The organism is Kitasatospora sp. SolWspMP-SS2h, assembly GCF_003259315.1.
Taxonomy (GTDB): Bacteria; Actinomycetota; Actinomycetes; order Streptomycetales; family Streptomycetaceae; genus Kitasatospora; species Kitasatospora fiedleri.
In genome coordinates this window covers 1-43,687 of sequence record NZ_QLLT01000043.1, presented here as the reverse complement: position 1 = coordinate 43,687, position 43,687 = coordinate 1, and the positions used below count along the sequence as shown (strand labels likewise).

General features: G+C 73.6%; 41 protein-coding genes and 1 pseudogene. 17 read left to right on the top strand and 25 right to left on the bottom strand.

What is annotated here, in order from left to right:
* The 5 genes from K353_RS32175 to typA all read right to left on the bottom strand — a co-directional run.
* On the bottom strand, positions 1-746 hold a 746-nt coding region (locus K353_RS32175), incomplete at its 3' end, for an ABC transporter ATP-binding protein (protein ID WP_111557022.1).
* A gap of 17 nt (positions 747-763) precedes the next feature.
* Positions 764-1,714, bottom strand: a complete 951-nt coding sequence (locus tag K353_RS32170; RefSeq protein ID WP_111557017.1) for an ABC transporter permease — start codon at positions 1,712-1,714, stop codon at positions 764-766.
* Positions 1,707-2,633, bottom strand: coding sequence for an ABC transporter permease (locus tag K353_RS32165; RefSeq protein ID WP_111557016.1), 927 nt, complete (start codon positions 2,631-2,633; stop codon positions 1,707-1,709). Before K353_RS32165 ends, K353_RS32170 begins: the two co-directional genes overlap by 8 nt.
* Before the next feature lie 140 nt (positions 2,634-2,773).
* Entirely contained in the window at positions 2,774-4,402 is a 1,629-nt protein-coding gene (locus K353_RS32160; protein WP_111557015.1) for an ABC transporter substrate-binding protein, read from the bottom strand.
* 355 nt (positions 4,403-4,757) lie between these two features.
* Complete coding sequence (gene typA, locus K353_RS32155) at positions 4,758-6,662, bottom strand: translational GTPase TypA (RefSeq protein WP_111557014.1); 1,905 nt, start codon at positions 6,660-6,662, stop codon at positions 4,758-4,760.
* Positions 6,663-6,873: 211 nt separating this feature from the next.
* On the opposite strand from typA, the gene K353_RS32150 reads away from it, so the two are divergent.
* A complete protein-coding gene (locus tag K353_RS32150) occupies positions 6,874-7,989 on the top strand; it encodes a hypothetical protein (RefSeq protein ID WP_111557013.1) in 1,116 nt (371 codons plus the stop codon).
* A gap of 83 nt (positions 7,990-8,072) precedes the next feature.
* Here the strand turns inward: K353_RS32150 and K353_RS32145 are convergent, their stop codons facing one another.
* From K353_RS32145 to K353_RS32120, 6 genes are all read right to left on the bottom strand, one after another.
* Complete coding sequence (locus K353_RS32145) at positions 8,073-10,535, bottom strand: SpoIIE family protein phosphatase (protein ID WP_370447690.1); 2,463 nt, start codon at positions 10,533-10,535, stop codon at positions 8,073-8,075.
* A 156-nt stretch (positions 10,536-10,691) separates the two neighbouring features.
* Positions 10,692-13,511: a SpoIIE family protein phosphatase gene (locus tag K353_RS32140; RefSeq protein WP_111557012.1), complete on the bottom strand. Its 2,820-nt coding sequence runs from the start codon at positions 13,509-13,511 to the stop codon at positions 10,692-10,694.
* A 344-nt stretch (positions 13,512-13,855) separates the two neighbouring features.
* On the bottom strand, positions 13,856-14,257 hold the full coding sequence (locus tag K353_RS32135; RefSeq protein WP_111557011.1) for an NUDIX domain-containing protein: 402 nt from the start codon (positions 14,255-14,257) through the stop codon (positions 13,856-13,858).
* A gap of 79 nt (positions 14,258-14,336) precedes the next feature.
* Complete coding sequence (locus tag K353_RS32130; RefSeq protein WP_111557010.1) at positions 14,337-14,807, bottom strand: CYTH domain-containing protein; 471 nt, start codon at positions 14,805-14,807, stop codon at positions 14,337-14,339.
* A gap of 103 nt (positions 14,808-14,910) precedes the next feature.
* The gene (locus K353_RS32125; protein WP_111557020.1) at positions 14,911-15,099 is read right to left on the bottom strand and encodes a hypothetical protein; all 189 of its coding nucleotides are present in this window, start codon (positions 15,097-15,099) and stop codon (positions 14,911-14,913) included.
* Positions 15,100-15,230: 131 nt separating this feature from the next.
* Positions 15,231-16,049, bottom strand: coding sequence for a methyltransferase domain-containing protein (locus K353_RS32120; protein ID WP_111557009.1), 819 nt, complete (start codon positions 16,047-16,049; stop codon positions 15,231-15,233).
* A 138-nt stretch (positions 16,050-16,187) separates the two neighbouring features.
* On the opposite strand from K353_RS32120, the gene K353_RS32115 reads away from it, so the two are divergent.
* The 4 genes from K353_RS32115 to K353_RS32100 all read left to right on the top strand — a co-directional run bounded on the left by K353_RS32115 (position 16,188) and on the right by K353_RS32100 (position 18,815).
* Positions 16,188-16,772: a pyridoxamine 5'-phosphate oxidase family protein gene (locus tag K353_RS32115; RefSeq protein ID WP_111557008.1), complete on the top strand. Its 585-nt coding sequence runs from the start codon at positions 16,188-16,190 to the stop codon at positions 16,770-16,772.
* 124 nt (positions 16,773-16,896) lie between these two features.
* Positions 16,897-17,592: a dihydrofolate reductase family protein gene (locus tag K353_RS37375; RefSeq protein WP_111557007.1), complete on the top strand. Its 696-nt coding sequence runs from the start codon at positions 16,897-16,899 to the stop codon at positions 17,590-17,592.
* On the top strand, positions 17,579-18,088 hold the full coding sequence (locus tag K353_RS37370; protein ID WP_370447689.1) for a deaminase: 510 nt from the start codon (positions 17,579-17,581) through the stop codon (positions 18,086-18,088). Before K353_RS37375 ends, K353_RS37370 begins: the two co-directional genes overlap by 14 nt.
* 70 nt (positions 18,089-18,158) lie before the next feature.
* Positions 18,159-18,815: an HAD-IA family hydrolase gene (locus tag K353_RS32100; protein WP_100836523.1), complete on the top strand. Its 657-nt coding sequence runs from the start codon at positions 18,159-18,161 to the stop codon at positions 18,813-18,815.
* Between the two features lie 4 nt (positions 18,816-18,819).
* Here the strand turns inward: K353_RS32100 and K353_RS32095 are convergent, their stop codons facing one another.
* Genes K353_RS32095 through K353_RS32085 form a run of 3 tightly spaced genes read right to left on the bottom strand, consistent with a single transcriptional unit; the run spans position 18,820 to position 21,152 of the window.
* Positions 18,820-19,200 carry a hypothetical protein gene (locus K353_RS32095; protein WP_146616638.1) on the bottom strand — a complete coding sequence of 127 codons (381 nt, stop codon included), beginning with the start codon at positions 19,198-19,200 and terminating at the stop codon, positions 18,820-18,822.
* 12 nt (positions 19,201-19,212) lie between these two features.
* Positions 19,213-20,580 carry an MFS transporter gene (locus tag K353_RS32090; RefSeq protein ID WP_233533967.1) on the bottom strand — a complete coding sequence of 456 codons (1,368 nt, stop codon included), beginning with the start codon at positions 20,578-20,580 and terminating at the stop codon, positions 19,213-19,215.
* A complete protein-coding gene (locus tag K353_RS32085; protein ID WP_111557005.1) occupies positions 20,577-21,152 on the bottom strand; it encodes a TetR/AcrR family transcriptional regulator in 576 nt (191 codons plus the stop codon). The genes K353_RS32090 and K353_RS32085 overlap by 4 nt, the downstream gene beginning before the upstream one ends.
* 53 nt (positions 21,153-21,205) lie before the next feature.
* On the opposite strand from K353_RS32085, the gene K353_RS32080 reads away from it, so the two are divergent.
* Positions 21,206-21,781, top strand: a complete 576-nt coding sequence (locus K353_RS32080) for a Uma2 family endonuclease (protein WP_111557004.1) — start codon at positions 21,206-21,208, stop codon at positions 21,779-21,781.
* 1 nt (position 21,782) lies between these two features.
* On the opposite strand, the gene K353_RS32075 is transcribed toward K353_RS32080, so the two are convergent.
* The 4 genes from K353_RS32075 to ychF form a co-directional block, all read right to left on the bottom strand.
* Positions 21,783-22,460, bottom strand: a complete 678-nt coding sequence (locus tag K353_RS32075; protein WP_111557003.1) for a 2-phosphosulfolactate phosphatase — start codon at positions 22,458-22,460, stop codon at positions 21,783-21,785.
* A 345-nt stretch (positions 22,461-22,805) separates the two neighbouring features.
* Positions 22,806-23,060 (bottom strand): Txe/YoeB family addiction module toxin, encoded by a 255-nt coding sequence (locus tag K353_RS32070; RefSeq protein ID WP_111557002.1) that lies wholly within the window; start codon positions 23,058-23,060, stop codon positions 22,806-22,808.
* The gene (locus K353_RS32065; RefSeq protein ID WP_031076460.1) at positions 23,057-23,338 is read right to left on the bottom strand and encodes a type II toxin-antitoxin system Phd/YefM family antitoxin; all 282 of its coding nucleotides are present in this window, start codon (positions 23,336-23,338) and stop codon (positions 23,057-23,059) included. The genes K353_RS32070 and K353_RS32065 overlap by 4 nt, the downstream gene beginning before the upstream one ends.
* 197 nt (positions 23,339-23,535) lie before the next feature.
* Positions 23,536-24,609, bottom strand: coding sequence for a redox-regulated ATPase YchF (gene ychF, locus K353_RS32060; RefSeq protein ID WP_111557001.1), 1,074 nt, complete (start codon positions 24,607-24,609; stop codon positions 23,536-23,538).
* A 324-nt stretch (positions 24,610-24,933) separates the two neighbouring features.
* Between ychF and K353_RS32055 the strand changes: the two genes are divergently transcribed.
* A complete protein-coding gene (locus tag K353_RS32055) occupies positions 24,934-25,368 on the top strand; it encodes a DUF6542 domain-containing protein (RefSeq protein ID WP_111557000.1) in 435 nt (144 codons plus the stop codon).
* Between the two features lie 40 nt (positions 25,369-25,408).
* On the opposite strand, the gene ppgK is transcribed toward K353_RS32055, so the two are convergent.
* Together ppgK and K353_RS32045 are read right to left on the bottom strand one after the other, a co-directional pair.
* Positions 25,409-26,182, bottom strand: coding sequence for a polyphosphate--glucose phosphotransferase (gene ppgK, locus K353_RS32050; protein ID WP_100836531.1), 774 nt, complete (start codon positions 26,180-26,182; stop codon positions 25,409-25,411).
* A 152-nt stretch (positions 26,183-26,334) separates the two neighbouring features.
* Positions 26,335-27,309 carry a 4-hydroxy-3-methylbut-2-enyl diphosphate reductase gene (locus K353_RS32045; protein WP_111556999.1) on the bottom strand — a complete coding sequence of 325 codons (975 nt, stop codon included), beginning with the start codon at positions 27,307-27,309 and terminating at the stop codon, positions 26,335-26,337.
* 74 nt (positions 27,310-27,383) lie between these two features.
* Between K353_RS32045 and K353_RS32040 the strand changes: the two genes are divergently transcribed.
* The 5 genes from K353_RS32040 (at position 27,384) to K353_RS32020 (ending at position 31,931) form a co-directional block, all read left to right on the top strand.
* Positions 27,384-28,745, top strand: a complete 1,362-nt coding sequence (locus tag K353_RS32040; protein WP_111556998.1) for an APC family permease — start codon at positions 27,384-27,386, stop codon at positions 28,743-28,745.
* 17 nt (positions 28,746-28,762) lie between these two features.
* The gene (gene xseA / locus K353_RS32035; RefSeq protein WP_111556997.1) at positions 28,763-30,019 is read left to right on the top strand and encodes an exodeoxyribonuclease VII large subunit; all 1,257 of its coding nucleotides are present in this window, start codon (positions 28,763-28,765) and stop codon (positions 30,017-30,019) included.
* A 167-nt stretch (positions 30,020-30,186) separates the two neighbouring features.
* Positions 30,187-30,852, top strand: coding sequence for an RNA polymerase sigma factor (locus tag K353_RS32030; protein WP_111556996.1), 666 nt, complete (start codon positions 30,187-30,189; stop codon positions 30,850-30,852).
* 96 nt (positions 30,853-30,948) lie between these two features.
* Positions 30,949-31,188 (top strand): exodeoxyribonuclease VII small subunit, encoded by a 240-nt coding sequence (locus tag K353_RS32025; protein ID WP_111556995.1) that lies wholly within the window; start codon positions 30,949-30,951, stop codon positions 31,186-31,188.
* A gap of 149 nt (positions 31,189-31,337) precedes the next feature.
* Positions 31,338-31,931 (top strand): malonic semialdehyde reductase, encoded by a 594-nt coding sequence (locus tag K353_RS32020; RefSeq protein WP_111556994.1) that lies wholly within the window; start codon positions 31,338-31,340, stop codon positions 31,929-31,931.
* Between the two features lie 110 nt (positions 31,932-32,041).
* Here K353_RS32020 and K353_RS32015 read toward each other — a convergent pair whose 3' ends face one another.
* Positions 32,042-32,569 carry a DUF4245 domain-containing protein gene (locus tag K353_RS32015; RefSeq protein WP_233533966.1) on the bottom strand — a complete coding sequence of 176 codons (528 nt, stop codon included), beginning with the start codon at positions 32,567-32,569 and terminating at the stop codon, positions 32,042-32,044.
* 229 nt (positions 32,570-32,798) lie between these two features.
* Between K353_RS32015 and glpX the strand changes: the two genes are divergently transcribed.
* The gene (gene glpX, locus K353_RS32010; protein ID WP_100836540.1) at positions 32,799-33,839 is read left to right on the top strand and encodes a class II fructose-bisphosphatase; all 1,041 of its coding nucleotides are present in this window, start codon (positions 32,799-32,801) and stop codon (positions 33,837-33,839) included.
* Between the two features lie 90 nt (positions 33,840-33,929).
* On the opposite strand, the gene K353_RS32005 is transcribed toward glpX, so the two are convergent.
* Positions 33,930-34,280 (bottom strand): WhiB family transcriptional regulator, encoded by a 351-nt coding sequence (locus K353_RS32005; protein ID WP_111556992.1) that lies wholly within the window; start codon positions 34,278-34,280, stop codon positions 33,930-33,932.
* 243 nt (positions 34,281-34,523) lie between these two features.
* Positions 34,524-35,264: a DUF1707 domain-containing protein gene (locus K353_RS32000; protein ID WP_111556991.1), complete on the bottom strand. Its 741-nt coding sequence runs from the start codon at positions 35,262-35,264 to the stop codon at positions 34,524-34,526.
* 161 nt (positions 35,265-35,425) lie between these two features.
* Here K353_RS32000 and K353_RS31995 point away from each other — a divergent pair, with 161 nt between their 5' ends.
* Positions 35,426-37,087 (top strand): fumarate hydratase, encoded by a 1,662-nt coding sequence (locus tag K353_RS31995; RefSeq protein WP_111556990.1) that lies wholly within the window; start codon positions 35,426-35,428, stop codon positions 37,085-37,087.
* A 75-nt stretch (positions 37,088-37,162) separates the two neighbouring features.
* On the opposite strand, the gene K353_RS31990 is transcribed toward K353_RS31995, so the two are convergent.
* The gene (locus tag K353_RS31990; RefSeq protein ID WP_111556989.1) at positions 37,163-37,372 is read right to left on the bottom strand and encodes a hypothetical protein; all 210 of its coding nucleotides are present in this window, start codon (positions 37,370-37,372) and stop codon (positions 37,163-37,165) included.
* A 211-nt stretch (positions 37,373-37,583) separates the two neighbouring features.
* On the opposite strand from K353_RS31990, the gene K353_RS31985 reads away from it, so the two are divergent.
* The 3 genes from K353_RS31985 (at position 37,584) to K353_RS31975 (ending at position 43,535) form a co-directional block, all read left to right on the top strand.
* Positions 37,584-40,559, top strand: a complete 2,976-nt coding sequence (locus tag K353_RS31985; RefSeq protein ID WP_111556988.1) for an AfsR/SARP family transcriptional regulator — start codon at positions 37,584-37,586, stop codon at positions 40,557-40,559.
* Positions 40,560-40,984: 425 nt separating this feature from the next.
* The gene (locus K353_RS31980; protein WP_111556987.1) at positions 40,985-41,722 is read left to right on the top strand and encodes a class I SAM-dependent methyltransferase; all 738 of its coding nucleotides are present in this window, start codon (positions 40,985-40,987) and stop codon (positions 41,720-41,722) included.
* Between the two features lie 52 nt (positions 41,723-41,774).
* The gene (locus K353_RS31975) at positions 41,775-43,535 is read left to right on the top strand and encodes an ATP-binding SpoIIE family protein phosphatase (protein ID WP_111556986.1); all 1,761 of its coding nucleotides are present in this window, start codon (positions 41,775-41,777) and stop codon (positions 43,533-43,535) included.
* Positions 43,536-43,551: 16 nt separating this feature from the next.
* Here K353_RS31975 and K353_RS31970 read toward each other — a convergent pair.
* Positions 43,552-43,687: pseudogene (locus tag K353_RS31970) on the bottom strand (IS5/IS1182 family transposase); the annotation flags it as partial.

Below are 43,687 nucleotides of genomic sequence, written 5' to 3'. Positions count from 1 at the left end.
CCGGCGTACATGACGGCGATCTTGTCCGCGACGTCGGCGACCACGCCGAGGTCGTGGGTGATCAGGATCAGGCCCATGTGGTACTCGGCCTGGAGCTCGGCGAGCAGGTCCATCACCTGCGCCTGGACGGTGACGTCCAGCGCGGTGGTCGGCTCGTCCGCGATGATCAGGTCGGGCTCCAGCGCCAGCGCCATCGCGATCATGATGCGCTGGCGCATGCCGCCGGAGAACTGGTGCGGGAAGTCGCCCACCCGCTGGGCGGCCGCGGGGATGCGGACCCGGTCCATCAGCTCGATGGCCTTGGCCTTGGCCTCCTTCTTGGAGGCGCCCTCGTGCACCCGGAACATCTCGCCGAGCTGGTAGCCGACGGAGAGCACCGGGTTGAGCGAGGAGAGCGCGTCCTGGAAGATCATCGCGATCTTCCGGCCGCGGATCTTCCGGCGCTCCTCGTGGGACATCTTGAGCATGTCCCGCCCGCGGAACAGGATCTCGCCGGCGGTGACCCGGCCGGGCGGCATGTCGAGGATGCCCATGATGGTCTGCGCGGTGACGGACTTGCCGGAGCCGGACTCGCCCAGCACGGCCAGCGTCTCGCCGGCCGCGACCGAGTAGTTGACGCCGTTGACGGCCTTGGCGACGCCGTCCCGGGTCTTGAACTCGACATGCAGGTCGCGGACTTCGAGCAGCGGGGTGCCGGGGGCCGGACGGTCCTTCACGGCAGTGGTCTTCTCATGTGCGGTGGTCATGATGCGGGCCGCCTCTCTCAACGCAGCTTCGGGTCGAGGGCGTCGCGCACCGCGTCGCCGAGCATGATGAACGCCAGCACGGTGAGGCTGAGCATGCCGGCCGGGAAGAACAGCGCGAACGGCGCCTGCCGGATCACCTTCTGGGCCGAGTTGATGTCGATGCCCCAGGAGATAGTCGGGTCCTGGAGGCCGATGCCGAGGAAGCTCAGCGTGGCCTCGGTGGCGATGTAGCCGCCCAGCGCGATGGTCGCCACCACGATCACCGGGGCGATCGCGTTCGGCAGGATGTGCTTGAACATGATCCGGCCGGTGCCGGCGCCGAGCGCCTTGGCCGCCGTCACGTAGTCGGACTGCTTGACGGTGATCACCGAGCCGCGCATCACGCGGGTCATCTGCGTCCAGCCGAGCACCACCAGGGCGAAGACCACCGACCAGACCGTGCGGACCGAGAAGGCGTTCAGCATGACCAGCGCGCCGAGCAGCAGCGGGATGCCGAAGACCATGTCGGTGAAGCGGGAGACGATGGTGTCGACCCAGCCGCCGTAGTAGCCGGCCACCATGCCCAGCAGGCCGCCCAGGACGGTGACGCCGGTGGTGACGCAGATGCCGACGACCACCGAGGCGCGGGCGCCGTAGATCACCCGGGCGTAGATCGAGCGGCCCTGGCCGTCGTAGCCGAACCAGTCGGCCTGGAAGAAGTGCAGGTACTGCGGCTTGGTCAGGTAGTGGTGGCGCAGGTCGCCGGCCCGCGGGTCCACCGAGGTGAACAGGCTGGGGAAGATCGCGAACAGCACCAGCAGGACGATCAGCGCGGCCGAGATGATGAAGACCGGGCGCTTGCGCAGGTCGTGCCAGGCGTCCAGGCCGAGGCTGCGCGGCTTCTCGGTCCTGGGCATCGGGACGGCGACCCGCTCGGCGGGGGTCTCGCCGTCCCCGGCGGGGGCGTTCTTCGTGATCAGGTCAGGCATACCGGATCCTCGGGTCCAGGACCGCGTAGAGCAGGTCGACGAGCAGGCTGGCCACCAGGTAGACCAGCACCAGCACCACGACGAAGCCGGAGACGGTCGCGCCCTCGTTGCGGTTGATGGCCTGGTAGAGCGCGTGGCCGACGCCCTGGACGTTGAAGATGCCCTCGGTGACGATCGCGCCGCCCATCAGGGCGCCCAGGTCGGTGCCCAGGAAGGTGACCACCGGGATCATCGAGTTGCGCAGCAGGTGGGTGCCGATCACCTTGCGCCGGGGCAGGCCCTTGGCGACGGCGGTGCGCATGTAGTCGGCCTTCAGGTTCTCCGCGATGGAGGTCCGGGTCAGGCGGGCGACGTACGCGAGCGAGATCGAGCCCAGCACGACGGCGGGCAGGATCAGCTGGCTCAGGTCGGTGCTGCTCTGCACCGTCGGGGTGACCCAGCCGAGCTGGATGCCGAAGACGGTCTGGAAGACGAAGCCGAGCACCGGGACGGGGACGGAGATCAGCAGCAGGGTCAGGACCAGGGTCGACTTGTCGAACGCCTTGCCCCGGCGCAGGCCGGCGAACAGGCCGATGCCGATGCCGACGACCAGCTCGAAGACGAAGGCCAGCAGCGCCAGTCGGACGGTGACCGGGAGGGCCTCGCCGATCAGGTCGATGACCTTGCGGCCGTTCATGGCCTTGCCGAAGTCTCCGGTCAGCAGGTTCCCCATGTAGTTGAGGTACTGCTGCCACTTGGAGACGTCGAGCCCCATGTCGTGCTTGAACGCGGCGAGCTGGGCCGGGTCGGCGGCCTTGTCGCCCCACATCGCCGCCGCGGGGTCACCGGGCAGCAGACGGGTCATGAAGAAGATGATGGTGACCGTGCCCAGGAACACCGGGATCATCTGGAGCAGTCGCCTCGCGACGTAGCGCCCCATCGTGCCTCCAATTGACTGCTCTGACGGGCTGTCGTCCCGGTGTCAGAGTTCTGGACGTGACAACGGCCGGTGCCGGGCCGCCCGGTGGGGCGGGGCACGGCACCGGCCGTGTCTGTTCGAGCCGCGCGGTGCCGGCTCGGTTACTTCTGCTTGACCTCGACCTGGGTGAAGACCGGGTCGCCGAAGGAGTCGTACTTCACGTTCTGCACGTTCTTCGAGTAACCGGCGGTGGTCTTGTAGTACCAGAGCGGGATGGCCGGCATGTCCTTGGCCAGCTGCTCCTCGGCCTTCTGGTACAGGTCCGCGGTCTCCTTCACCGAGGTGGCCTTGTCCGCCTCGGCGGCCAGCTTGTCGAACTCCGGGCTGGAGTAGCCGGCGTCGTTGGCCGCGGCGCCGGTGCCGTACACGTCGCGCAGGTAGTTGGCGTTCAGCGGGTAGTCCTGCACCCAGCCGGTGCGCATCAGACCGTCGACCTTCTTGTTCTTGATCAGGTCGCGCGAGGTCTTGAAGTCCGGCTTGGCGTCGCCGGTGCACTCCACGCCGGTGGCCTGGCGGATGGAGTTGCAGACCGCGTCCACCCACTCCTTGTGGCCGCCGTCGGCGTTGTACAGCACGGTGATCTTGTTGCCGGGGACGCCGCCGCCCTCGGTGATCAGCTGCTTGGCCTTCTCCGGGTTGTACGTGCAGTACTCGCCGCAGGTGTTGTCCTTGTAGCCCATGGCGCCCGGGGCGACCCAGGAGTTGGCGGGCTGGCGCGAGCCGTTGAGCACCGTCTTGGTGATGGTGTCGCGGTCGATCGCCATCGACAGGCCCTGGCGGACCTTGGCCAGGTTCTCCGGCTTCCAGTCGTCCGCGTACAGCGAGAACGAGATCGACTGGATGGCGCCCTGGGCCTGGTCGACGGCGCGGTCGCCCAGGTCGTTCTTGTACGAGGCCAGGTCGCTCGGGTCGACCTGGTCCAGCACGTCCAGGTTGTCGGAGACCAGGTCCTTGTAGGCGCCCTCGGCCTGGGCGTAGTTCTTGAAGACGATGCCGCCGTTCTTCGGCTTGTCGGCGCCCGCGTACTTGTCGTAGGCGGCGACGGTGACGGCCTTGTTGTGCTCCCACGAGACGAACTTGTAGGGGCCGTTGCCGATCGGGGCCTGGCCGTACTTCGCCGGGTCGGTGAAGAAGACCTCGGGCAGCGGCGAGAAGGCGGTGTAGCCGAGCTTGTACTCGAAGTACGAGACCGGGCCGTTCAGCGCGATGGTGAAGTGCGTGTCGTCCACGACCTTCAGGCCGGACATGGTGTCGGCCTTCGGGTCGCCCTCGTCCGGGTGGACGTCCGCGTAGCCCTGGATGTCCGAGAACCAGTCGGAGTTGATCTGCTTGTTCTTGGTGTTGGCGGACCAGTTCCAGGCGTCCACGAAGGACTTGGCGGTCACCGGGGTGCCGTCGTGGAAGGTCCAGCCCGACTTCAGGGTGACGGTGTAGTTCTGGGCGTTGGTGGTCTCGATCTTGTCGGCGACCTGGTTGCGGAGCTCACCGCTGGTGGGGTCGTAGTCGACCAGACCCTTGAACAGGGTCTTGATGATGCGGCCGCCGCCGACCTCCATGGCGTTCGCCGGCTGGAGCGGGTTCTGCGGCTCGGTGCTCTGGTAGCTGAACGTGCCCTGGGCGTTGGACGCCCCGGTGGAGCCGCTCGAAGAGCTGCCGCTGCCGCAAGCGGTGGCGGCGAGGGCGACCGCGACGGCTGCGACAACCCACTTGGCCTGGTTGGCACCGCGCATGGGTGTGCCTCCTGAAATCGTGTTGCAAGATCACTCGCGGCCTGGCGCGCACCCCTGCGCAGGAGCCTCGACCCGAGCTCGACTGCACCCACTATCGGTCACTCACGGATACGGAAATGACCAATACGGATTTCAATTTGGTCACATGAACGCCGGATGAATCCCGGAAAACGGACATTGCAGACATACCCAGACACGGGCGAAACGGACAGTTGTCTCGGATGACGATCCGTGACGTCCGATTAACGAACGATCCGCGTCTGGGGTCCGGTGACGGAACGTCACGGAAAACGCGACCGGCCGACGTCCGCGAGGACGCCGGCCGGTCGGCCGAACGGGGTGGAGCCGGGCGGGGTCAGCCCTTCTTGGCGCGCGAGGCGGTGCGGCCGCGCTCCTTGGCGTCCAGGACGACCTTGCGGATGCGCACGGTCTCCGGGGTCACCTCGATGCACTCGTCCTCGCGGCAGAACTCCAGCGACTGCTCCAGCGAGAGCTTGCGCGGCGGCACGATGGACTCCGCCACGTCGGCGTTCGAGGAACGCATGTTGGTGAGCTTCTTCTCCTTGGTGATGTTCACGTCCATGTCGTCGGCGCGCGAGTTCTCGCCGACGATCATGCCCTCGTACACCTCGGTGCCGGGGTCGGTGAACAGCACGCCGCGCTCCTGCAGGTTGGTCATCGCGAAGGCGGTGACCACGCCGGAGCGGTCGGCGACCAGGGAGCCGTTGTTGCGGGTCGTCAGCTGGCCGAACCACGGCTCGTAGCCCTCGTGGATCGAGTGCGCGATGCCGGTGCCGCGGGTGTTGGTCAGGAACTCCGTCCGGAATCCGATCAGGCCGCGGGACGGCACCACGAACTCCATCCGGACCCAGCCCGAACCGTGGTTGGACATGTTGTCCATCCGGCCCTTGCGGATGCCCATGAGCTGCGTGACGGCGCCCATGTGCTCCTCGGGAACGTCCACGGTGAGGCGCTCGACCGGCTCGTGGGTCTTGCCGTTGACCTCGCGGGTGACCACCTGCGGCTTGCCGACGGTCAGCTCGAAGCCCTCGCGGCGCATGGTCTCGATCAGGATGGCCAGCGCCAGCTCGCCGCGGCCCTGCACCTCCCAGGCGTCCGGGCGCTCGGTCTCCAGCACGCGCAGCGACACGTTGCCGATCAGCTCGCGCTCCAGGCGGTCCTTCACCTGGCGGGCCGTCACCTTGCGGTCCACCTTGCCGGCGGACTTGGCGTCCGCGCCCTTGCCGGAGCCGCCCTTGCCGACCAGCGGCGAGGTGTTGGTGCCGATGGTCATCGAGATCGCCGGCTCGTCGACGGTGATCAGCGGCAGCGCGATCGGGTTCTCGGTGTCCGCGAGGGTCTCGCCGATCATGATCTCGGAGATGCCCGCGACGGCGCAGATGTCGCCGGGGCCGGCCTTCTCGGCGGGCTTGCGGGTGAGCGCCTCGGTCATCAGCAGCTCGGAGATCCGGACGTTCTGGATCGAGCCGTCGCGCTTGATCCAGGCCACCGTCTGGCCCTTGCGCAGCTCGCCCTGCTCGACCCGGAGCAGCGCGATGCGGCCCAGGAAGTTGTCGGCGTCCAGGTTGGTGACGTGCGCCTGCAGCGGGGCGTCCTCGTCGTAGACCGGGGCCGGGACGTGCTCCAGGATGGTGGAGAAGAACGGCTCCAGGCTGTCGGAGTCGGCCGGCACCGTGCCGTTCTCCGGCTTGGTCAGCGAGGCCACGCCGTCACGGGCACAGGCGTAGACGATCGGGAACTCGATCTGGTCCTCGTCCGCGTCCAGGTCGAGGAACAGGTCGTAGGTCTCGTTGATGACCTCGTCGATCCGGGCGTCCGGACGGTCGGTCTTGTTGATGCACAGGATGACGGGCAGCCGGGCCGTGAGCGCCTTGCGCAGCACGAAGCGGGTCTGCGGCAGCGGGCCCTCGGAGGCGTCGACCAGCAGGACGACCGCGTCCACCATCGACAGGCCGCGCTCGACCTCACCGCCGAAGTCGGCGTGGCCGGGGGTGTCGATGATGTTGATGGTGATCGGCGCGCCACCGTCCTTGGGGTGGTACTTGACCGCGGTGTTCTTCGCGAGAATGGTGATGCCCTTCTCGCGCTCCAGGTCGTTCGAGTCCATCATCCGGTCGTCGAGCTGCTGGTGGGCGGCGAAGGCGCCGGCCTGCTTCAGCATGGCGTCGACCAGGGTGGTCTTGCCGTGGTCGACGTGGGCGACGATGGCGACGTTTCGGATGTCGTTGCGCGTGGGCATGCGGCGCTGATTCTCCCGGAATCGTGGGTCACGGTGCCCGGCCCGCGTCAGCATTCACCGGTCCACCCACCGGGCACGGCACATGCCTCGGCTTCTTCCCATCGTACGGGGAAGGGCCCAATGGAGCCGAAACGGGCGGTCGCGGGGCGGCGGAGATCACAACTGGGTATCACTGCTTCCGGTACGCACCAAGACACGGGACAGTACGGCGGTGAAGAGAAGCATCCGCGTCCTGTTCGTCGTGGCGGTGGCCGTCGGCAGCCAGTTCGCCCTGCACAGCGCCCCCCACCAGAACATCGGCGTGCAACTGCTCGGCCTGCTGGGCGGCATCTTCGCCGCAGTCGACCTCACCCAGCTGCTGCTGGCGCTGCTCGGCCCGCTGGGCGGGTTCCGGGCGCTGTCCTACGGCCTCGGCAGCGGCCCACCGCTGTTCGCCGTCCCGCTCGGCTCGCGCCGACTGGTGGTGCGGGCCCTGCCGCTGCCGCTGTTCCACGGCATGTACCAGCGGCTCCGCGTGCCCCGGAGCCGGACCTGGGCGGTGGCGACCGCCGCGTACGCCGCACCGGTGCTGCTCGGCGGGGTCCTGCTGGCGTCCGCGCCCGTCGGCTGGCGGCCGTTCGGCATCGTGCTGGCGGCGATGCCGCTGCTGGAGCTGGTGGTCACCGCGGGCACCGCCGGGGGTGCGGGCTGGACGGTGTTCCGGCTGCCCACCGCCTCCGCGGCCGCGCTGGCCGACATCCACCTGACGCCCGCCGAGGCGGCCGCCCACCGGGCCCTGGACGACGGCCGGATCGACGAGGCCGCCGCGCTGCTGGCCGCCGCCGGGGAGCCGGCCGGACGGTCCGGCACCGCGCTCCGGATCCAGGTGCGGCTCGTCCGGGGCCAGTGGCAGCGGGCCCTGGCGGACGCCGAGCAGCTGACCCCCGGCCCGCTGCCCGGTGCCGACGTGGCGACGGCGCTGCTGCGCGCCCGGGTGCTGGTGTGCGCGGCGGAGGCCGGGCTGCTCCCCCCGACCGAGTACCTGCCGCGACTGGCGGCCGAACTCGACGTGCTCGGCGGCCGCCCGCAGGCCGCCCTGGTCCGGGCCGACGTGCTGCGGCTGCGCGGCGAGCGGCAGGAGGCGCTGAAGGCGTCCGCGCTGGGCCCGCGGCTGACGGCCGACACCGTGGTCACGGCCAACGCCCTGTGCTCGCGGGCCGCCGCGCTGTTCGCCGTCCGCCGTGACGACGAGGCCCGGGAGGCGCTGGCCCGGGCCGGGAAGCTGCTGCCCGGCCTGGCCCGGATCGCCCTGGTGGAGGGCCGGGCCGCGGCCGTCGTCCTCGACTAGGCCCGGTCCGGCCGACGTCCTCGACTAGGCTCGGTCCGGCCGATCCGGCCGGACCCGGTCCGGCCGGATCGGCCGGACCGAGCCTAGAGCGCCAGCTCGAACCAGACGATCTTGCCCTTGGGGGTGCGGCGGCTACCCCAGCGCTCGGCCAGCAGGGAGACCAGCTGGAGGCCGCGGCCGCCCTCGTCGGTCTCCTGGGCGCGGCGCTGGCGGGGCTGGGCGTAGGCGTCGTCCCAGACCTCGCAGGCCATGGTCCTGTCGCGCAGCAGCCGCAGCCGGATCTCGCCGCGGCCGTGCCGCAGCGCGTTGGTGACCAGCTCGCTGACCAGCAGCTCGCAGGTGTCGACCAGTTCGTCCAGGCCGCGCTCCAGCAGCCAGCCGCAGGCGGCCTCGCGGGCCTTGGCGACCGAGGTCGGCTCGGAGGGGAACCGCCAGTCGCCGACCGAGCCCTTGGGCAGGCCCTTGACCTTGGCCATCAGCAGGGCGATGTCGTCCTCGCCGTGGTGCGGGTTGAGCTCCTCCAGCACCTGGTCGCAGAGTTCCTCGATCCGGTCGGAGCCGCCCTCGAGGGCGGCCCGGAACGCGTCGATGCCCTCGTCGAGCTGGTGCTTGCGGGACTCGACCAGGCCGTCGGTGTAGAGGGCCAGCACGGCGCCCTCCGGCAGGTCGACGGTGACCTCCTCGAACGGTTCGCCGCCGACGCCGAGCGGCAGGCCGGGCGGCACGGTGATGGTCCGGGCGCCCTGGCCGGGGGCCAGCAGCACCGGCGGGAGGTGGCCGGCGTTGGCGAAGGTGCAGCGCTGCTTGACGGCGTCGTAGACCGCGTAGACGCAGGTGGCGAGGTAGACCTCGGCGCTGGAGCGGTCCGGGTCCTCGTCGTTGCCCAGGCCGCGGGCGATCTCGTCGAGGGCGGAGAGCACCTCTTCGGGGTCGAGGTCGAGCATGGCCAGGGTGCGTACGGCGGTGCGCAGTTGGCCCATCGCGACGGCGGCGCGCAGGCCGCGGCCCATCACGTCGCCGATCACCAGGGCGGTGCGGCTGCCGGGCAGCGGGATGACGTCGAACCAGTCGCCGCCGACCTCGGTGTTGTTGTTGCTGGGCAGGTAGCGGCGGGCGATCTCCAGGCCGGAGGCGGCCGGGTTGCCGGGGGGCAGCAGGCTGCGCTGGAGGATCAGCGCGCGCTCGTGCTCGCGGCGGTAGAGCCGGGCGTTGTCGACGCAGACGGCGGCGCGGGCGACGAGCTCCTCGGCGATCGCCACCTCGCGGGCGTCGAACGGCTCGCTGCCGATCGCCCGGGAGAGCTGGACCAGCCCGAGCACCTGGTCGCGGGCGACCAGCGGCACCACCAGGGTGGAACGCAGCAGCGGGTCGGGCCCGGGCTGCGGGACGACGCTGCGGCCGGTGCGCAGGGCGCGGGCGTGCGGGGAGCGCGGCGGGTAGCAGAGCGTGCCGCCGGCCTCGGCGACCCGGACGCCGCCGCGCTCGGTGCCGAGCACCGAGGGGGCGTTGCCGACCACGCTGGAGACGGCGACCCGGCGCAGTTCGCCGCTCTCCGGGTTGGCGGTGAGCGGGGCGGCGTCGCCGGTGAGCAGCGCGGTGTACAGGTCGACGGTGGCGACGTCGCAGAACTGCGGGACGATCACGTCGAGCAGTTCCTTGGCGGTGGTCTCCAGGTCGAGGGTGGAGCCGATGTGGGTGGACGCCTCGTTCAGCAGGGCGAGGCTGCGGCGCACGCCGGCCGCCTCGCGCTCGGCGATGTGCCGGCTGGTGACGTCCTGGACCTGGCCGGCCACGCCGATCGGGCGGCCGCCGGCGGCGGTGAGCCGGTACAGCGAGACGGCCCAGGTGCGCTGGTCCTCGTCGCGGCCGGCGCTGGGGCGGGCGGCCCGGACCGGGCCGGAGAGCCGCAGGTCGAGGACGGGCTCCTGGCCGGTGAGCACCTTGCGCAGGGCGAGCAGCAGCCGGTCCGCGTCGGAGGGGCGGAACACGTCGCCGGGGGCGAGGCCCTGGAGTGCGGCGGGGCTGCGGCCGACGCCGGCCGCGAACGCGGCGTTGACCCGCTGGAGCTTGAGGTCGGTGTCGAACAGGAAGAAGCCGGTGGGGGTCTGGCCGATGACCGCCTCGGAGGCGGCCAGGTCGGTCTCGATGGCGCGCAGCCGGCCCAGGTCGACGGCCAGGCAGGTGGCCGAGCCGTCGGCGCTGGCGGGCATCGCGTAGACCTCGGCGAGGCTCTCGGCGCCGGACTGGTCCCGGTAGGGGGCGGTGCCGACCCACTCCTCGCCGGACAGGATGCGCTCCAGCCGGGCCCGCCCGCGCTGCCACAGCTCGCGCGGGATGAACGCGGTGATCGGGTCGGCGCCGACCGCCTCCGCGGCGGGGACGCCGAAGAACTCGGCGGCCCGGTCGCTCCACTGCGCGATCCGCCCGTCGGCCCCGATCGCGAAGGTCGCGACCCGGATGTAGTCGTAGATGGTGCCCGAGCCGCCCTGTCCCCAGCCGAGCGGCAGCGGAGCGGGGGTCGTCGGGGCACCCGGCTGCTCCGGCACCGCGGCATGGCCGCTCCTGCCGTGCGTCACGTTCCGTGCCGGGAAGCTGTTCAACGGACCGACCCCTCCAACCCGCGCCCATCCGGTGTCGAGAAGACCGAGTATTCGATGTCCGAGTATTCATCATCCGGGCGCGGGCGCACACACCCTTCCACGTCACAACATCGAATCGGGCGCCTGAACCTCCGGATTCGCGAGTTCGAACCAGACCACCTTGCCCAGCCCCTCGGCCCTGGTGCCCCAGCGCAGCGCGAGCCGGCGGACCAGTTCGAGGCCGCGCCCGCCCTCGTCGCCGGCCCCGGCGTGGCGTTCCCGGGGCGGGTCGGGCAGCGGGTCGGAGATCTCGACCAGGAGCAGGTCGCCGAGGGTGAGCCGGACCCCGATCGGGGCGCTGGCGTAGCGGACGGCGTTGGTGACGAGTTCGCTGACCAGCAGTTCGGCGGTGTCGGTGAGCTCCTCGGTGCCCCAGTCCGCCAGGGTGCCGCGGACCAGCCGGCGGGCCCGGGAGACCGCGGTCGGTTCGGCGGGCAGTGTCCAGCCGGCGGTGGGCGCGTCGGCCCGGCCCTGGCCGAGCCGGGCCAGCAGCAGCGCCACGTCGTCGGGCTCGCGGCCCTGTTCCATAGTGCCGAGGACGGCCTCGCACGCCTGCTGGATCGAGGCGTACGGCTGTTCGAGCACGCTGATCAACCTCCCCAGTCCCACGTCCAGGTCCTTGTCCCGGGACTCCACCAGCCCGTCGGTGCACAGGGCGAGCAGGCTGCCGTCCGGGATCCGCATCTCGACGGACTCGAACGGCACCCCGCCGACGCCGAGCGGCGCGCCGGAGGGCAGGTCGAGCACCCGTCCGGCGCCGCCGGGCAGCGGGCCGCCGGAGCGGGCCGGCTCGGCACCGGCGCCGGGCACCACCAGGACCGGCGGGATGTGGCCGGCCTTGGTGACGGTCAGGCTGCGCCGGGCGGGGTCGAAGACCGCGTAGACGCAGGTGGCGAGCAGGGCCTCGTCGGGGCCCTGGGCGAGGTCGTCGGCGAGCTCGTGGACGTGCCGTAGGACCACCTCGGGGGCCAGGTCGAGGGCGGCCAGCACCCGCACCGCGGTGCGCAGCCGCCCCATCGTGGCGGCGGCCCGCAGGCCGTGGCCCATCACGTCGCCGACCACCAGCGCGGTGCGCTCGCCGGGCAGCGGGATGACGTCGAACCAGTCGCCGCCGACCTCGGTGCCGCTGGAGCCGGGCACGTACCGGTAGGCGACCTCGACGCCGGGCGGCTGCGGGACCTGCTGGGGCAGCAGGGTGCGCTGCAGGGTGAGCGCGGCGGTGCGCTCGCGGGCGTACAGCCGGGCGTTGTCCAGCGAGCTGCCGGCCCGGTCGGCCAGCTCGACGGTGAAGGCCAGGTCGTCGCGGTCGAAGCCCTCGCGGTAGCCGGCCCGGCTGACCACCAGCAGGCCGATGACGATGCCGCGGGCCCGCAGCGGGACCACCAGCCGGGAGTGCACGCCCAGCTCGCGGGCGGCCTCGACCTTGGGGTCGCCGGGGAAGGACAGCTCCTCGGGCCCGTTGCCGCCGGAGAGCATCTCGGGGACGCCGCTGCGCAGCACCCGGCCGTAGACCGAGTCCTCCTCGTAGGTGATCCGGGCGCCGTGCCGCAGCATGGTCTCCACCGCCGGGCTGTGCTGGACCGCGGCGACGCCGAGCTGGAGCAGCGAGGTGCGCCGGTCGTGCCCGTGCCGGGGCAGGTCGTCCCCGTGCGCGACGGCCTGCAGCAGGATCACCCCGGCGTAGTCGGCGAGCCGGGGGACCACCGCGCCGGCCAGCTCCTGGGCGATCATCGAGGCGTCCAGCAGGTCGCCGACCCGGGAGCCGAACTCGTTGAGCAGCGACAGCCGCCGCCGGGCGCCCTCGACCTTGGCCACCGCCCGGTAGCGCTCGGTCACGTCCATCACGGTGCCGGAGATGCCCAGCACGCGGCCGGCGCGGTCGGTCATCCGGCTGTAGGAGATCGACCGGTAGCCGGAGCGGGCGGTGGACGGGGAGGCCAGCGTGACGTCGATGACGGGCTCGCCGGTGGCCAGCACCTGGCGCTGGACGGCGGTGATCTCGTCGGCGGAGCGCTCGGGCAGCGTCTCGCCGGTGGTCCGGCCGATGTGCTCCTCGGCGGGCAGGCCGTTCATCTCCGCCAGGGTGCGGTTGACGGCGGTGTAGCGCAGCTCGGTGTCGAGCACCGCGATGCCCAGCGGCGACTGCTCGAACAGCGCGTCGCGGACCGCGAGGTCCCGCTCGACGGCGCGCAGCGCGGCGGCCTCGGTGAGCGCGGCCTGCACGTACGGGGCGCCGTCGCCGTCGACCAGCAGCGACAGCCGGGCCTCCACCTCGACCGGCAGGCCGTCCCGGTCGGCGATCTCGGTGAAGCCGTTCCAGGAGCCGCGCCGCAGCGTCTCCTGGAGGGCGGAGCGGGTCCGCTGCACCTGGGCCGGGTCGGGGATCAGCTCGTCGACGGCGCGGCCGACCAGCACCTCGCTGGGCCAGCCGAGCATCTCCTCGGCGGCCGGGCTCCACAGCACCACCCGGCCCGAGGTGTCGAGGATGACGATGGCCACCCGCACCACGTCCAGCAGGCTGCCGGCCTCGGTGCGGCGGCTGGGGTGCAGGGTGGTCGGGCCGGTGTCGGGACGGCCCTCCGGGTGCGACTCGGGCGTGCCCGGGAAGGCCCGGGCCGGGCGGCCGCGGGCCGGGGCGGCCCCGCCGCCGGGCGCGGGCGGCTCGGTGGGCGGCCGGGGCGCGGCGCCGGCCGTCGGGGCGCTGCCGGGCAGGGCGGCGGGCCGCTCGCCCGGACCGGGACGGCCCCGGCGCAGCCGGGCCCGGGCGGCGGCCCGGCCGGCCGCGGTGCGGGCGGGCAGCGCCGCGCCGCCGGGCCGCCGCGCCCCGTGCGCGGGCAGGCCGGACGCCTCGCGCTCTCCCCCGCCGTCACCCGGCTTCGCCACCTACGGTGCCTCCCGCCGCCACTGGGACGCCCCCGGCTGGTCGCCGGGGCGCGGGCCGCTGCCACACCGCGCCACCACGGGCTCACGGATCGTGACGAATGCTGCCGAACTCTGCCATACCCCGGGAATCGTCCCGCTATCCCGGCATACGGGTCGTCTGTCCGATTGGCGTACAGAACGGACACCCGGGGTGCGGCCGGGCGCTTCGCGTGCAGGCCCGTTCGGCGCGGGCGGTCTCGGTGCGGACTGGTTCGGCGCGGGCTCGGTGCAGCGCGGACGGGTTCGGTGCGGACCGGTTCGACGCAGGCTCGGTGCGGCGCAGGCCGGCTCGGTGCGGCGCGGGCTCAGTGCAGGCGGCCGTCGCGGTGCAGGTCGTCGAAGAGGACCTGGTCGACCGGGGGGACGCGGTCGCGGTCGGCGTAGCCGAACCAGTCGACCTCCTCGATCTCGCTGCTGGCGGCGAGGGTGCCGGTGTAGTCGGCGGCGTAGCAGGCCATCCGGACGGTGGCGTCGGGGCCCTGGCCGTGGGCCTCGGCGTGGTAGGTGCCGACGTGGGTGACGGTGTCGGGGCGGATGGCGACGGTGAGCTCCTCGGCGACCTCGCGGACCAGGGTCTGCAGGTCCGTCTCGGCGCCCTCGCGCTTGCCGCCGGGGATGTAGAAGACGTCCTTGCCGCGCGGGCGGGCGCAGAGGATCCTGCCGCCCTCCAGCCGGACCCACGCCACCGTGTCGATCAGGATCGCCATCGCCGCCCTCGTGCCTTCGCGCCTTCGTGCCCTGGTGTGCCGGTACCGGCTCCGCCGGCCCCCGGGGTCCGACCCTATGTCAGGGGCGGGGTGGGGCGGAGGCGGTGGCCAGCCGCTGGTTCCTGAGGTCGGGGCGGTCGGTGACCTCGGGGCCGAACCAGGGCGGCGGGGTGAACGCGGCGGCGGCCTCCGGGTCGGTGAACTCGACCTCGGCGGTGCGCAGTCCGGCCAGTCGGCCGTGGTAGGTGTCGACCGCGGCGACGTGCGGGCCGAGCGGGACGGACCGGCGGGTCTTGGCGATCCGGGCCGGTTCGGTGGCGGGCCACAGGGCGGCGAACTGCTCGGCGCTTAGCGGGGTCTCCCACTCGCCGCGGGCCAGTCCGGCGCCGCGCTTGACCGTCAGCGAGTACTCCTCGTCCTGTCGGCGCACCCGCGCCTCGGCGCCTTCGGGGCCGATCACCAGGTACCCCTGCCGGATCTCGGACTCCGGCCCGTCGGGGACGCGCCCGCCGTCCGGGACGAGGAACTTGCGCTCGATCTCGGTGCCCACCGGGCCTCCTCGTGCTCCCTGCCGCGCGCTCCGCGTGCTCCGCACCCGGGACCGGCCGCCGGGTGTCGGATGCCACGGTACGCGGGCGGGGCGGTCGGCGGGGTCAGGCGGCGGGCTCCGGCGGGTCCTCGGGTTCGACCCAGTACAGCTGCTTGTGGCCCCGGGCCTCGAACTCGGCGGCCAGCGCCTCGGCTTCGGCCCGGTCGAGGCCGCGGGCGAGCAGGAAGCGGTTGCCGTTGTCGTCCTGGCGCATCACCCGGTGGGCGACGCCGGTGCGCTGCTCGCGGTCCATGCCCACACGGTAGCGGTCCGACCCGGTGGGGGGCGGGTCGGACCGCCCGTCCGGCCTCCAGGCTGGACGGTGATTGCTACCGGGCGGTACGCATCCGGTCAACGTCTCGTTAACGCGGGGGGCGTGCCCAACTAGCTTACGCGATAGAGGAGTTCGCCGTGCAGTACGGCGAACCAGGCATCCGGTTCGGCACCCCAGCGGGCCCAGCCGGCGGCGATCCGCTCCAGGTCGGCGGGGGTGGCCAGGCCCTCGGCCACGGCGGTGGCGGCGGTCTTCGAGTGCACCGTGCGCTCGGCCCAGAGCCCCGACCACCAGGCCCGCTCGGCCTCGGTGGCGAAGGTCCAACTGCTGGACGAGCAGCGCGGGTTGTCGCCGGAGTCGTCGGCGAGGCCGGCCGCGCGCGCCCAGGCCAGCAGCCTGCGGCCGGCGTCGGGCTCGCCGCCGCTGACCCGGGCGACCGCGTGGTAGAGGCTCAACCACTCCTCCAGCTCGGGCAGTTCGGGGTACCAGGTCATCGCGGCGTAGTCCGAGTCGCGGACCGCGATCACCCCGCCGGGGGCGGTGACCCGGCGCATCTCGCGCAGCGCGGCGACCGGGTCGGCCAGGTGTTGCAGCACCTGGTGGGCGTGCACCACGTCGAACGAGGCGTCGGCGTACGGCAGCCGGTACACATCGGCGACCTCGTACGACAGGTTGGCCAGTCCGCGCTCGGCGGCCAGCGCGGCGGCCTCGGCCAGCACCTCGGGGACCGGCTCGACGCCGACCACCCGGCCGTCCGGGCCGACCAGCTCGGCCAGGTCGGCGGTGATCGTGCCCGGGCCGCAGCCGACGTCCAGCAGCCGCTGCCCGGGGCGCAGTTCGGGCAGCAGGTAGGCGGCGGAGTTGGCGGCGGTGCGGCTGCGGTGCGAGCGCAGGACGGCGGCGTGGTGGCCGTGGGTGTAGCCGGACATGGCGGGTTCCCTCTCCCTCGAAGGCGACCCCTCCAGGATAGGAAAGTGTTCCACTGTTCGGACAATCTTGTTTCGCATGGTGAGACATGCGTGTCATCACCTGGCCCGGCGCGCCCCGCCGGGAGCAGAATCGTCGGCATGGGAAAGACCTATGAGCGCATCGATGCCAGGCTGCGCGCGTTCATCGAGAAACAGCCCGTCTACTTCGTCGCGACCGCCCCGCTGGCCGACGACGGCTTCCTCAACCTGTCCCCCAAGGGCCGGGCCGGCACCCTCGCCGTGCTCGACGAACTCACCGTCGCCTACCTGGACTTCGGCGGTTCGCACGCCGAGACCATCGCCCACCTGCGGGAGAACGGGCGGATCGCGCTGATGTGGTGCGCCTTCGAGGGCCCGCCCACCGTGGTGCGGGTGCACGGGCGCGGCGAGCCGGTGTTCCGCGACGACCCGCGGTTCGCCGAACTGCTCGGCCGCTTCGACCCCGCCGCGGACGGCGCCGCGCTGCGCGCGATCATCCTGGTGCGGGCCGAGCGGGTCAGCGACTCCTGCGGGTTCGCCGTCCCGTTCATGGACTACCGCTCGGACCGGACGCTGCTCGCCGAGTTCTTCGAGCGCAAGGGCGACGACCGGTTCAGCGAGTACTGCGAGGGCAAGGAGCACGTCGGCGTCAGCATCAACGGGCTGCCCGCCCTGCCGCTGCCGGTGCCGCCCCGGCCGTCCTGAGCCGAGACCTGCCGCCGCAGCCGCAGCCGCCGGTGCGGGGCCCGGGGTCTGGTGGGGCGCGGGGTGCGGCGGGGCGCGGCGTACGGTGGGACTCCGTCCGCCCGCCGACCCTGGAGCCCCTCCCGTGCCCCGCCCCCACGTCCTGCTGAGCGCCGCGGTGTCGATCGACGGCCACCTCGACGACGCCTCGCCCGACCGGCTGCTGCTCTCCAACGCCGAGGACTTCGACCGGGTCGACGCGCTGCGCGCCGACAGCGACGCGATCCTGGTCGGCGGCGGGACGCTGCGCGCCGACGATCCGCGGCTGCTGGTCAACTCGCCGGAGCGGCGCGCCGCCCGGGTGGCCGCCGGGCGGCCCGCGTACCCGCTCAAGGTCACCCTGAGCGCGAGCGGCGCGCTCTCCCCCGGCCTGAAGTTCTGGCACACCGGCGGCGCCAAACTCGCCTACACCACCGACGCCGTCGCGCCCGCGCTGCGCACCGCGCTGGCCGGGGCGCCCGGCACCGAGGTGGTCGGCCTGGGCGGGGCGGTGCCGCTGGGCGCGGTGCTGGACGACCTGGGCGCGCGCGGGGTGCGCCGGCTGATGGTCGAGGGCGGCGGCAGCGTGCACACCGGGTTCCTCGCCGAGGGCCTGGCCGACGAACTCCAGTTGGCCGTCGCCCCGCTGCTGGTCGGCCAGGCCGACGCCCCCCGCTTCCTCTCCCCCGCCGCCTACCCCGGCGGCCCGACCCGCCGGATGCGGCTGCTGGGGGCACGTACGGTGGGGGACGTCGTCCTGCTGCGGTACGCCCCGAAGGAGTCCCCCGATGACCACCAGTGACCGCACGCCCGCACCCGACCGCGAGCCCGCGCCGGACCGCGCGGACGACCGCGAGCGCGACCTGCGGTGGATGCGCCGGGCCGTCGAACTGTCCCGGCGCTGCCCGCCGTCCGGGACGGCCTTCTCCGTCGGCGCGGTGGTGGTCGGCGCGGACGGCGAGGTGCTGGCCGAGGGCTACAGCCGTGAGGTGGACGCCGTGAACCACGCCGAGGAGGCCGCGCTCGGCAAGCTGCCCGCCGGCGACCCGCGGCTGCGCACCGCCACCGTCTACTCGACCCTGGAACCCTGCGGGCAGCGCGCCTCCCGGCCGCACCCGTGCGCGGAGCTGATCATCGCGGCCGGGGTGCCGCGGGTGGTGGTGGCCTGGCGGGAGCCCGCGCTGTTCGTCGAGGCGTGCCGGGGCACCGCGCTGCTGACCGGCGCGGGCGTCGAGGTGGTGGAGCTGCCGGAACTCGGCGCGGAGGCCCGGGCGGTCAACGCGCACCTGGTGGGGTGAGCGGCCGCCCCCGACCGGTTTTGTACGATTGAGGAACAAACATTCGTACGAGGCCTCCCGAGGAGCCCCGATGCCCGTCCTCACCCCGCCGGTCCGGGCCGTCCTGCTCGACATGGACGGCACCCTGGTCAACTCCGACGCCGTGGTCGAACGCTGCTGGCGCCGCTGGGCCGAACGCAACGGCCTGGACGGCGACGAGGTGATGCGGGTCGCGCACGGGCGGCAGGGCCACCTGACCATGGGCCTGCTGCTGCCCGACCGGCCGGTCGAGCAGAACCTCGCCGAGAACGCGGTGATGCTGGACGAGGAGAGCTCCGACACCGACGGCGTGGTCGAAGTCCCGGGCGCGGCACGGCTGGTGGCCTCGCTGGCCGGGCTGCCGCACGCCCTGGTGACCTCCGCCGACGACCGGCTCGCCCGGGTCCGGATGGCCGCCGCCGGCGTCCCGCTGCCGCCGCGGATGATCACCGCCGAGCACGTCGGCGCCAGCAAGCCCGACCCGGAGGGCTTCCTCAAGGCCGCCGCCGAACTGGGCGTCGCCCCCGCCGAGTGCCTGGTGCTGGAGGACTCCGAGGCGGGCATCGCCGCCGCCCGGGCCGCCGGCATGCCGGTGCTCGGCATCGGCCCGCGCGCCGCCGCCCACCGGCCCGACCACCACGTCGACGACCTGTCCGGCGTCCGCGTCACCGGCGCGGCGGACGGCCGGCTGGTGGTCGAACTGCCCTGAGCGGCTACCGCCCGGACCGAACCGGGCCTCCGGCGCGGCCGGTGCCTAACGCGACGACGGAACGGCCGGGGCCGACCGGAACGGCCGGCGCGGGGCGGGTGGGGCGGAACGACGGGAGCGTCGGCCCCCCGACCGCGCCGCCCAGCAGCGCCGCGGCCACCCGGGCGCGCTCCTGCGGGCGCTCGCCCAGCCGGCGGCCGAGCAGGTGGTCCGCGCCCGGTAGGGCGAGCCGGACGCACGGGGGCGACGCCGGGCGGGTGCGCAGCGCGGCGTCCAGCGCCTCGGCCACCTGGGCGGGAATCACCCCGTCCGCCTCCGGCAGCACCAGCACCGCCGAGCGCCGAGCCGAGCGCGCCCACGCCTGTGCCGTCCGTCGTTCCGTCACCGGCCCGGCGTGTCACGCCCCGTCGACGGCGGCTCCGCGGCGCAGTGCGTGTCGGGTGTCGGGCAGGGCGGCGGCGGGCAGCAGGCCGACGGCGGCGAGGGCGGCCAGGAGTGGCAGGGAGCCGTGCGTCCCGGTGCCGGCGGCGGTCGCGACGCCCAGGGTCGGACCGATGTTCATCGCGGTCTGCTTCAGCCCGCCGACCGCGCCCGCGTACCCCGCCGGGGCGTCGCCGACCACGGTGCCGGTGGCCGTCACCATCACCGCCGCGAACCCCGCGCCCAGCAGCGCCGACGCCGCCCCCGCGGCCGGGGCCGACCCGCCCCCGCCGCCCGGGCCGGCCAGCCCCGCGATGCCCGCCACCAGCAGTGCCACCCCCGCCAGCGCCGTCCGCCGGGGCCCCTGCGCGCGCAGCGCCCGCTCGGCCGCCGGGGCGCCCAGCACCATCAGCGCGGTCAGCGGCAGCATCCGCAGTGCGGTGTCCAACGGGCCCACGCCCAGGGCGTCCTGGAGCCGGAAGGTGGTGCTGAACAGGGTGCCGAACAGCCCCGCCGAGGCGGTCAGCAGCAGGACGAGGGACGCCGCCACCGGCCGCGACCGGACCACCGGACGCGGCACCACCGGGCTCGCGGCCCGCCGCTCGTGCGCCACCAGCGCCGCCGACAGGGCCGCCGCGCCCGCCAGTTCGGCGGACGTCCCGCCCCAGCCGCGCTCCGGGACGCGGGAGAGCGCGTGCACCAGCACGGCCAGGGCGGCCGCGAGCAGGGCGGCGCCCGCCAGGTCGAGCCGCCGACCGCCGGAGGGCACCTGGTCGGGGCGCTCCCGCCCGGAGAACTCCCGCTCGGGGCGCAGGGCGAAGGCCATGACGGCGATCAGGGCGGCCACCGGGACGTTGATCCAGAACACCGCGCGCCAGCCGGACGCGTCCACCAGCGCCCCGCCGAGCAGCGGGCCCGCGCCCGCCGCCACCGCGATCGCCCCGGTCCGGACGGCGACCGCCCGGCCGAGCCGCTCCGGCGGGCAGCACAGCCGCAGCAGCGCGAGCGTCCCGGGTTGCAGCAGCGCGCCGAACACGCCCTGCGCCACCCGCAGTCCGACCACCCAGCCGACGGTCGGCGCGAGCGCGATCCCGGCCGAGGACGCGCCGAAGCCGAGCACGCCCGCCAGCAGCGTCCGGCGGTGGCCGTACCGGTCGCCGAGTCGGCCCGCGAGCACCAGCAGGGCGGCGACGGCGACCAGGTAGCCGGTGCTCGTCCACTGCAACTGCGCGGTCGTGCAGCCGAGTTCGCGCCGCATGCCGGGCTGCGCCATCAGCAGCACCGTGCCGTCCAGGGCCACCAGCATGGCCGCGCCGGCGCTCACCGGCAGCGCGAGGCGGCTCACGCCGGACCGCCGAGGTGCGCGGCCAGCACCGCCTCCAGCAGTTCCTCCTCGCGGCCCTCCCCCAGCATCAGCCCGGTGCTCCCCCAGCCCTGCAACTGCGCCAGCCCGTGCAGGTTCGCCCACAGCGCGGCCGTCACCACCGGTGCCCGCTCCGCCTCCCCCGTGCACTCCCCCACCAGCCGCGCCAGCTCCCCGAACAGCGGCACCGTCGCCTCCCGCAACGGGGGCCGCCCCTCCCCGTCCAGCAGGTCGTGCCGGAACATCAGCTCGAACATCCCGCGCCGCTCGGCGGCGTACGCCAGGTACACCCGTGCCATCCCCGCCACCCGCGCCCGCGCGTCCCCCGCCCGCACCCCCGCGAACCGCCCCGCCAGTTCCTCGAACCCCCGCCGCGCCACCGCCGACAGCAACGCCCGGTGCGTCGGGAAGTACCGCCGCGGCGCGCCGTGCGACACCCCGGCCCGCCGCGCGATCTCCCGCAACCCGACCGCCCCCGACCCCTCCGCCAGCACCAGTTCGACCCCGGCGTCCACCAGTCGCTCACACAGGGGACGCTCCGCTCCGCTCTCCATAGACACTGTCTACCAGCCGCGAGCAGACAGTGTCTACCGACTACTCTGGAGACATGACCTCACTGCCCGGCTGGATGCGCCCGCCGCGCGCGGAAGGCTGGTTCGCGGAGGACCTCGACTGCCTGCCCGAGGCACCGCGACATACGGAACTGGTCGACGGAGCGCTCGTCTTCCCGACGTCCCCGCAGCGGTGGTGGCACGGCCACCTCGTCACCATGCTCACCGTCACCCTCATGCGGCAGTGCCCACCGGGGGTCAAGATCGGCCGGGAGATGACCATCAGGCTCGACTCCCGCAACCGGCCCGAACCGGACCTGCTGGCGACCGGCGCCCCGATCGACCCCGACCGCACCTGGCTCGCGCCCGAAGACGTCGTCCTGGCCGTCGAAGTGGTCTCCCCCGAATCCGCCCACCGCGACCGCACCGTCAAACTCCGCACGTATGCGGAGGCCGGGATTCCCCACTACTGGCGCATCGAGGACGAGGACGGCCGTCCCGTCGCCCACGTCTACGAACTCGACGGGGCGACCGGGAGCTACGCACCGGCCGGAATCTTCCGTGGCGCGCTCCGACGCCCGGTGCCGTTCGACATCGACCTCGATCTCGACCAGCTCGTGGCCGACCTCTGAACTACCGCCCGTCCTCCCCGTACGGGCGCAGCACCATGAGCCCGTCCTCCGGGGCGGCGGCCATCGTGAAGTCGAAGCGGTCGAGTTCCAGGCAGAGCCGCACGTCGTCCGGGTGGACGCCTTCCCGGACGCCCTGGGCGAGTTCGGCCGCAGCGGTGGACTCGGCGGCGCGGCGGAGGTGGGGGGCGGGGTCGGGGGTGGCGCCGGTGGCGCGGTGGGCGATGTACCGGGCGCAGGCGAGGTCCTCCTCGGCGCGGCCGTCCTCGCCGGTGACGACGAAGGTGACGTCGGGGCGGCCGTGCAGGGCGCGGGCGGTGGCTCCGGCGACCACGAAGCTCGCGCACAGCACCAGCTCGGCGCCGCGGACGGCCAGCGCGCCGACCGTTCCGGCGGTGGTCTTCTGCACGACGGTGCGGCCGGTGAGGTCGGTGTCGCGGATCCGGCCGGGCGAGTTGACGGCGTCGAAGCCGGGCGCGGGCGGCCCGTCCTTGAGGGCGATCCACCCGGGGTGACGCGCCTTCAGTTCCAGCGCCCCGTCGAGCGATTCGGCGAGCACGATCCGCTCGGCCCCCTGCGCGAAGGCCCAGGCCGCCGTGGTGAAGGCGCGCATCACGTCGATGACGACGGCGGTGGCCGGGGTCTCGGTCAGCTCGCCGATGGCGAGGAAACGGGTCTGCATGCCGACCATCCTCACCGGCCCGAGCCTCCCGGCACCACGGGGTTTCCCGCCACCGGGACCCCGGGCCGGGGGGACTGCGGTGGCAGGCCCGGGACCGGAGGGTTCCCGAGCGGACCGGCACCCGCGCCGCCGACGCGGTCCTGCCCGCCCGGTGCCGCCACCGCTACGGGGGCCGACACGACGAGCGGCTCCCCGGACCGGTGTCCGGGGAGCCGCCGCGGCCGCGGGTGCGGTCAGACGTTGAAGCGGAACGTCCACCGCACCGCTTTGACCTGCGGAAACGTTCATTCCGAGGGCCCAAGTCAGCACGAAATCAGCACCGTGACAGCACGCCAGGGCCGGGGATCAGTAGTGGTAGCGGGCCGCCAGGATGATGATTTCCCGGTCAGCGACCAGATAGACGAGGCGTTGCTCGTCATCGATCCGCCGCGACCAGGCCCCTGGCAGGTGGTACTTCAGCGGCTCGGGCTTGCCGATCCCTGTGAACGGATCGCGCAGGACGTCCTCGATGAGCTTGTTGATCCTAGCGAGCATCTTGCGATCGTTCTTGAGCCAGGACGTGTAGTCCTCCCAGCCCTGTTCTTCGAAGACGAGCCTCACTCGACACCCCGCCCGGCATCAGCCGAGTCGGGGTCGATGAGCGTGCGCTCGGAGAGCCCTATGCCGTTCAACGCATTGTCGTACGCCTTCAGCAGGCGACGCGCATTCGCCGGCGAACGCAAGAGGTAGGAGCCCTCTCGCAAAGAGGCGTAATCCTCGGCGGAGACGAGCACGGCATTTCCGTGCTTGGACACGATCTCGATGGCGTCATGATCCTCGTTGACCTTCTTGATCAACGGGAAGAGATCCCTGCGAGCCTCGCTCGCGGTGATGGACATGGGCGCACCCCTTCGGCGAGTAGTACCGGATAACGTACCACTCAAGCGAGAGCTTCCGGGCGGATCGATGGCCGGTACGGACTCTCGCAAGCCAGCACCAAGTCAGCACGGAAACGAGGAGAGGGGTGGACTCTATGGAGCCCACCCCTCTCCGACCTGCACGTTTGTCAAATCTGTGACATGCAGTAACGGTTTGATCACACGTTGAAGCGGAACTCCACCACGTCGCCGTCCTGCATGACGTAGTCCTTGCCCTCGATGCGGGCCTTGCCCTTGGCGCGGGCCTCGGGGAGGGAGCCGGCGGCGACGAGGTCGTCGAAGGAGGTGACCTCGGCCTTGATGAAGCCCTTCTGGAAGTCGGTGTGGATGACACCGGCGGCCTCGGGGGCGGTGGCGCCCTGCCGGATGGTCCAGGCGCGGGTCTCCTTGGGGCCGGCGGTGAGGTAGGTCTGCAGGCCGAGGGTGGCGAAGCCGACGCGGGCGAGGGTGGCGAGGCCGGGCTCGTCCTGGCCCATGGACTGGAGGAGTTCGAGGGCCTCGGCGTCGTCGAGTTCGATGAGCTCGGACTCGATCTTGGCGTTGAGGAAGATGGCCTCGGCGGGGGCGACCAGGGCGCGCTGGGCGTTCTTGAAGTCCTCGTCGGAGAGGGCGTCCTCGTCGACGTTGAAGACGTAGAGGAAGGGCTTCGAGGTCATCAGGTGCAGGTCGCGGATCGCGGTGGTGTCGAAGCCGGCCTCGAAGAGGGTCTTGCCGGTCTCCAGGACGGCCTGGGCGGCCTCGGCGGCGGCGAGGACGGGGGCGGTGTCCTTCTTGAGGCGGGCTTCCTTCTGGAGCCGGGGCAGCGCCTTCTCGATGGTCTGGAGGTCGGCGAGGATCAGCTCGGTGTGGATGGTCTCGATGTCGTCCTTGGGCGAGACCTTGCCGTCGACGTGGACCACGTCGGGGTCGGTGAAGGCCCGGACCACCTGGCAGATCGCGTTGGCCTCGCGGATGTTGGCGAGGAACTTGTTGCCCAGGCCCTCGCCCTCGCTGGCGCCGCGGACGATGCCGGCGATGTCGACGAAGTCGACGGTGGCGGGGAGGACGCGCTGCGAACCGAAGATCTCGGCGAGCTTCTCCAGGCGCGGGTCGGGGACACCGACGACGCCGACGTTCGGCTCGATGGTGGCGAACGGGTAGTTGGCCGCCAGCACGTCGTTCTTGGTCAGGGCGTTGAACAGGGTCGACTTGCCGACGTTCGGCAGGCCGACGATTCCGATCGTGAGCGACATGGAGAGTGGTGTCCCGTGGCTTGGAGGGCGTCGTGGTGGCCCGTACGGGCCGATCCCCCAGTCTACGGGGCGCGCGCGGGGCCTCCGGCAGCGCGGTGGGGGCGCTCCGGCCGGACACGGACAATTGCCGGGGGGCCATTACACAAGGTGTCGATGATCGGACCGTACGTTGGTCGGGTGGAGCAGAGCACCCGTACCCAGCCGCCAGGGCCGAGAAGGCGACCGCCCGGTCGGGGCGCCGCCGAGGCCGCCGTTCCGGGGCAGAGCGGCCCCCCCGACTCGCGGCTGCGGTCGGCCTCCGGCGTCCGGACCGGCCCGCCGGTCGTGCAGCGCGCGGCGCAGCGGCTGCTGGCGGCCCGGCGGCGGCGCGGCGGGAGCGGGCGGCCGGCCCGGCTGACCGCGGTGGGCACCGGGGTCGCGGCGGTGGCCGGGACGCTGGTGTCGGCGGGGGTGGACCGGCTGCTGTTCGGCGGGCTCGGGGTGCTGTTCGGGCTCGGCTATCTGGTGGTGTGCTTCCAGCTGGCCGTGCGGGTGCGGTACTCGGACCTGCCGGCGGCGCCGATCTGCGGGCCGATCGCCTTCGCGGCGGCGCTGGTGCTCCTGCAGCCGGGCCCCTCCCAGGGCGTGACCGGCGAGGTGGTGGCGCTGGCCGGCGGGCTGGCGCTGCGGGCGGGCTGGCTGTTCGCCGGCACCGCCCTGGCCGCCGCGATCGTCACCGCGCGTCACGTGGCCCAGCGCCGGCGGCACCGGGCCCGCTGAGGCCGAGCCCGCCGGGCCGCCCGACCGGCCCGGCCCCTGGTCAGCCGACCGGGGGTTCGGGCGCGGGCACGGTGGGCCGCAGGCTCGCCGCCATGGCCGCGCCGACGATGCCCGCGTCGTTGCGCAGTTCGGCCGGGACGACCTCGGCGCGGCGGTCCTTGAGCAGCGGCAGGAACTTCTCGTGCTTGCGGCTGACGCCGCCGCCGATGACGACCAGCTGCGGGGAGAACAGCATCTCGACCAGGTCGAGGTACTCGTCGACCCGCCCGGCCCACTCGGACCAGCTGAGGTCGTGGCGCTCCTTGGCGGCGGAGGAGGCGCGCCGTTCGGCGTCCTTGCCGCGCAGTTCGAGGTGGCCGAGTTCGGTGTTGGGGACGAGCACGCCGTCGGAGAACAGGGCGCTGCCGATGCCGGTGCCGAAGGTGAGCAGCAGGACGACGCCCTTGCGGCCGCGTCCGGCGCCGTGGGTGACCTCGGCGATCCCGGCCGCGTCGGCGTCGTTGACGACGGTGGCGGGCAGGCCGAGCGCCTCGCTGAACCGGTGGGCCGCGTCCAGGCCGATCCAGCCCTTGTCGACGTTGGCCGCGGTCATGGTGCGCCCGTCGACGACCACGCCGGGGAAGGTCAGGCCGACCGGCCCCCGGTGGTCGAAGTGCCGGACCACCTCGCAGACCGCGCCGATCACCTCGTCCGGGCCGGACGGGTGCGGGGTGAGCACCTTGTGCCGCTCCTGGGCGAGCACGCCCTTGTCCAGGTCGACCGGCGCGCCCTTGATGCCCGAGCCGCCGATGTCCACGCCGAAGAACGTCGTCACTGCCCTCGCCTCCCTCACTGGCCGTGAGCATCCGCTGCCCGCCGGTCCTCGTACCAAACGTACGGGCGGAGCGGAACCTGCGCAGCCCTTGCGACGCGCGCGGTCCGGCGCCCTCCGGGGAGGGGCCGGACCGCGGTCGGGGTGACGGGGGGTCAGAGCTTGCCGGCGGCCTCGGCGCGCAGGTCGCGGCGGAGCTCCTTGGGGAGCGAGAAGGTGAGGTGCTCCTCGGCGGTCTTGACCACCTGGACGTCCTCGAAGCCGTGCTCGGCGAGGAGCCGGAGCACGCCGTCGACCAGGATCTCCGGCACCGAGGCGCCGCTGGTCAGGCCGACCGTGGTGACGCCCTCCAGCCAGGCCGGGTCGACCTCCTCGGCGAAGTCGACCAGGTGGGCGGCCTTGGCGCCGTACTCCAGGCCGACCTCGACCAGCCGGACCGAGTTGGAGGAGTTCCTGGAGCCGACCACGATCAGCAGGTCGGCCTCGGGGGCGAGCTGCTTGACCGCGACCTGGCGGTTCTGGGTGGCGTAGCAGATGTCGTCGCTGGGCGGGGAGACCAGCAGCGGGAAGCGCTGCTTGAGGGCGCCGACGGTCTCCATGGTCTCGTCCACGGAGAGGGTGGTCTGGGAGAGCCAGACCAGCTTGGACTCGTCGCGGACCTTGACGTTGGCGACGTCCTCGGCGCCGTCCACCAGGTGGATGCGCTCGGGGGCCTCGCCCATGGTGCCGACGACCTCCTCGTGGCCCTCGTGGCCGATCAGCAGGATGTCGTAGTCCTCGTCGGCGAAGCGGCGGGCCTCCTTGTGCACCTTGGTGACCAGCGGGCAGGTCGCGTCGATGGTGGCGAGCCGGCCGGTCTCGGCTTCGTCGTGCACGGACGGGGCCACGCCGTGGGCCGAGAAGACCACGATCGAGCCCTCGGGCACCTCCTCCGTCTCGTCGACGAAGACCGCGCCCTGCTTCTCCAGGGTCTGCACGACGTACTTGTTGTGGACGATCTGCTTGCGGACGTAGATGGGCGCCCCGTACTGCTCCAGGGCCTTCTCCACGGCGATCACGGCGCGGTCGACACCCGCGCAGTAGCCACGGGGGGCGGCGAGCAGGACACGGCGCTGAGCACTGGTGGACATGGCTCCATCGTACGGGCGAGTCCCGCGGGGGGCGGACGCGCGCCGCCGCCGCCGGACGGGTGCGGCCGGGTGGAATGGCCAGGGTGAGCACACAGGCGGGCACGACCGGGCTGCGGCGCACCCTCGGGGTGCGGGATCTGATGGTGTACGGGCTGCTGTTCATCGCCCCGATGGCGCCGGTCGGCGTGTTCGGCGTGCTGGACGCGAAGAGCCACGGCGCGGTGGCGGCGGTGTACCTGGTGGCGACGGTGGCGATGGGGTTCACCGCGCTGTCGTACGCCGAGATGGTGCGGGCGGTGCCGCGGGCCGGCTCGGTGTTCGCGTACGCCCGGGCCGGGTTGGGCGAGGGGCCGGGGTTCGTCGCCGGGTGGATGGCGATGCTCGACTACCTGCTGATCCCGGCGGTGGCGTACCTGTTCTCCGGGATCGCGCTCAACTCGCTGGTGCCGGACGTCTCGCGCTGGGTGTGGACGGTGCTGGCGGTGCTGGTCACCACGGCGCTCAACCTGACCGGGGTGCGGACGGCGGCGGTGGTCGGGTTCGCGGTGCTGGCGATGGAGGTCGTGGTGCTGGCGGTCTTCGCGGTCGCGGCGGTGGTGGTGCTGGTCCGGGACGGGGCGGCGCGCGACTGGGGGTCCCCGTTCGGGGGAGTCGGCGGGTTCTCGTTGACGGCGGTGCTGTCGGCGGTGTCGGTGGCGGTCCTCTCCTACCTGGGCTTCGACGCGATCGCCTCCTTCGTCGAGGAGGCGGTCGGCGCGTCCGCGGCGGTGGCCCGGGCGGTGCTGTGGTGCCTGGCGCTGGCCGGGCTGCTGTTCGTGGCGCAGACCTACCTGGCGGCGCTGCTGGAGCCGACGACGCCGCAGCAGCTGGCGGCCGACCCGGAGGCGCAGGGCTCGGCGTTCTACGACACCGTAGAGACCTCGGTCGGGCACTGGCTGCACGTGCTGATCGCGGCGTCCAAGGCGATCGGGGCGGCGTTCGCGGCGCTGGCCGGGCAGGCGGCGGCCGGGCGGCTGGTGTTCGCGATGGGGCGGGAGGGGCGGCTGCCGCGCCTGCTGGGCGTGGTGGACGAGCGGACGGCGGTGCCCCGGCGGGCGCTGCTGACCGCGGCCGTCATCACGCTGGTCGCGGCGGTCTGGGCGGCCCGCCGGGACGACGGGCTGGACCAGCTGACCTCGGTGGTGAACGTCGGCGCGCTGACCGCGTTCGTGCTGCTGCACGCCTCGGTGGTGGGCTGGTACGTGGTGCGCGGGGGCTCGCGGGACTGGCTGCGGCACGGGGTGGTGCCGGTGCTGGGGGTCGCGGTGCTGGTGGCGGTGCTGGTGGAGGCCGCGCACACCGCGCAGGTGGTGGGGGCGGTGTGGCTGGTGGTGGGGCTGGTGGTGCTGGTCGCCCAGCGCGGGCGGCGGTCCGGCGGGGGTGCGGTGTCGCGGTAGGCGGCTAGCCTCGGGGGATGGCCAACACGAGCAGTCCGGAAGCGCCCCTGCCGGTGGGGAAGGTCTCGGCGTTGATCGGCGGGTGGGTCGACCGGCTGGGCGAGGTCTGGGTGGAGGGGCAGATCGCCCAGCTGAACCGGCGGCCGGGGGCGGGGATGGTCTTCCTGACCCTGCGCGATCCGGACCGGGACGTCTCCTTGACGGTGACCTGCTTCCGGCAGGTGTTCGAGCAGGTCGCGGACGCCGTGCAGGAGGGCGCCCGGGTGATCGTCCGGGCGAAGCCGGAGTGGTACACGGCGCGCGGCACGCTCTCGCTGCGCGCCTCCGAGCTGCGGCTGGTCGGCCTGGGCGAACTGCTGGCCCGGCTGGAGCAGTTGAAGCGGCGGCTGTTCGCCGAGGGCCTGTTCGAGGACGCCCGGAAGCGGCCGCTGCCGTTCCTGCCGGGCTGCGTGGGCCTGGTCACCGGCCGGGGCTCGGCGGCCGAGCGGGACGTGCTGGAGAACGCCCGGCGGCGCTGGCCGGCGGTGCGCTTCGAGGTGCGCAACGTGCCGGTGCAGGGGCCGCAGGCGGTGGGCCAGGTGTGCGCGGCGGTGCGGGAGTTGGACGCGCTGCCGGAGGTCGAGGTGATCGTGGTGGCCCGCGGCGGCGGCAGCGTGGAGGACCTGCTGCCGTTCTCCGACGAGGAGCTGGTGCGGACGGTGGCGGCGGCCCGGACGCCGGTGGTGAGCGCGATCGGGCACGAGCCGGACCGGCCGCTGCTGGACTTCGTCGCGGACTTCCGGGCCTCCACGCCGACCGACGCGGCGAAGCGGGTGGTGCCGGACGTGGGCGAGGAGCTGGCGAGGGTGCGGCAGGTGCGGGACCGGGCGCGGCGGCACGTGCTGAACCGGGTGGAGCGGGAGGCGGCGGGGCTGGCCGCGGTGCGCAGCCGCCCGGTGCTGGCGGCGCCGGCCGAGGCGGTGGCGGCCCGCGGGGCGGAGGTGGACGCGCTGGTGGAGCGGGCCCGGCGGGTGCTGGGGCACCGGCTGGACCACGCCCAGACCGACCTGGGGCACGCGCTGGCCCGGGTGGTGGCGCTGTCGCCGCTGGCCACCCTGGAGCGCGGGTACGCGGTGCTCCAGCGGGCGGACGGCACGGTGCTGACCGACCCCGGGCAGGCCGCGGCCGGCGAGGCGCTGCGGGCCCGGGTGGCGGGCGGCGCGTTCGAGGTGCGGGTGGCCGGGGAAGCGGAGGCCGGGGAGCCGGAGGCCGGGGAGGCCGGGGCCGGGGGCTGACGGTCCGTCGACCGCCCGGAACCGGCTCGCGGAATTGCCCGCGAGCCCCCCTCCGCGCGGAAATCGACGGGAATTGCCGACGCTTTCCCGGGAACTGCTTGCACCGGGTCGGGGCGGGTCCTAGTGTGACGCCCCTTCCCTTTTCCGGCGTTTTCCGGAGGTTTGGCATGGACGTCCCCCCGGCGGGCCGACCGGCGGTGACGCCCGCGCTGATCGAGGCCGCGAAGTCCGGGAACCGCGAGGCCTGGGCGGTCATCTACCGGTGCCACCACGGCGCGGTGCTGGGGTTCCTGCTGCGCCGGACCGGTAACCGACCGCTGGCCGAGGACCTGGCCCAGGACACTTTCGTCCGCGCGATGGCGGGAATTCGCGGTTTCCACTGGACGGGCACGGATATCGGCGCGTGGATGTTCACCATCGCCCGCCACGTGCTGCTGGACCACGAGAAACGGCGTTCCACCCGGCGCGAGTCGACGGTGGCGGCGGTCGCGGACCGGGATTCGGGGGTGCGGGTCGAGGAGGCGGTGATCGCGGCGGTGGAGGCGGAGCGGGTGGGCGCGGCACTGGCGGTGCTGAACGAGCGTCAGCGGGCGGTGCTCCGGCTGCGCTACTGGGACGGGCTGAGCTCGCTGGAGATCGCGGACCGGATCGGGCTGCGGGTCGGCGCCGTCAAGACGCTGACCTACCGGGCCCGGCTGAACCTGCGCCGCTCGCTGGCCGAGGGCGCGCCGCCCCCGGCCCGGCACGGGGTGGGGGCGCGCCGCCGGACGGCGGGGGCGGGGTGCTCGGGCCCGGCGGAGCGGAACAGGGCGGAGCGGAACAGAGCGGGGTAGGGCAGGGCGGACGCGGGCCGGGGCGCGCGGGGCCTGTCGGGGGTCTGTCGGGGGTCTGTCGGGGTTTTGTCGGGAGCAGCGCCTACCCTGGGCGGCATGGCAGATCAGCGCGGTCGGCGGGAAGCGGGTCCGGAGCAGGCGCTCGGGTACGAGCAGGCGCGGGACGAGCTGCTGGAGGTGGTCCGGCGGCTGGAGACCGGCGGGACGACGCTGGAGGAGTCGCTGGCGCTGTGGGAGCGCGGCGAGGAGTTGGCGAAGGTCTGCCAGCGCTGGCTGGACGGCGCCCGGGCCCGGCTGGACGCGGTGCTGGCCGTCGAGGAGCCCGCCGGGGAGTGACGGCCGGCGGTCCGGGGCGGCGGCGGGGCTGTGAGGTACATCACCACCCCGTCCGGGAATGGTTTAAGTTTCATCGAAGTTGCACCTCAGCGTGCGGCACCCCAGCCGCCGACCGGACCCCGTCTCCAGCTCTGAGGTAGGACACAGACATGACCCTGGCACTCGACGCCGCCGCTCAGGACCTGCTCTTCCGCGAGGCCCGCACCGCCAACACCTTCTCGGACGAGCCGGTCAGCGACGAGCAGGTCCAGGCGATCTACGACCTGGTGAAGTTCGGCCCGACCGCCTTCAACCAGCAGCCGCTGCGCATCGTCCTGGTCCGCTCCGAGGAGGGCCGCGCCCGCCTCGTCCAGCACATGGCCGACGGCAACAAGGCCAAGACCTCCGGCGCGCCGCTGGTCGCCATCCTGGCCGCCGACAACGAGTTCCACGAGGAGCTCCCGACCCAGCTGCCGCACTTCCCGCAGGCGAAGGACATGTTCTTCTCCGAGCGCGCGGTCCGCGAGTCCTCCGCCGTCCTGAACGGCGCCCTGCAGGCCGCCTACTTCATCATCGGCGTCCGCGCCGCCGGCCTGGCCGCCGGCCCGATGACCGGCTACGACGCCGAGGGCATCAACAAGGAGTTCTTCGGCGACGGCGAGCACTCGGTGCTGGCCGTGGTCAACATCGGCAAGCCGGGCGAGGACGCCTGGTTCCCGCGCAGCCCGCGCCTGGCCTACGACGAGGTCGTCACCACCGTCTGACCCTCCCGGACGCCGGCGCTCCGCCGCCGGCACCGGTGACCGCGAAGGCCCCCGCCGTTCCCCGGCGGGGGCCTTCGTCGTGCGCCGGAGTCGTGGCCCGCCGCCGTGCGCTACCGGAGCGTCTCGGCGAGCCGGGCGAGCTCCTCGTAGGAGGCGGTGCCGGTGAGCACCGTGGTGCCGGTGTCGCCGGCCGGGCGGACCAGCGCCCGGTAGCGGTCGCCCCGCACCCGCTGCCACTCCTGGCCCGCCACCGTGGCGGTGCCGTCCGGCTCGGCGCCCGGCACGTTCAGCGCCACCACGTCCGCGGACTTGCCGTCGCTCTGCTCGACCGCCGCGTACTGGCCGGAGGCGGTGTTCAGGCCCAGGTGCCAGGCGGCGCGGCCCTTGTCGTCCCGGCCGTAGCTGACCGAGGTGGCCTTCCAGCCGTCCGGGAGCTGCTCCGGTCCGAGCAGCGGGTACGGCGCGGCCCGCTTCGCCGAGGCCAGTTCGACCTGGTACGGCACCGCGTGGACGCCGTTCTTGCCGTCCGCGCTGGGGATCGAGAAGTACGCGACCACCACCACGACGCCGACCGCCGCCATCGACAGGACCATGTCCCGTACCGTCTGACGGCCCCTGTTGCTGCTGTTGCCTGCCACCCGCCCATGGTAGGCGGCGCTTACGCGGGCGCCGTGCGCCGGGGAGGGGCGGGGCGGGGCCGGCGGGACGGGAGGGGGCGGGGTGGCGAGGCCGGTAAGGGGTACGCGGGGAGTGCGCCACAGACCCCCCTTCCCCCTGCCGATACGATCGCAGCAACCCTCATCGCAGTGCCGGTGACCCTCCGCGTCCCGGTGCTGACTGGCCGTCGCGTACAGAGAGGTAACGACGATGACCACGCAGTACCCGCACCACCTCCCCTCCGCCCTGGAGGTCGCTCCGGAGGCCCCCGACCGCAACCTCGCCCTCGAACTGGTCCGGGTCACCGAGGCCGCCGCGATGGCCGCCGGCCGCTGGGTCGGCCGGGGCGACAAGAACGGCGCCGACGGCGCGGCCGTGAAGGCCATGCGCACCCTCGTCTCCACCGTCTCGATGAACGGCATCGTCGTCATCGGCGAGGGGGAGAAGGACGAGGCCCCGATGCTCTACAACGGCGAGCGGGTCGGTGACGGCACCGGCGCCGAGTGCGACGTCGCCGTCGACCCGGTGGACGGCACGACCCTCACCGCCAAGGGCATGAACAACGCGGTCGCGGTCCTCGCGGTCGCCGACCGCGGCACCATGTTCGACCCCAGCGCGGTGTTCTACATGGACAAGCTGGTCTGCGGCCCCGAGGCCGCCGACTACGTCGACATCACCGCCCCGCCCGCGGTCAACATCCGCCGGGTCGCCAAGGCCAAGGGCTCCGCCGTCGAGGACGTCACCGTCGTGGTGCTGGACCGGCCCCGGCACGACGACCTGGTCCGGGAGATCCGGGAGGCCGGCGCCCGGATCAAGTTCATCTCGGACGGCGACGTGGCCGGCGCGATCATGGCCGCCCGCGAGGAGACCGGCATCGACCTGCTGATGGGCATCGGCGGCACCCCCGAGGGCATCATCGCGGCCTGCGCGATGAAGTGCATGGGCGGCGTCATCCAGGGCAGGCTCTGGCCGAAGGACGCGGCCGAGCGGCAGAAGGCGCTGGACGCCGGGCACGACCTGGACCGCGTCCTGACCACGGACGACCTGGTCAGCGGCGAGAACGTGTTCTTCGTCGCGACCGGCATCACCGACGGCGAGCTGCTGCGCGGCGTCCACTACCGGCAGGAGACCGCCACCACCTCGTCGCTGGTGATGCGCTCCAAGAGCGGGACGATCCGGCGGATCGACTCCACCCACAAGCTCGCGAAGCTGCGGGCCTACAGCGCGATCGACTTCGACCGCGCCAACTAGCGGGCGGGCGCGGAGTCGAGGGGCGCGGGTTCCCGCGCCCCCGGTTCCGTGCCGCCCGGCGGGCTCTCGCGGCGTCCGGCGCGGCGGGTGTCAGCCCGCTATCCGGGCCGGGACGCGGAGCTCGGTGTCCCGGCGTCGGCGGCGGGTGAGGACGACCCGGCGTTCGGCGGCGGTGAGGCCGCCCCAGACGCCGTAGGGCTCGGGCTGGGCGAGGGCGTGCTCGCGGCATTCGAGCAGGACCGGACAGCGGGCGCAGACCCGCTTGGCCTGCTCCTCGCGGGAGAGCCGGGCGGCCGTCGGCTCCTTGGAGGGGGCGAAGAACAGCCCGGCCTCGTCGCTGCGGCAGGCGGCCGAGGTGTGCCAGGGGTTGTCGTCCACGTCCGGCTGGGCCGCCGGGCGGCGGGCGGCGGCGGTGGCGCTGGACTCGATCGGATGCAGCACGGTGACTCCTGACCAGGCTCAAGGCTCGGGGACGATGTCGCCTCCTGCCCGACTGCCCCGTGCTCCCTCGCCGTGGCGCCGTCGCCGACCCGCGGGGTCACAGCCGTACAGGAACGATGTGCGAGGGGAACTACCCCGCCGCTCCGGGATTCATGCACACCGCACGCAATCGACTACGCCCTGCACTCGGGGCAACGGCGAGTGCCGCCCGGCGAGTTGACGCCCCGTCGGTGACCGCGCAGGTCAGCCGTCGAGCTGTCGGCGCACCCACTCCTTGAGCTTCTTGCCGCGGCGCGGCCTGGCGTCGACGCCGCCGAACACCGCGGCGCCCTTGACCCGGACCACGGGCGCGTGCGGGTCGGCGGAGGTCTGCTCGCGGACCTCGAAGCCGCCGAACACCCCGGCGCCGCCGCCGTGCAGGCTGACGTTCTCGGGGACCCGGATGTCGACGCCGCCGAACACCGAGACCACCTCGATGACCACCTCGGGGGACTCGAAGACCGCGTCGGTGAGGTCGATCTCGATGCCGCCGAACACGGCGACCGCCTTGAGGTGGGAGCCCACCCGCCAGCGGCCCTTGCGGGCGGCGCCGCCGAACACCGCGACCATGGTGGGCGCCTCGGCCCGGGCCGGGGGCAGGGCGGGCTTCGGGGCGGGGGCCCGGTCGTCCAGCGGGGCCTTGGTGAGGTTGTGCCGGATCGGCCCGGGGTGGCCGGGGAGGTCGCGGGTGAGGGGCTCCAACTCGCCGAAGGTGCGGGCGCCGTAGGCGGCCTCGACGCGTTCGGCGTGCTCGTCGACGGTGAGCCGGCCCTCGGCGTAGGCGTCGCGGAGCAGGTCGGCGACGCGTTCGCGGTCGGCGTCGGAGGCGCGCAGTTCGGCGGCCAGGTCGGTACCGGGGGTCCGGTCGGGAGCCGGCGCGGGCTCGTTCTTCGGCAGCGGGGCGGGCAGCGGGCCCTGCGGGTCCTGCGCGGGAGAGTTGTCCACGTCACAAGCCTAGCGAGCCGACCCCGGAACCGAACGGCGGTTCGACGCAACGCGCGTGACGCCGGTCACGCAGGCCGACCTTACCGCCGGGGGCGCGGACAGGTGCGCCTAACCTGGAGGGTGCCTCGTCGACGAAGCCGAAAGAACCGAAGGATCACCCCATGGCCCCAGAGTTCGCCTACCGCGACCTGCTCCCGCTCGGCACGGACACCACTCCGTACCGCAAGCTCACCTCCGAGGGGGTCTCGACCTTCGAGGCCGGCGGTCGCACCTTCCTGCAGGTCGAGCCGGAGGCGCTGCGGCTGCTGACGGCCGAGGCGATGCACGACATCTCGCACTACCTGCGCCCGGCGCACCTGGCGCAGCTGCGCCGGATCCTGGACGACCCGGAGGCCAGCCCGAACGACCGGTTCGTGGCGCTGGACCTGCTGAAGAACGTCAACATCTCGGCGGGCGGCATCCTGCCGATGTGCCAGGACACCGGCACCGCGATCGTGATGGGCAAGCGCGGCCAGCACGTGCTGACCTCCGGCGAGGACGAGGCGGCGATCGCCCGCGGCGTGTTCGACGCGTACACCAGGCTCAACCTGCGGTACTCCCAGATGGCCCCGGTGACCATGTGGGACGAGAAGAACACCGGCAACAACCTGCCGGCCCAGATCGAGCTGTACGCCACCGACGGGGACGCCTACAAGTTCCTGTTCATGGCCAAGGGTGGCGGCTCGGCCAACAAGTCGTACCTGTACCAGGAGACCAAGGCGATCCTCAACGAGGCGTCGATGCTGAACTTCCTGGAGCAGAAGATCCGTTCGCTGGGCACCGCGGCCTGCCCGCCCTACCACCTGGCGATCGTGGTCGGCGGCACCAGCGCCGAGTTCGCCCTGAAGACCGCGAAGTACGCCTCCGCGCACTACCTGGACAACCTGCCCACCGGCGGCGACGCGCGGACCGGGCACGGCTTCCGCGACCTGGAGCTGGAGCAGAAGGTCTTCGAGCTGACCCAGAGGATCGGCATCGGCGCGCAGTTCGGCGGCAAGTACTTCTGCCACGACGTGCGGGTGATCCGGCTGCCGCGGCACGGCGCCTCGCTGCCGGTCGCGATGGCGGTGTCCTGCTCGGCGGACCGCCAGGCGCTCGGCAAGATCACCGCCGAGGGCGTGTTCCTGGAGCAGCTGGAGACCGACCCGGCGAAGTACCTGCCGGAGACCACCGACGAGCACCTGAACGACGACGTCGTGCGGATCGACCTGAACCGGCCGATGGCCGAGGTCCGCGCCGAGCTGTCCAAGTACCCGGTGAAGACCCGGCTCTCGCTCACCGGCACGCTGGTGGTGGCCCGCGACATCGCGCACGCCAAGATCAAGGAGCGGCTGGACGCCGGGCAGGGCATGCCGCAGTACCTGAAGGACCACCCGGTCTACTACGCGGGCCCGGCCAAGACCCCGGAGGGCTACGCGTCCGGCTCGTTCGGCCCGACCACGGCCGGGCGGATGGACTCCTACGTCGACCAGTTCCAGGCGGCGGGCGGCTCGATGGTGATGCTGGCCAAGGGCAACCGCTCCAAGCAGGTCACCAAGGCCTGCGCCGAGCACGGCGGCTTCTACCTGGGCTCGATCGGCGGCCCGGCGGCCCGGCTCGCGCAGGACTGCATCAAGAAGGTCGAGGTGCTGGAGTACCCGGAGCTGGGCATGGAGGCGGTCTGGCGGATCGAGGTGGAGGACTTCCCGGCGTTCATCGTGGTGGACGACAAGGGGAACGACTTCTTCGCCGAGGTCACCGACGGCCCGCTGATCACCAACCTGCGGGTGCGCTCGGCGCAGTAGCGGCCGCGGAGCGGGCGAACGGGACGAGCCCCGGCCGGTGAGGGCCGGGGCTCGTCCCGTTCACGCGGGCAGCGGTCACGGGCAGTTGGTGACCGAGCCGAGCGGCTCGAAGGTCTCGTCGTCCCCGGTCCTGATCTGCTCCACGGCCGGCGCGGCGGGCTGGCCTTCGGCCAGCACCTCCAGGGCGTGCTCGATCGCGTTCGGGTCGGCGGCGTCGGCGGTGTGCTCGACCGGGGCCGGGGTCTGCTCGGCCTCGGGAACGGTGATGGTGGTCTCGTCGGCCATGGGGCGGGCCGCCTTTCAGCTGAGAGGGTTCGATCACCCGGACGACTGTGCCCGGGCGCGCGGACAGTATCGTAGGGATCGCTAAATGTCTTATAAACGTTGCACCGCGCATCCACTTGGTGGATGTTTGCGCGCTTCCTCATAAGCTGTCGCCCCCGCACGACCGGCGGCGGCGTGGGGAACAGACGGTTCATCGGCCACAGGGGAGGACATGGAGCATCAGGACACGCGCTCCGCCGGGGCGTTGCGTTTCCAAGTGCTCGGCCCTGTCCAGGCGTGGCGCGGTGACGCGCCGCTGGCGCTCGGATCGCCGCAGCAACAGGCCGTGCTGGTGGCCCTGTTGCTCAGCGAGGGCCGTCCGGTGACCACCGACGACCTGGTCGACGGCATCTGGGGGGAGCGCACCCCGCCGCAGGCGGTGGCCGCGCTGCGCACCTACGTCTCCCGGCTGCGCTCGGTGCTGGAGCCGAACCGGGCCGCCCGCAAGCCCGCCGAGGTCCTGGTCTCGATGACCGACGGCTACGCGCTGCGGATCCCGGCCGACGCCCTGGACCTGACCGTCTTCGAGCACCGGGTCACGGACGCCGGGACCGCCCGGGGCGACGGCGGCCTGCGCTCCGCCCACGACACCCTGGTCGCCGCGCTCGACCTGTGGCGCGGCCGCCCGCTGCCCGGCGTGCCGGGCCCGTACGCCGAGACCCAGCGCAACCGGCTGGCGGAACGGCAGCTCGCGGTGGCCGAGGAGCGCTGCGCGCTGGCCCTGGAGATCGGCCTGCACGCCGACGTGGTGGCCGAGTTGAACGCGCTGTCCGCCGCGTACCCGCTGCGCGAGCGGCTGCGCGAACTGCTGATGCTGGCGCTGTACCGCAGCGGCCGGCAGGCCGAGTCGCTGGGCGTGTACGCGGACACCCGGAAGCTGCTGATCGACGAGCTGGGCGTGGAGCCGGGCGGCGGGCTCTCCGCGGTGCACGCCCGGATCCTGGCCGGCGACCCGGAGCTGCTGGCCACCTCGGCCGCCCCGCCGAAGACCGCCGAGGATCCGACCGCCTTCGTCCCACCCGCCCAACTCCCGGCCGACGTCTCGGACTTCAGCGGCCGCAACAAGCTGGTCGGCGAGCTGCGGGACGTGCTGAGGGCGGGTTCCGGCCAAGCCGTCGTGGTGACCTCGCTGGCCGGCATCGGCGGCGTCGGCAAGACCACCCTCGCGGTGCACGTGGCGCACTCGCTGCGGCCGGACTTCCCGGACGGGCAGCTGTACGTGGACCTGCGCGGCGCGGGCGCCTCCCCGGCCGACCCGGCCGTGGTGCTCGGCGACTTCCTGCACGCGCTCGGCGCGCCCGACGCCCCCGACTCGCTGGACCAGCGCGCCGCGCTGTACCGCTCGCTGCTGGCCGACAAGCGGATGCTGATCCTGCTCGACAACGCCCGCGACGCCGGGCAGCTGCGGCCGCTGATCCCCGGCGTCTCCGGCAACGCGGTAATGGTGACCAGCCGCTCCCGGCTGGCCGAACTGCCCGGCGCGCACCTGGTGGACATCGAGGAGCTGACCCCGGACGAGGCGCTGGCGCTGTTCTCGGCGATCGTCGGGGCCGAGCGGGTCGGCGCCGAACCCGAGGCCGCGCTCCAGGTGGTGACTTCCTGCGGCTTCCTGCCGCTGGCGGTCCGGATCGCCGCCGCCCGGCTGGCCAGCCGTCCGCGCTGGAGCGTCTCCGACCTGGCCCGGCGGTTAGCGGACCAGCGCAACCGGCTCCAGGAGCTCCAGCTCGGCAACCTCGCCGTGGAGACCACCCTGGGACTCGGTTACGCCCAGCTCCGGCCGGAGGAGGCCCGGGCCTTCCGGCTGCTCGCCCTGGTCGACTCCCCCGACCTGCCGCTGCCCGCCGTCACCGCGCTGCTCGGCACCTCCGAGCAGGAGGCCGAGGACCTGGCGGAGTCCCTGGTCGAGGCCAACATGCTGGAGTGCTTCACCCCCGGCCGGTACCGGTACCACGACCTGCTGCGCCTGTACGCGCAGCGGCAGAACGCCAAGCTGGGGGACGTCGAGCAGCAGCACGAGGCGCTGCTGCGGCTGCTGGACCTGCTGGACGCCACCATGCAGAACGCGCTGCGGGTGATGGAGCCGGACGACCGGCCCGTCGAACCACTGCACCGGGCCGACTCGGCCGGACGCGCGTTCCCCGACAACGACACCGCGCGCGAATGGCTGCGCTCGGAGGTCCCCGTCCTGCTGAGCGCCGTCGAGGCGGCCGCGAACGCCCCGCTGGCCCTGCTCCATCCGGCGCTGGACATCGTGCAGAGCATGGTCTCCGTGATCGAGGACCCCACGCTGGCCCCCCGGATCCTGGCCATGCTCCGGGCCGCCTCGGTCAGTCCTGCGGCGCAGCAGGACTCGGTGGCCCTGGCCAGCGTGCACTTCGCGCTCGGCCAGATCCACCGGATCGGCGGCGAACTCGCCGAGGCCGAGAAGTGGTTGGCCCACAGCCTGGCGTTGCAGCCCGCCGATCGCCCCACCGTGCTGCGCATGGTCACGGCCAACGCCCTGGCGATCATCCTGATCATGGCGGGCCGGTCCGCCGAGGCGCTGCCGTTCTACCAGCAGGCCCACCGGATCGCTTGCGGACTGGACGCTCCGACGAACGAGGCCCGGCTGCTGGGCAACATGGCCCGGGCGTACGTCGGCCTGGACCGCCACGCCGAGGCCGAGGAGTCCGCGCGCGCTGCGGTGGCGGCGGCCCGGGCGTCCGGGAACGTGCCGTGCCTGGCGGACACGCTCTACCAGTTGGGCGTGGTGCTGCGCTCGACCGGTTCGCCCGGTGAGGCGGCGGTGCACCTGCGGGAGGCGCACCAGCTGTACCGGCAGCAGCAGCACCCGATCTGGGAGGGCTACTCGCTGGCCCGGCTGGCGGCCTGCCTGCTGGCGGACGGCCGGTTCCCGGCGGCGGCGGAGGCGGCCGAGGAGTCGCTGTCGATCGCCCAGGAGATCGAGGCCGCGTACTGCCAGGGCATGGCGAACGCGGCGCTGGGCGAGGCGCTCCTGGAGCTGGGGCAGCCCTCGCGCGGGCTGGCGTGCCTCCGGGAGGCGCTCACGGTGTTCACGCGGCTCGGTGTGCCCGAGGCCCAGCCCGTGCAGGACCTCATCACGTCTCGGCACACCGAGCCTCCCCCTGTTCCCCCCACCGCGCCCTAGGCTCCCGTTCCCCCCTGGTGTCCCCCCTGGTCCCCCCTGGCGGAAGCCCGTCCCCCCGGAGCGTCGGCGTCCCCGCAGCCCCCCGGCTGCGGGAACGCTTTGACGCTTCCCCGGCGCTGGGAAGACTCTGACAGGTCGCGATTGACGTTCGATAAACGCCCGCGGCCCGGCCGTCGATCCGGCGTCGGCGCAGGTCACCGCCCTGCCGCCGGTGCGCCATGCGGCGCGCGGCGCGGTGGCGCGCTCCGTCGCGGGCCCCGGGTGCTTCCCCTGGCGGGCGACAAGCGCCCAGCGGCGCACGGGTTGGCCGGAAACGGACTCCACGGTCCGGTGATCGCGTTTATCCTCGAAGGCCAGGGTCGGGAGTGGAGTGCGGGCCACGACGGGCAGGGCAGGACGCGCGCGGGAGAGGTGCCCAGATCATCGTGACGGACGAACAGACCGCTGCCGCCGACGACGCCGGCCCGGCGTCCGCGGCGGGTGCGCGCCGGGAGGAACGGGCCCGCCGGGCCGCCGTGTTCGACGCGGTCGGGGGCCGCTACCAGGAGGTGTTTCCGGCCAGGGCCGGGCAGCTCGCGTGCGGCGACTGGCTGCTGGCCGAACTCCCGTCCGGGGCCCGGGTGCTGGACGTGGGCTGCGGGGCCGGCGAGCCGACCGCCCGCCAACTGGCGGACGGTGGGCTGCGGGTGACGGGCGTCGACCTGTCCGAGGGCATGCTGGCCCGGGCCCGGGCGGCCGTCCCGGCGGCGGAGTTCCACCGGATGGACGTCCTGGACCTGGGCCTGGACGGCGCCGCGTCCCGCTGGGGCGTCGAGGAGCTGGGCCCGGACGGGAACGGCTCGCTGGACGCCGCGACCGCGTTCTTCTCGCTGCTGATGCTGCCCCGGGCCGAGATCGCCGAGACGCTCGGCCGGCTCCGCGCCCTGCTGCGCCCCGGCGGCCTGCTGGCGCTGGGCATGGTCGAGGCGGACCTGGACGACGCGCCGCTGCCGTTCCTGGAGCAGGAGATCCGGGTCAGCGGCTACCTGCGCGAGGAGCTGGTCGGGCTGCTGGAGCGCAGCGGCTTCGCGGTGCGGGCGGTGGACAGCCGGTCGTACGCGCCCGCCGGGTCCGCGCAGCCGCCGGAGACCCAGCTGTACCTGCGCTGCCGGCGCACCGGCTGACGAGGCGTCGGCTTCCGTCCCCGAGACCACATCTGCACAGATCGGGCAGCCCGTGCGCGACCACCTGGAGTCCCTGGCGGGGCAGCAGCCCGCCGTTCCCGTCCAGCGGCACCCGCCGCCCGGCGCGGGCCGGTCCGGCGAGGCGGCCTCCGGCGTGCCCGGGCGGCTGGCGGAGCGGCTGGCGGCGCTGGACCGGGCGGCCCGGCTGATCAACAGCTCGCTCGACCTGACGGCGACGCTGCGCAACCTGGGCCGGGTGCTCGTCCCGGCGGTCGCGGACGCCCTGGTGGTTCTGGTCCGCGACCCGCTGCCGGACGTCGAGCGCGACCCGGGCCCGCCCCGGGCGCTGCGGGTGCGGCACACCCGCGGGACCAGGCTGGGCCGCAGCGCGGGGGTGCGCCCGGTGCTGCCCGGCGGCGAGCTGGAACGGTTGCTGGCCCGCCGCGCCGCGAGCGGGCCGACCGTGCTGGACGGCCGCCGCCGGGGCGGTCCGGCCGCCGAACTGCTGGGCGCCCGGGCGCTGGGCCGGCTGCCGGCCGGGACGGCGCTGCTGGCGCTGCCGCTGCACGGGCGGCAGGCCGCGCTGGGCGTGCTGCTGCTGGTCCGCCGCCCGCGGCCGGACGGCTCCCCGGCGGGTTTCGACCCGGCCGACGCGGCGACCGCCGCCCACCTGGCCACCCACGGCGGCCTCGCGGTGGACACCGCGCTGCGCTACACCCGCGAGTGGGAGATCGCCGACGAGCTCCAGCGCTCGATGCTGCCCGCGCACCTGCCGCAGCCGCACGGCGTCCGGCTGGCGCACCGCTACCTGCCGGGCGAGCGCGGCGCGCAGGTCGGCGGCGACTGGTACGACTCGATCCCGCTGCCCGGCAACCGGGTCGCCCTGATCACCGGCGACGTGATGGGCCACTCGCTGACCTCGGCCGCCGTGATGGGCCAGCTGCGCACCTCCGCGCAGACCCTGGCGGGCCTCGACCTGCCGCCGCACGAGGTGCTGTACCACCTGGACGAGCAGGCCCAGCGGCTGGGCCGCGAGCAGCACCTGGCGACCTGCGTGTACGCGGTGTACGACCCGATCGCGGGCCGGGTGCGGATCGCCAACGCCGGGCACGTGCCGCCGGTGCTGATCGGTCCGGACGGCAGCAGCGAGCTGCTGGAGCTGCCCTCGGGCGCGCCGATCGGCGTCGGCGGGGTGGACTTCGCCTCGGTGGAGCTGCCCGCGCCGCCCGGTTCGGCGCTGCTGCTGTTCACCGACGGCCTGGTGGAGACCCGGCACCGCCCGCTCGGCACCGGCCTGGAGCTGCTGCGGGCCCGGCTGGCGGGCGGGCACCGGTTCACCCCGGAGCAGCTGTGCCAGGAGGCGCTGCGCATCCTGCCGCCGGGCGACCGGGCCGACGACATCGCGCTGCTGGCGGCCGCGTTCGACGGCATCCCGGCCGAGGACGTGGCGCACTGGCACCTGCGGCCCCGGCACGAGACGCCGGGTCGGGCCCGCCGGCTGGCCGGGCACGCGCTGCGCCGGTGGGGGCTGGACCACCTCGCGGAGAGCTGCGAGCTGATGGTCAGCGAGCTGGTCACCAACGCGATCCAGCACGCCACCCGGCCGGTGACGCTGCGCCTGGTGCGCACCTCGGTGCTGCGCTGCGAGGTGGGCGACGACTCCCCGGCGCTGCCCCGCACCCGCCGGGCCGGTCCGGAGGAGGAGCGCGGCCGGGGCCTGCAGATAGTCTCCCGGTGCGCGGACCGCTGGGGGGCGACCCGGCTAGGGGCGGGCAAGGTGGTCTGGTTCGAGCAGCGGCTGGACCGGGCCTAGGAGTCGTCTTCAAAGATCAAATCCAGAGCAGGATTGAGGCGATGGTGACGGTGGCCTGGTAGGACTCGATGGTCTTGTCGTAGCGGGTGGCCAGGCCGCGCCACTGCTTGAGCCGGTTGAAGCAGCGTTCGACGACGTTGCGCAGGCGGTAG

Excerpts from the sequence above, each read along its gene's own strand:
- xseA (WP_111556997.1), top strand. The coding sequence starts at position 28,763 with ATGGCCAACACGAGCAGTCCGGAAGCGCCCCTGCCGGTGGGGAAGGTC.
- glpX (WP_100836540.1), top strand. The coding sequence starts at position 32,799 with ATGACCACGCAGTACCCGCACCACCTCCCCTCCGCCCTGGAGGTCGCT.
- K353_RS32040 (WP_111556998.1), top strand. The coding sequence starts at position 27,384 with ATGGCCAGGGTGAGCACACAGGCGGGCACGACCGGGCTGCGGCGCACC.
- K353_RS32080 (WP_111557004.1), top strand. The coding sequence starts at position 21,206 with ATGACCTCACTGCCCGGCTGGATGCGCCCGCCGCGCGCGGAAGGCTGG.
- K353_RS32020 (WP_111556994.1), top strand. The coding sequence starts at position 31,338 with ATGACCCTGGCACTCGACGCCGCCGCTCAGGACCTGCTCTTCCGCGAG.
- typA (WP_111557014.1), bottom strand. The coding sequence starts at position 6,662 with ATGCCCACGCGCAACGACATCCGAAACGTCGCCATCGTCGCCCACGTC.
- K353_RS32165 (WP_111557016.1), bottom strand. The coding sequence starts at position 2,633 with ATGGGGCGCTACGTCGCGAGGCGACTGCTCCAGATGATCCCGGTGTTC.
- K353_RS32065 (WP_031076460.1), bottom strand. The coding sequence starts at position 23,338 with ATGTCCATCACCGCGAGCGAGGCTCGCAGGGATCTCTTCCCGTTGATC.
- K353_RS32115 (WP_111557008.1), top strand. The coding sequence starts at position 16,188 with ATGGGAAAGACCTATGAGCGCATCGATGCCAGGCTGCGCGCGTTCATC.
- K353_RS31990 (WP_111556989.1), bottom strand. The coding sequence starts at position 37,372 with ATGGCCGACGAGACCACCATCACCGTTCCCGAGGCCGAGCAGACCCCG.
- K353_RS32075 (WP_111557003.1), bottom strand. The coding sequence starts at position 22,460 with ATGCAGACCCGTTTCCTCGCCATCGGCGAGCTGACCGAGACCCCGGCC.
- K353_RS31995 (WP_111556990.1), top strand. The coding sequence starts at position 35,426 with ATGGCCCCAGAGTTCGCCTACCGCGACCTGCTCCCGCTCGGCACGGAC.
- K353_RS32125 (WP_111557020.1), bottom strand. The coding sequence starts at position 15,099 with ATGGACCGCGAGCAGCGCACCGGCGTCGCCCACCGGGTGATGCGCCAG.
- K353_RS32045 (WP_111556999.1), bottom strand. The coding sequence starts at position 27,309 with ATGTCCACCAGTGCTCAGCGCCGTGTCCTGCTCGCCGCCCCCCGTGGC.
- K353_RS31985 (WP_111556988.1), top strand. The coding sequence starts at position 37,584 with ATGGAGCATCAGGACACGCGCTCCGCCGGGGCGTTGCGTTTCCAAGTG.
- K353_RS32100 (WP_100836523.1), top strand. The coding sequence starts at position 18,159 with ATGCCCGTCCTCACCCCGCCGGTCCGGGCCGTCCTGCTCGACATGGAC.
- K353_RS37370 (WP_370447689.1), top strand. The coding sequence starts at position 17,579 with ATGACCACCAGTGACCGCACGCCCGCACCCGACCGCGAGCCCGCGCCG.
- ychF (WP_111557001.1), bottom strand. The coding sequence starts at position 24,609 with ATGTCGCTCACGATCGGAATCGTCGGCCTGCCGAACGTCGGCAAGTCG.
- K353_RS32135 (WP_111557011.1), bottom strand. The coding sequence starts at position 14,257 with ATGGCGATCCTGATCGACACGGTGGCGTGGGTCCGGCTGGAGGGCGGC.
- K353_RS32160 (WP_111557015.1), bottom strand. The coding sequence starts at position 4,402 with ATGCGCGGTGCCAACCAGGCCAAGTGGGTTGTCGCAGCCGTCGCGGTC.
- K353_RS32085 (WP_111557005.1), bottom strand. The coding sequence starts at position 21,152 with ATGGAGAGCGGAGCGGAGCGTCCCCTGTGTGAGCGACTGGTGGACGCC.
- K353_RS32025 (WP_111556995.1), top strand. The coding sequence starts at position 30,949 with ATGGCAGATCAGCGCGGTCGGCGGGAAGCGGGTCCGGAGCAGGCGCTC.
- K353_RS32170 (WP_111557017.1), bottom strand. The coding sequence starts at position 1,714 with ATGCCTGACCTGATCACGAAGAACGCCCCCGCCGGGGACGGCGAGACC.
- K353_RS32030 (WP_111556996.1), top strand. The coding sequence starts at position 30,187 with ATGGACGTCCCCCCGGCGGGCCGACCGGCGGTGACGCCCGCGCTGATC.
- K353_RS32120 (WP_111557009.1), bottom strand. The coding sequence starts at position 16,049 with ATGTCCGGCTACACCCACGGCCACCACGCCGCCGTCCTGCGCTCGCAC.